The 57,671-nt window shown below is 42.8% G+C and carries 43 protein-coding genes (1 of these 43 running past the window's edge); 12 read left to right on the plus strand and 31 right to left on the minus strand.

Annotated elements, in window-relative coordinates:
- The 30 genes from JWR61_RS14130 to JWR61_RS14275 all read right to left on the minus strand — a co-directional run.
- On the minus strand, nt 1-846 hold an 846-nt coding region (locus JWR61_RS14130), incomplete at its 3' end, for a P1 family peptidase (RefSeq protein ID WP_301928413.1).
- Between the two features lie 388 nt (nt 847-1,234).
- Nucleotides 1,235-2,506 carry an amidohydrolase family protein gene (locus JWR61_RS14135; protein ID WP_301928414.1) on the minus strand — a complete coding sequence of 424 codons (1,272 nt, stop codon included), beginning with the start codon at nt 2,504-2,506 and terminating at the stop codon, nt 1,235-1,237.
- Between the two features lie 2 nt (nt 2,507-2,508).
- Nucleotides 2,509-3,792 (minus strand): M20 family metallo-hydrolase, encoded by a 1,284-nt coding sequence (locus JWR61_RS14140; RefSeq protein WP_301928415.1) that lies wholly within the window; start codon nt 3,790-3,792, stop codon nt 2,509-2,511.
- An 18-nt stretch (nt 3,793-3,810) separates the two neighbouring features.
- Nucleotides 3,811-4,455 (minus strand): DUF2306 domain-containing protein, encoded by a 645-nt coding sequence (locus JWR61_RS14145; protein WP_301928416.1) that lies wholly within the window; start codon nt 4,453-4,455, stop codon nt 3,811-3,813.
- A 58-nt stretch (nt 4,456-4,513) separates the two neighbouring features.
- The gene (locus tag JWR61_RS14150) at nt 4,514-5,182 is read right to left on the minus strand and encodes a hypothetical protein (protein WP_301928417.1); all 669 of its coding nucleotides are present in this window, start codon (nt 5,180-5,182) and stop codon (nt 4,514-4,516) included.
- An 11-nt stretch (nt 5,183-5,193) separates the two neighbouring features.
- Complete coding sequence (locus JWR61_RS14155) at nt 5,194-6,390, minus strand: DUF1624 domain-containing protein (RefSeq protein WP_301928418.1); 1,197 nt, start codon at nt 6,388-6,390, stop codon at nt 5,194-5,196.
- Between the two features lie 32 nt (nt 6,391-6,422).
- Nucleotides 6,423-7,745 carry an amidohydrolase gene (locus tag JWR61_RS14160; RefSeq protein WP_301928419.1) on the minus strand — a complete coding sequence of 441 codons (1,323 nt, stop codon included), beginning with the start codon at nt 7,743-7,745 and terminating at the stop codon, nt 6,423-6,425.
- 196 nt (nt 7,746-7,941) lie between these two features.
- Nucleotides 7,942-9,135, minus strand: coding sequence for a DUF1624 domain-containing protein (locus JWR61_RS14165; protein ID WP_301928420.1), 1,194 nt, complete (start codon nt 9,133-9,135; stop codon nt 7,942-7,944).
- Nucleotides 9,136-9,172: 37 nt separating this feature from the next.
- On the minus strand, nt 9,173-10,372 hold the full coding sequence (locus JWR61_RS14170; protein WP_301928421.1) for a DUF1624 domain-containing protein: 1,200 nt from the start codon (nt 10,370-10,372) through the stop codon (nt 9,173-9,175).
- A gap of 184 nt (nt 10,373-10,556) precedes the next feature.
- Nucleotides 10,557-12,656 (minus strand): prolyl oligopeptidase family serine peptidase, encoded by a 2,100-nt coding sequence (locus tag JWR61_RS14175; protein ID WP_301928422.1) that lies wholly within the window; start codon nt 12,654-12,656, stop codon nt 10,557-10,559.
- A 125-nt stretch (nt 12,657-12,781) separates the two neighbouring features.
- Nucleotides 12,782-13,222 carry an IS200/IS605 family transposase gene (gene tnpA / locus JWR61_RS14180; protein WP_301928423.1) on the minus strand — a complete coding sequence of 147 codons (441 nt, stop codon included), beginning with the start codon at nt 13,220-13,222 and terminating at the stop codon, nt 12,782-12,784.
- 81 nt (nt 13,223-13,303) lie between these two features.
- Entirely contained in the window at nt 13,304-14,227 is a 924-nt protein-coding gene (locus JWR61_RS14185) for a hypothetical protein (RefSeq protein WP_301928424.1), read from the minus strand.
- Between the two features lie 94 nt (nt 14,228-14,321).
- On the minus strand, nt 14,322-14,822 hold the full coding sequence (locus JWR61_RS14190; RefSeq protein WP_301928425.1) for a lipocalin-like domain-containing protein: 501 nt from the start codon (nt 14,820-14,822) through the stop codon (nt 14,322-14,324).
- A 54-nt stretch (nt 14,823-14,876) separates the two neighbouring features.
- Nucleotides 14,877-16,322, minus strand: a complete 1,446-nt coding sequence (locus JWR61_RS14195; protein ID WP_301928426.1) for an amidohydrolase family protein — start codon at nt 16,320-16,322, stop codon at nt 14,877-14,879.
- A gap of 311 nt (nt 16,323-16,633) precedes the next feature.
- Nucleotides 16,634-17,077 carry a nuclear transport factor 2 family protein gene (locus JWR61_RS14200; protein ID WP_301928427.1) on the minus strand — a complete coding sequence of 148 codons (444 nt, stop codon included), beginning with the start codon at nt 17,075-17,077 and terminating at the stop codon, nt 16,634-16,636.
- A gap of 20 nt (nt 17,078-17,097) precedes the next feature.
- Entirely contained in the window at nt 17,098-17,592 is a 495-nt protein-coding gene (locus JWR61_RS14205) for a nuclear transport factor 2 family protein (RefSeq protein WP_301928428.1), read from the minus strand.
- A 55-nt stretch (nt 17,593-17,647) separates the two neighbouring features.
- A complete protein-coding gene (locus JWR61_RS14210; RefSeq protein WP_301928429.1) occupies nt 17,648-18,832 on the minus strand; it encodes a DUF1624 domain-containing protein in 1,185 nt (394 codons plus the stop codon).
- 39 nt (nt 18,833-18,871) lie between these two features.
- The gene (locus JWR61_RS14215; RefSeq protein ID WP_301928430.1) at nt 18,872-19,759 is read right to left on the minus strand and encodes a hypothetical protein; all 888 of its coding nucleotides are present in this window, start codon (nt 19,757-19,759) and stop codon (nt 18,872-18,874) included.
- 416 nt (nt 19,760-20,175) lie between these two features.
- Entirely contained in the window at nt 20,176-21,687 is a 1,512-nt protein-coding gene (locus JWR61_RS14220) for a M20/M25/M40 family metallo-hydrolase (protein WP_301928431.1), read from the minus strand.
- 105 nt (nt 21,688-21,792) lie between these two features.
- Nucleotides 21,793-22,323: a lipocalin-like domain-containing protein gene (locus JWR61_RS14225; protein ID WP_301928432.1), complete on the minus strand. Its 531-nt coding sequence runs from the start codon at nt 22,321-22,323 to the stop codon at nt 21,793-21,795.
- Between the two features lie 101 nt (nt 22,324-22,424).
- The gene (locus JWR61_RS14230; RefSeq protein WP_301928433.1) at nt 22,425-23,285 is read right to left on the minus strand and encodes an SDR family oxidoreductase; all 861 of its coding nucleotides are present in this window, start codon (nt 23,283-23,285) and stop codon (nt 22,425-22,427) included.
- A 60-nt stretch (nt 23,286-23,345) separates the two neighbouring features.
- The gene (locus tag JWR61_RS14235) at nt 23,346-24,374 is read right to left on the minus strand and encodes a proline iminopeptidase-family hydrolase (RefSeq protein ID WP_301928434.1); all 1,029 of its coding nucleotides are present in this window, start codon (nt 24,372-24,374) and stop codon (nt 23,346-23,348) included.
- A 163-nt stretch (nt 24,375-24,537) separates the two neighbouring features.
- A complete protein-coding gene (locus JWR61_RS14240) occupies nt 24,538-25,434 on the minus strand; it encodes a hypothetical protein (RefSeq protein WP_301928435.1) in 897 nt (298 codons plus the stop codon).
- A gap of 81 nt (nt 25,435-25,515) precedes the next feature.
- Nucleotides 25,516-26,250 carry a hypothetical protein gene (locus tag JWR61_RS14245; protein WP_301928436.1) on the minus strand — a complete coding sequence of 245 codons (735 nt, stop codon included), beginning with the start codon at nt 26,248-26,250 and terminating at the stop codon, nt 25,516-25,518.
- Nucleotides 26,251-26,290: 40 nt separating this feature from the next.
- Nucleotides 26,291-26,935 (minus strand): DUF2306 domain-containing protein, encoded by a 645-nt coding sequence (locus JWR61_RS14250; protein ID WP_301928437.1) that lies wholly within the window; start codon nt 26,933-26,935, stop codon nt 26,291-26,293.
- A 469-nt stretch (nt 26,936-27,404) separates the two neighbouring features.
- Complete coding sequence (locus JWR61_RS14255; protein WP_301928438.1) at nt 27,405-27,917, minus strand: RidA family protein; 513 nt, start codon at nt 27,915-27,917, stop codon at nt 27,405-27,407.
- Nucleotides 27,918-28,530: 613 nt separating this feature from the next.
- Nucleotides 28,531-28,851: a sensor histidine kinase gene (locus JWR61_RS14260; protein ID WP_301928439.1), complete on the minus strand. Its 321-nt coding sequence runs from the start codon at nt 28,849-28,851 to the stop codon at nt 28,531-28,533.
- A 297-nt stretch (nt 28,852-29,148) separates the two neighbouring features.
- Nucleotides 29,149-29,895 carry a response regulator gene (locus JWR61_RS14265; RefSeq protein ID WP_301928440.1) on the minus strand — a complete coding sequence of 249 codons (747 nt, stop codon included), beginning with the start codon at nt 29,893-29,895 and terminating at the stop codon, nt 29,149-29,151.
- Nucleotides 29,879-31,885, minus strand: a complete 2,007-nt coding sequence (locus JWR61_RS14270) for a histidine kinase dimerization/phosphoacceptor domain -containing protein (RefSeq protein WP_301928441.1) — start codon at nt 31,883-31,885, stop codon at nt 29,879-29,881. The genes JWR61_RS14265 and JWR61_RS14270 overlap by 17 nt, the downstream gene beginning before the upstream one ends.
- Before the next feature lie 170 nt (nt 31,886-32,055).
- Nucleotides 32,056-33,231: a dipeptidase gene (locus tag JWR61_RS14275; protein ID WP_301928442.1), complete on the minus strand. Its 1,176-nt coding sequence runs from the start codon at nt 33,229-33,231 to the stop codon at nt 32,056-32,058.
- Nucleotides 33,232-33,560: 329 nt separating this feature from the next.
- On the opposite strand from JWR61_RS14275, the gene JWR61_RS14280 reads away from it, so the two are divergent.
- From JWR61_RS14280 to JWR61_RS14325, 10 genes are all read left to right on the plus strand, one after another.
- A complete protein-coding gene (locus JWR61_RS14280; protein WP_301928443.1) occupies nt 33,561-35,687 on the plus strand; it encodes a PAS domain S-box protein in 2,127 nt (708 codons plus the stop codon).
- A gap of 365 nt (nt 35,688-36,052) precedes the next feature.
- Nucleotides 36,053-37,699, plus strand: coding sequence for an NAD(P)-binding protein (locus JWR61_RS14285; protein ID WP_301928444.1), 1,647 nt, complete (start codon nt 36,053-36,055; stop codon nt 37,697-37,699).
- Nucleotides 37,689-41,261 (plus strand): pyruvate:ferredoxin (flavodoxin) oxidoreductase, encoded by a 3,573-nt coding sequence (gene nifJ / locus JWR61_RS14290; protein WP_301928445.1) that lies wholly within the window; start codon nt 37,689-37,691, stop codon nt 41,259-41,261. The genes JWR61_RS14285 and nifJ overlap by 11 nt, the downstream gene beginning before the upstream one ends.
- A gap of 158 nt (nt 41,262-41,419) precedes the next feature.
- A complete protein-coding gene (locus JWR61_RS14295) occupies nt 41,420-42,415 on the plus strand; it encodes a dihydroorotate dehydrogenase-like protein (protein WP_301928446.1) in 996 nt (331 codons plus the stop codon).
- Nucleotides 42,416-42,790: 375 nt separating this feature from the next.
- Entirely contained in the window at nt 42,791-45,547 is a 2,757-nt protein-coding gene (gene ppdK / locus JWR61_RS14300) for a pyruvate, phosphate dikinase (protein ID WP_301928447.1), read from the plus strand.
- A gap of 233 nt (nt 45,548-45,780) precedes the next feature.
- Nucleotides 45,781-47,154 (plus strand): ATP-binding protein, encoded by a 1,374-nt coding sequence (locus JWR61_RS14305; RefSeq protein ID WP_301928448.1) that lies wholly within the window; start codon nt 45,781-45,783, stop codon nt 47,152-47,154.
- 343 nt (nt 47,155-47,497) lie between these two features.
- Nucleotides 47,498-48,892 (plus strand): ATP-binding protein, encoded by a 1,395-nt coding sequence (locus JWR61_RS14310; protein ID WP_301928449.1) that lies wholly within the window; start codon nt 47,498-47,500, stop codon nt 48,890-48,892.
- Between the two features lie 310 nt (nt 48,893-49,202).
- Nucleotides 49,203-50,648, plus strand: coding sequence for a T9SS type A sorting domain-containing protein (locus tag JWR61_RS14315; RefSeq protein WP_301928450.1), 1,446 nt, complete (start codon nt 49,203-49,205; stop codon nt 50,646-50,648).
- A gap of 253 nt (nt 50,649-50,901) precedes the next feature.
- On the plus strand, nt 50,902-51,390 hold the full coding sequence (locus tag JWR61_RS14320) for a hypothetical protein (RefSeq protein WP_301928451.1): 489 nt from the start codon (nt 50,902-50,904) through the stop codon (nt 51,388-51,390).
- Between the two features lie 45 nt (nt 51,391-51,435).
- Entirely contained in the window at nt 51,436-52,026 is a 591-nt protein-coding gene (locus JWR61_RS14325; protein ID WP_301928452.1) for a hypothetical protein, read from the plus strand.
- Nucleotides 52,027-52,580: 554 nt separating this feature from the next.
- On the opposite strand, the gene JWR61_RS14330 is transcribed toward JWR61_RS14325, so the two are convergent.
- Nucleotides 52,581-55,970: a DEAD/DEAH box helicase gene (locus tag JWR61_RS14330; protein WP_301928453.1), complete on the minus strand. Its 3,390-nt coding sequence runs from the start codon at nt 55,968-55,970 to the stop codon at nt 52,581-52,583.
- 361 nt (nt 55,971-56,331) lie between these two features.
- Here JWR61_RS14330 and JWR61_RS14335 point away from each other — a divergent pair, with 361 nt between their 5' ends.
- Together JWR61_RS14335 and JWR61_RS14340 are read left to right on the plus strand one after the other, a co-directional pair.
- Complete coding sequence (locus tag JWR61_RS14335; protein ID WP_301928454.1) at nt 56,332-56,697, plus strand: TIR domain-containing protein; 366 nt, start codon at nt 56,332-56,334, stop codon at nt 56,695-56,697.
- 10 nt (nt 56,698-56,707) lie between these two features.
- Nucleotides 56,708-57,671: the 5' portion of a caspase family protein gene (locus JWR61_RS14340; protein ID WP_301928455.1), read on the plus strand. Its footprint extends 11 nt past the window's final position; only the first 964 of its 975 coding nucleotides appear in the window; it begins with the start codon at nt 56,708-56,710; its stop codon lies off the right edge, out of view.

Here is a 57,671-nt window from a genome sequence, read left to right on the forward strand (position 1 = left end):
TAACTGGTGTGGTAATAAAGGTGCATCAGTAGCAACCACCACTATGATGGAGCCATCACCTTCTTTCCTGTAATGCTGGGGCGGCAACTTCAATTCGTTGTTCAGCGTATCCATCAGCTCTTTTCCCACCGGCACTCCTGCAATGGTCAATGATTTTTTTCTGCCGAAATTGGATTGCACCAATACACCCACCGTATAGCTGGAGTCTTTAATTTTCACTAGTCTTGACGCAGTACCAGTGCCACCTTTAAATCCGAGGCACATCATGCCGGTACCACCACCTACATTCCCTTCTTTGAGAAAACCTGATTTCGCACTGTCCAACGCTTCCCATGCATTGCTTTCTTTTACATGAAAGCCATAAATATCATTCAGAAAGCCATCATAGGTTTCGGCCACCACGGGGTAGGTGTACCAGAAATCTTCTTTATACCAGTGTTTGTTTACAAACCATTTTAAAACCGCATCTCTTACAACACCCACGCTGTTGGTATTGGTGATCATCACCGGCGTTTCTAAAAAGCCTGACTCGGTAACCCAGGTAGTGCCGGTCATTTCCCCATTGCCATTGAGTGTATACCAGTTAGCATACACGGGGTTATTGTTCTTGCCCCTTGGCAGGATGGCCGTAACGCCGGTCCGTACAGGGCCTTTGCCCAATACATTTTTTCCGTTGCCGGAGATGACGGTGCTGTAACCTACTTCAACACCTTTCACATCTGTGATGGCATTGTATTTTCCGGTCACGCCATCAAAGGGAATGCCGATATCTCTTGCTCTTGGTTTTTGCGCATGAGTGCTGACTTGCAGCAAACACAATAGCACCATGGTTATAATATTTTTCATTGTTGTTTATTTAAAAATTCAGTATAATTAATTTAAGTCGCAAAGTCTCTTATGTTTACGTAAGGGTCTATTTTCTTTTTTGTCTTGATACAAAAAAGAAACAAAAAAAATCAAGGCTTCAGAAAAAAAGCTAAAAATTTGAACGATTGCCTAAAATGAAATTAACTCAAACATCAGTATATATCCTGGCTTTTGTGCGACTTACGGGCTAATAGAAAAGCCAGGCATTGGTAACATCAATTTCATTTATTTCATTTCTGTTATTTTTTATTTGTTTCAATGAACCTCCTTTGTCAGTTTCTTAACGGCAACCATTCAAATTTTCTTAACGCTTTTTTTCTGAGGCCGTCAAGGATCATGCGTTTAATATTTATTATCCAATAAAATTTTACTTTTCATTCTTCACCACCTTGCCACCGATCATTACAAATTTTACCCTTTGCAATTCGGTAATGTCTTTTAGTGGATCGCCTTTTACAGCGATGATGTCTGCCAGTTTGCCGACTTCAACCGATCCTATTTCCCTTTCTTTTTTAAGAATTTCTGCATTGGTTTTGGTGGCACAAAGGATTGCCTGCATGGGCGTCATGCCGAGTTGTACATATTCCCCAAACTCCCGGGCAGAGTAGGTAGCAGGCCAGCCAACATAATCGGTACCCAACCCAAACTTCACCCCTTTTTTAATGGCCAGCCGCATGTTAGTGTACATGCCTTCTTTTGTTTTTTTACCTAGTTCCACAGCTTTTTCCAGCGCCTTGCTGTCAGCCAGTTTTTCCTGGAAGTACAACCCGACTGTAAAAGTGGGGATGAGATAAGTACCGTGTTGAATCATCAGGCCCATGGCTTCTTCATCAATGAAAGAACCATGCTCTATGCTTCTTACACCTGCTTTTACCGCCATCTTGATGCCTTCTGTAGCATGGGCGTGCGCCATCACGGGAACGTCCCGCCTTGCCGCTTCTTCTACCGCCGCCTTTAATTCTTCCGGGCTGAAATGTACATTTTTTGGATTGTCGCCCACCGTCATAAACGCACCGGTCACCAGTAATTTTATCCAGTCGCTGCCGTATTTAATTTCATTGCGTACCGCTTTTCTAACCTCTTCGGGTCCATCCACAATCAACCCGTCGGCGGTTATTTTTTGTTCAGGAGAAATAAAATTGATATCGCCACCGCCGCCCGTAACAGAGAGATAATGTGCTGCGCCAAATATATGCGGACCGGTAAACAACCCTTTGTTGATGGCATTGCGCACTTCCATATTGGCGTAGCCTACGTCCGCATCACCCGCCACACGCAAGGTCGTCCAGCCAGCCGAAAGCAGGTCCTGCACATTCTTTAAGCCAAGCAGGGCTTTGGCTGCGGAAGAATTGCGCATGTGCTGTACCTGGTAATCATCTTCCGTGTTATTGGGATGTACATGCAAATCAATGAGGCCGGGTAGCAAAGTATAGTCTCCGAGATTTATGACCGTTGCATCTTTTGGAATATTTTCTTTGCTGGTGATGGCGATGATTTTATTGCTTTCAATAACGATCACCGGGTTGCTGATTACTTTGCCAGTGCCATCTATTAATGTTTTGGCAAGCAACGCCGTTTTTTGTGCCATCACGGAGCAGTACAATAAAACAAGCAGGCCTGAAGTAATAAATTGTTTCATGTCTATTCTTTATCCAGTTTCAAAATGGTTTGCAATAATACGTTGGCGCCATTTGCAATATCGGTCGTTTTGGAGAATTCTTTAGGCGAATGGCTGATACCACCAACGCTCGGGATAAAGATCATACCTACTGGTACGACCAAAGCAATCTCCTGCGAATCATGCCCCGCGCCGCTTTGCATCAGTTTGGTAGTGAAGCCGAGTGCTTTTGCAGATGCGGTGATTTGAGCCTGAATATTTTTATCGGTTAAGGCGGGTTTAGATTCATTGGCCTGGTGCTGAAACGCAATGGTGGTGCCGGACGCAGCGGCAATGGCTGCTGCCCGTTTTTCAATATCATGAAACAACATCCATATTTTATCGTAAGAAAGATCTCTTATTTCCAGGCCCATAGTTGCTTTGCCGGGGATGACATTGTATGCACCCGGCATGGCTGCGATCTTACCAATGGTGCCGACCTGTCTGCCTTTATAACTGTTGATTACTTCATTTACCGCTACGATTAATTTGGCGGAAGCTAGCAGTGCATCATGCCGCATATCCATTGGCGTTGTACCGGCATGGTTCGCAAAGCCGGTGACCGTTACCTCCCAGTGGATGATACCAACAATGCCTTCCACTACACCGATCTGCAATTGTTCTTTATCTAAAATGCCCCCCTGTTCAATGTGCAGTTCTAAAAACGCTTTGATGTCTCCTTTTTTTAATGAGGATGATTGAATGCTATCAGGATTGCCGCCGATGGCTTTTATGCCGGCAGCCATTGTGAGTCCGCTCTGGCTTTTTTGCTTTAATCCTTCAGCAGTCACATGTCCTGCCATGGCCATGCTGCCAATGGTGCCGCCTTCTTCATTGGAAAAGATGATGAGCTCCAGCGGATGATCGGTTACCATATTATTTTCATTGAGTACTTCCATCATTTCCAGTGCTCCGATAGAACCAACACAACCATCATAATTGCCGCCATCCGGCACCATATCAATGTGCGATCCGAAAGCGATGGGTTGCAGCGCTGCATTTTTCCCTTTTCTTTTGCCAATGATATTGCCGGCGTAATCGATATTTACTTCAAGACCCGCCGCTTTCATCAGGTTGATAAACCATGCCCTGCCTTCCTGGTCACCTTTTGTATAGGCTACCCTGTAACCTTTGCCGGTGCTGTCTCTGCCAAATTTGGATAAGTCCGCAAGGCGGCTTTCGATGCGTTGTTCGTTTACTGTAAGTTTTGATTGACAAAATGCAGTGAATGAAAATGAAAACGCCAATGCAGTTAGTAAATATTTCATTTAGATAATTTTGGTTTTTTATTTTGAGTGTGTTTTCCTGCTGGTAAATAATTCTTTACTAAAGACCAGCATATCCGGAGCAACCAATGCAAACACCAGCAAAAACCATAAGAAATGGCCGAAGTCGTTTATGTCGGGATGTTTCATAAAGAGCTGTAAAGGATTGTAAATTCTTGATAACACAAAAACCAGGGTTACACCATAGCTGCGTGCCGCCCACATTTTATGAATGGTTATTTGTCGTTTGGAAGCCGCCAGCCACGCCATTGCTGCCGTGATTGCCCAGACCGTGGCCTGTGTAATATTTTCAAACGCAAATGTGCCGCTGGCACCAGGGATGGGATGATAAATATTCAACAGTATGGCAAATGGCATGGCCGATAAAATAGCGATGATATAAATCTTGCCTAATTTTTTATGCAGTGCCAGGTTGGTCCTGCGGAGTGTGGTGGAGAATTGGAACGGGCCAGTCACCAATGCAATCATCCCTGATATGCCATGCGGAACCAAAATCCATGACATGGATTTGTACCGGGCCAGCTCTGCAGCACCGGCACTCCATAAGTACAAAACTTCCTGTACCACGAGCACATACAGTGATAATATTGCAAGAATTGAAAACAGGAAGACCCTGGGTTTATTAAGTGTAGTTAATTGTAGCATGGTTAGTGTTGTATTGAGTGATTCATAATTGATTGATAAGGTATGTACTAAAAAATGGCTATTTGATTTCGAATAACACCATGTCAACATTACTTTTTTCTGTTGCTGAAAAATAGAAACCAGTTCCGGGTGCTATGTACACATATTTTCCTGCGACTACTTTCTTTGTTTGCTTCTTAGCGTTGTCGTGCAACTCAATGCCGATACCTGTCACCAGTTCGGCAATCATTGGCCCACGGTTGTGAATGATCTGGTTTTTGAAATCAGCCCCTGTCAGGCGGTAGGCGGTTGCCTTTTCATTGTCAAATTCCAGCGGAAAGGGTAAGCGTTTTTTATTGGATGCTGCTGTATTGTATGAAGATAACAACTCAATATCATTCACGTGAAATACTATGCTATCGCTATTACAAACCCTGTGTATGAGTGTATCGGGAGTGAAAGACCGGTACCAGGTGGTACCCGCTTTAGATCGTTCGGCGGTGCTCCACGCCGAGTCTATTATTTGCGAACCTGTGATGGTATTACTCAATATTACAAAGAGCGATGGCGTGGCGTGGATATGAAAGAGGGTAGTATCTCCGGGTGGTAACCAAACATTCAGCAGGCGGATATATTTATTCTGAAAAACGGGATGGTGTCTTGGCTCTTCTCTTACCGGTACCTGCGCTGTTACCGGAAGGGAATAAAAAATCATCCATAACAAAATTGCGGTTGGTCTGTTTTTCATTTTTCTTTTTTTTACAAATAACTCAGCCACCATTTTTCTTTGTGATTGCTTTTATATCGGTCATACCATTTGCATAACGGATACAATAGCACTATTACCAGTATCCAAACCATATAAGTTCCTGCCAGTGAAAAGCCGTAGCCTGTCAGCCAGGGACTGTCTTTTGCACTTTGCATCGTAGTAAAAATCATCTGCGTCCATGGCCTGCCACTTGCAACGACTGCAACAATGGCCAACAGGTGAATGAGAAAAAGGTGGAGGATGTAAAAGAACAATGGTACCCGTCCATACACGATGATGATTTGCCCGAAACGACTCAGCGGTTTTTCCAGCAACACCAACGCAATCAATGCAGGCCCTAAAGTCATCAATGTGTACAGCAGTGATGGCGGGTATTTGGTAACATTTAAAAAAGAACAAATGGTCATGATGAAGGAGGCCTGTACTTTCCAGGGTTGCATATCTCCATATACGTTGATGCCTCTTAACAATACAAAAATTAAAATGGCTGTACTACCAATGACCAACAAATATTTTTTCCTGACGGCTGCATCCATCTCTTTTTTATACAATGCACCAAAGCAATAACCCAGCATCATGGTGCTCAACCACGGAAGCAGCGAATAGCCGGTGGTAACAAAGTGCCCGCCAAAACTGAATCGTTTGCGTTCATGCAGTTCAGCCAATAGAAAATCGGAAAAGCCATTGCCGGTCACATGCATGTTGTCAAATAAATTATGCGAGAATAATATCACCAATCCTGCGGCTAAAATGATTTTCGGTGGCAGATAAATAAGACCACTCATGCATACCATGGAAAGACCGAGTATCCAGATCACCTGCAAACGGAAAGTAGTATAGTGTGGATTGAAATTCCATGCAAAGCTGATCACTGTTACTTCCAGCAGCATCAGCCACAGGCCACGCTTTAGCAAAAATGCGGAGAGTTCCTTTTTTGTTTTTCTTTCACCCACCAGGAAAGCTGAAGTGCCCGCAAGAAACACAAATACCGGCGCACAGAAATGCGTGATCCATCTTGTAAAAAATACGGGTGCATTGGTTTGTGCAAGGTCTGTCGGATCGTACACAAAATTAGCTGCATGAAAATAATCCCGCACATGGTCCAGTGCCATGATGACGATCACGATGCCTCTTAAAAGGTCAATCGATTCAATTCTTTTTTTATTGCTGGTGAAGGGTTGTTGCATCAAAGCTTCTTTAAATAATATTTTTATGATGATTATTTTTTGAATAATTCAAGCAAGGCTGTAGTGCCGATCACAGCACCCAGCGGAATGGCTGCAAGGTCAACCTGGTAGTTGCCGTTGTGGTTATAAAAAGGCGCACTCTTTCCTTCACTCACTGCCTTTGTATACAGGTCGGGCTGTGCAGTGCCTACCCATATATAATCGCACAGGGTTTTATTATTGCCCAATACGAGATGGTTAAAATCTTCAGAACCCATGATAGGAGGCGTGTTGGTAATGATTTTTTCAGGCGCCAGCAGGGGCGTAAGTGCTTTGTTTACTTTGGCAGACAATGCCGGATCATTCACCTGCGGATATACACTGCCCTTCATTAAAATAGCAGGATAGTTTTCTTTGGCTACCCCATTGGCAACAGCAATGCCTTCGTTGATTCTTTTAATGCCATCCAGTAAATCAGTTCTTATTCTTTCGTTAAACCAGCGCAGGTTTAGTTTCACCACTGCAGATGCAGGGATCACATTGTTATCGCCACCAGAATGAATAGCGCCAACGGTCAGCACCGCCACATCCTGCGCTGCAATGCTTCGGCTGATAATGGTTTGATATTGCATCACCGCATTGCAGGCCATTACCACCGGGTCTTTGGTAAGCTCCGGAGTAGAGCCATGCCCGCCAATGCCATAAAAAGTTACATCCAACTGGTCGCTGCCAGCGGCCCTTTCACCGGCACCGTTTTTAATGCTGCCTGTTGCGATAGGAGTTGTATGCAGGCCAAATAAATAATCGGGAACCGGTACACCTTTGTCATACATTTTATCATTGACCATTGCCTTGGCGCCAGTCAATGGTTCTTCTGCAGGTTGCGCCAGCATCACCAGTGTGCCTTTCCATTCACTTTTTATGGTCATCATAATTTTGGCAACTTCCAGCAACCAGGTTACATGGGCGTCATGGCCGCAGGCATGCATAACGGGCACTTCTGTGCCATCCTCCTTCTTCATGGTTTTGGTACTGGAATAGGGCAGGCCTGTAATTTCTTTTACTGAATTACAATCCATATCGGCACGGTACATCACCACCGGGCCAGCGCCATTTTTTAAGATACCCACCACACCTGTTTTGCCAATTCCTGTCATCACTTCATAGCCCAACGTTCTCAGTTCTTTTTCGATGATGGCAGAAGTGCGGACTTCCATAAAACCGAGCTCGGGGTTCTGGTGCAGGTCTTTAAATATTTCCACCAGCCGGCCCGAATCGGCATAGGCCATCTGCTTCACCTGTTTGCTGATTTGTGCACGAAGCACTCCGGTGCTAAAGATCAGGATGGCGAAAAATGTAACGGCGTTTTTATTCACTTGATTGTTTTAAATGATTGAATGTGTTGCGTAAAAATCTGATGGCAAGCCCTATTTGAAATACTCCCAAACCCCGACGGCGGCTTTAAGCCCCGTCGGCGGTTTAATAGAACGTTATTAAAATCGACGGCTCGTTCTCCCAACCGCCGTCAGTCCCGATAGCTATCGGGATTAACCGCTCACGGGGTTGAGTGCGCTATAAATAACTTAACCACCATTTTTCTTTATGCGATTGTTTATAACGATCGTATCGTTTGCAAAGCGGGAACAACGCCACCACCACAAAGGCCCAGACAAGATACACTACGATCAGCGGAAAGCCATATCCCTTCAGGTCTGTATTGAACCAGATGGGTTGCCGCAGCATCCAGTTTTGCCAGGCCACACTGGTAAATAATCCCGATGCAATCATCGCCAGTAAATGAATCAGGTAGATGTGTATGAGGTAAAAAAACATCGGCACCCGGCCGTATATAGAAATGGTGTTTACTACTGCCCCTTGTAATTTTTCCATCCATGCCAGCAATATCAGTGCGCTACCCAGGGTGATTAAAATATACAGGAGCGATGGCGGGTATTTATTGACATTGATAAAAGACAAAAAGGTAAAGAGTGGATTTTTCTGCGTACTCCATGGAACCGGATCACCATACAAGTTGCTGTAGCGGAGTATAACAAAAAGCAGAATAGATAAGCCTCCGGTAATTAGTAATTGCTTTCTTCTTTTGGTGGCGTCGTAGCCGCTGGCATACCATACGCCAAGGCAATACCCCAATGGCATAACCCCAATCCAGGGTACCAGCGGGTAGCCTACCAAAAAAGCTTCTTTATTCCAGTAAAAAAAGTTTTGTTCGTGCAATAGGGCCCAGCCAAATGCAGGCAATGTGTTTCCGGTGATATGTGTTTTGTCAAGCAAATTATGACCTGCTACAATGAGGACACAAATTGGCAAAATAATTTTTACCGGCAGGTGAATCAATGCCGCCAGTACAATCATGCTGACGCCGAGTGCCCATATGGTTACAAACAAAAAATTGGGAAAAAAGATATTAAAGTTCCATCCGAAATTAACGATGATCATTTCAAGAAAGATCAGCCATAGTCCACGTTTTACAAGGAAAACAGACAATTCCTTTTTAGATTTTTTCTGACCAATCAAATAAGCCGATGTGCCGGCGAGCAGCATAAATATGGGTGCACAGAAATGCGTAATCCAGCGGGTAAAAAATATAGCGGCGCTTGTTTTGGAAAGGTCCAGCGGGTTGTATAAAAATGAACTTGCATGAAAGTAATCCCTTACATGGTCAATCGCCATAATGATCATGATTAAGCCTCGCAACAGATCAATTGAATTGATTCGTTTTTGATTAATAGACAAAGATGCTTGCATTGGTATTGTTGGTTGATTGAATAAAAATTTGTTACTTCTATAAATAACTCAGCCACCATTTTTCTTTGTGACTGGTTTTATAGCGGTCATATTTTTTACATAGGGGATACATTACGGCGACGATCGTCAGCCATATCAGGTACACTACCGGCAAACTAAATCCTTCACCGGGAACAATAAAAAGTAAGGGTACCTGCTGCGCTGCTTTCGCGACGTCCTGTATATTGTGCCCCCTTGCAAAAAATACGATCATTGCCAGTACGTGCGCCAAAAAGAAATGAACTACATAATAGAAAAAAGGAACCCTGCCGTAGATCCTCACCACATTGGTAAAGCGGTTCTGTATATCTTCCAGGTAAGCCAGTACAATCAGCGCGGGGCCAATAGTGACGCACATGAATAATAAAGAGGGCGGGTACTTTTGAAGATTGATGAAAGAAAGAAAAGTATCCAGCCAGGTGTTTTGCTTACTCCACGGAAACGGATTACCATAAACGTTGACAAATCTCACTAAAACAAAAAATAAAATAGTCGATACACCTATTCTTAAAAGTATATTTTTACGTTCGTTCGGGCTGTATTTGGAAGAGAAGAAAGTACCGGTGCAATAGCCCAATATCATTAACCCCGTCCAGGGTAAAAATGGATATAACACCAACAGTATATGCCCCGGAGCAAATGGTAATACGCCGCCCGCCCTGTGCAATACGCTGTATAAAAAGCCGGGTTTAAAACCGGGGGCGGCTTCGGGTATATCCAGCAGGTTGTGCCCCAGCACAATTACCAACCCTATTGTCAATATCACAGGGAATGGCAGGAAGATCAATAACCCTAGTATCACCATGCTGATACCAATTGCCCAGATTACTTCCAGGAAAATAATATTGTACAATGGGTTTAATGTGAAAATAAAAGACAGGATAATCGCTTCCGCAATAATGAGCCAAAGCCCTCTCTTGATTAAGAAGGAACTCAATTCTTTTTTGCTTTTTTTAAAGGACTGCAAGTAGCAGGAAAGGCCGGATAGAAATACAAATGTGGGCGCACAAAAATGAGTGATCCACCTGGTAAAAAATAAAACAGGAGATGCTGATGGTACGGCTAAAGGATCACCCGTATTGGCCGCAACATGAAAAAAATCCCTTGTATGATCCAGCGCCATGATGACCATTACAATGCCGCGAAGCACATCAATGGAGTCAATTCTTTTCTGCGATGCAGCAAGTGGCTGTTGCATATTAGTTGGTTTTGGTATTGATTTTTAATCCGTTTTTAAGTTACTTATTTTATTTAGCAATTTGAAAACGGGTGCTTTATTTTTTATAAATCAATTGTTTTGTTATCCGATATTTTTCTTTCTATAAATACCGGGTATTTTTTTATAATACGGTAAGACAGTTGACTGAGGTGTCTGTTATTTGTTATTTAAATTTTCTTACAAAAAACTCAGCGACGGCCCCGTACACCGTAACCGCATTTTCCCATTTCATCCAGTGATGCGTATCATCTGCAATCATGATGGTTTCGTAGGGCACATGCTGCTTTTCCAACCGGTTGATTATATCAACACTTTCATTAAATTGTACGTTGCGGTCATCATCGGCATGTATAATTAATACAGGCGATTTCCAGGTTTTCATGTAAGGAATCGGGGAGGAGAGCCATGCTGTTTTGAGGGCTTTATCAAGGTCGGGCGCTTTCTCATATTTCTCATTATAAGCCGTAAGTAAACCAGAGCGGGATGCCCAGTCATGCACGCCATGAATATCTACGCCGGCTGCGAAAAGTTTAGAATCCTTGGCCAGCGCCATAGCTGTCAGATAGCCACCATAAGAACCGCCATAAATGCCGATTTTTTTGCTGTCAACAAAGGTTTGCTTTTGCAGCCATTCGCCCGCAGCTTTAATATCAAGATACTCTGATGCGCCCGCTTCGCCTGCATTTTTTGCCTGGTGAAATTCATATCCATACCCGATGCCGAGGCGGTAATTTACCGACAAGACCACAAAACCCAGGCTGGCCAGGTATTGGTTGCTTGCGTAGGCATTGCTGTAATAATCGGAGTAGTGCCAGCCCAATAACATTTGTCTTGGCGGGCCGCCATGCACATACACAATGGCCGGCTTTTTACTGATGCCGCCTGCAGGCAAAAATAAATCCACATGCACCATAACTCCATCAGCAGATTTAAAAATGACCTGTGTGGGTGTAATCAATTTTTCCTTGGGAAAATTGGCGGGTATCAATTCTTCACCCAATAATTGAACAGCATTGTCGCTCTTGCTTAATTGCATCACAGCAGGTAACGGTGGCCGCTGTGCTGTTGCGCAGATAAAGGCCAGCGTATTGTTATCATTGATTAATAACGGTGTCCATTCGTTGCCACTGCCATTTGTCAGTACCTGCATATCTGCTTTGTCAACACTTACTTTTGCAGCATGTCTTCTTTCAATATCCATTTGGTTGTTACCGGTATTGGCACTAAACGTAAGGTATTTTTTATCTGCGCTAAGCGTGATATGTTCACACATAAAATTCCCTGACGTCAATAACGTTTCCTTACCACCATCCGCTGCAATAGAGTAGAGGTGCGGCCATCCATCCTGGTATGATAAAAATACTATCCTGTTATTGGCAGCCCAGTGCAGATTGTAACCGCCTTCTGTTGTAGGTACAGAGCCCCGCAATGTTGCGGGAGCTTTCCATAACAGGGTTGCTTTGGCACTTGCAATATCCGCCGTGTAAATACTCCAGGGAATATGCTTTTTCACCAACAGAGAATCGGGTGCACCGCCTGCTCCAGGCCTTCTGATAAACACAATACTTTTATTGTCGGGTGACCAATGAGGTGTTTCATCAAAACTAAAAGAAGGCGCTATCCATTTGATGGGCGTTGCAGCATTGGTATAAATGCCAATGATGGAATGATCGTTACGATAGGCAACAAATAGCAGCTCACTATCGACTGCACTGTATTCCAGCGACCCAACGGTGCCCCTTGTTGTAAATAAATTCCTGCCAGCAGTACTGCCGTCAATCGGTACTGCCCATACCTGGCCACCTTTTGTGAAAGCTACTGTTTTGCTATCGGGTGAAATGATTGGCGCATCACCTTCGGATAAATATTTAGTCTCTCCGCCATCAAATGGAACGCTTGCTACCTGCACATGAAACAGCGATGTTTCAAATGAAGGGTTCAAAGGCAGGCCATGATCCCAGTTGGCACCATGATCGCCACCACGAACAAACACAATCCATTTGCCATCTGGTGAAACAGACAAGCTGGTAATTTCCTGCCCATCATCTTTTGAAAAGCTGGTCAGTTTCCTTGGTTTGAATGCGGGGCCTTCTGCCACATATACATTCCGCTTTCCCTGCTCATCCAACGCCCAGGCTAATTTTGATCCACTCGCAGCAGCGTGCAATTCTGTTGGGAAATTGTAGGCTTTAAAAGCTGCAAAGGGGTTGTTCTGGGCAAGTAGTTGCATGGGTAATAATAACAGGAGGGAAATTTTTTTCATGTATGGTGTTGGGTTTTTTTATTTAAATGCAGACTGGAGCCTGTGAATTGCCTCCATGAATTGCCTCCAGCTTCAGCTGGAGGACAGTTAAGTTAATGTTGTTGGCTTTAGCCAAAATACAATTCTTATTCATCTTTAAATTTTTGAAATCCATATCTTAAAATGAACTCATCATACTCTTGCTGAAATGTTTTTTTCTTATGATGTTCTTCCTGATTTTTTATATAATTTCTCACTGTGTTCAGGGCTGATTCAGAAACTGAAACTGCAAAATATTCATCCTGCCATTCTAATTTTTCTTTAATAAAATTTTGTTTGTTAAACCAAAATGCGGCTTCTCCTTTTATCAGCTGCATTATTTTGCTGATAGTCTGTTCGGTACCCAAAGAAACCAGGCAGTGGCAATGATCAATGTGCCCATTTACAAAATCAATAAAAATACCCTTGGTTTTTCCATTGTCCCTGATGTGTTGCCACACTGCTTCTCTTGTTGTTTTGTTTTCTAAATAAGGCGCCCTGTCTTTTGTACTCCATACAAAGTGGACATACACGCTTACAAACGGCATGTTACTTAATTTTAATTGTTCATTTTTTGGCTAAAGCCAATTTGATTTTATTTTGATCCACAGGCTGAAGCCTGTGGCAATTCACTCATTTTCCAGCGAATAATTTTCTCTTAACACCTGCAGGATGCTATGATTGGTTACAATATAATTATTTAATTGAAGGCTGCGGGTTGAAACAAGCATTTGTTTATAAAACAATACCAGGTTAGCTGCTTCGGCCCTGTCGAGAGAAGGGATATTTAAAATGTTTCTTTTGATGTCCCGGTTATTCTGGCGATAGTGATTGATGACATCCAATACATTGGCAGCGGTATCTGCTTTACGCAATTCGTCTAACCAGCTCCAGTCATAATACTTCAGCATAAAAGGTTTAATGGGACTGGCGAAATACTGGTACTCTTGGTCATTGCGTTGCCGCATATTGTTTATGTTGACACTGATATCGCCTAATAATTTTTGCAAAGCAATACTCTTGAAATAGCGCAGCGAGCCTGAATTCTTTAGCTGGTTCAGAATGCCATCCTTTGGTTCGAATGTATAGGTATTGATCAGGTAAAGACTGGTGGTATAGGCGGGATAAAAAGCTTTAGGAAGATCGGTTAGCGAACTATCCCTAAAATAGTTGCTCAGGTAATCCATGTCCTTTTCTTTATCGAGCCGGTTGCTTAATTTATTTGCAGCCACGGTGGAATCATCTGATAGTTCAGTGTACAGGGCATTGGCGTATTCTTTTTCCCGCTGGTGTTCTATTACATGTTCCAGTTGGTACTCTGCCAGAAAGCCGCAGAACACGGCCAAAAATAACATGAGGAATTCCCATGTATACGTTTTCCAGTTTTTCTTACCTTGGGCGGCATGCGTGTGGTGGTGTACTTCCATTTCTTGTTTTGTTTCAGTATTTTTTATTTCAAGTATTTCTGTTTCTTCTACCGGCAATATTTTATCCTGCCCGATTGCGGGCACCTGTTCCTGATTTTGTTCATCAATTTGTTTTTCTTCACTCATTGTTGCTGCATTTCAATTTGGTTATAATTAGTAAAAGCCAGCTGCCATTTGCTTTGAATATTTTGTCAGATGTGTTATTCATCTGCTATCGTTTTTATTCTTCCCTTATCAACACTCTTTTACCAATTTTAAATTCAGGGTCGCCAATCAGCAATGTATCTTCCTTAAGAATAAAATGACGGGGTTGGTCCGTGCCAATGTAACTCAGTACGGAGCCGCCTTCTACATGATGCGTAACAACCGAATTTTTAGTATCTATAGTGTAAGTGCCAAAATAGCCACAGGCATTATCCAGCAGAACACCTAAGGAAAATTGTTTGATGTATTCTGAATCAGCGCTGACAATGATTGGTTTCTCTGCCGAGATATTCAGGTTCACGATACCACTTTTTGTATAGGTAAAATATCCTTTCGGATGCTCACCATATGGATGAGTAGCTTTGCCTGTAGCGGTATCAAAATCTGTGTACTCAATTAGCCGCCAGGTACCCGCTAAGTTGCTACTACTTGCTATTTGCTTTTCTGCCGGTGCATGAGTGCATGAAATTGCAAGCGACATAATTATGAGCAGCATAATAATTGGTTCTTTTTTCACATTATTTAGTTAAGCAGATGATAATGATAACAAATATTGAGGTCTGGAAAAATTTTAATTAAATCCAACCTTGCCTTTTACCGAGTCAAACAATTTCTTTGAATTATAACCAACACCATTTTTAAATACATACAGCAGCTTGCGGATATCGCTGATATTCTTTGACGGGTCGCCGTCAATCACTAACAGGTCAGCCGATTTCCCAACCTCTATCGTGCCGATTGATTTATCAAAGCCTAATGCAACGGAGCCATTTTGCGTTGCAATTTTAATCCCCTGCAAAGGAGTAAAGCCATCTGCTTCCACCAGTAGTTCTATTGCCCGCCAGTTGCCATAGCCAGCCAACGTTCCGCCTGCCCCCGTGGGATCTGTGCCAACGGTCAGTAAGCCCCCCATTTCGTAAAACATCTTTTCCATCTTAGCTGCATTTGCAAAAGCTTTATTCCAATCAAGATGGCTTGCTGTAGATTTAACCGTTACAAATCTTTGTAAATAATAATCTCTAGTGTCGGGAGACATAGCATTTAATGCCTCCTGGTCAGGCCGTGGTTGAGTGGTAGTATATCCTTCAAATACTGCCAGTGAGGATGTGATGCCCACTTTTTTATCAATTACATATTGAATGAATTGTTGTACGCTATCGCTGCTGATATTCAGGTTACCCAATGATTTAATGGCCACACCGGCGGCGGGGTGTTCATCTTCTTTTTTGCCTGGCACAAAATCAGTGCTGGCAATAAATCCGTGTTCTAAATTATCCATGCCTAATAAAGCTGCTTCACGATACGTAACGATATCGAGATGACCCGTAATTTTCAACTTTCTTTTATGCGCTGCATCAATGGCTGCTTTTAAAATTGGCTTGTCCACGCCCATGTATGCTTTAAAAGAAGTAAAACCCTGGTCGGCCCAATAGTTTACAAATGCTGCTGCTTCTTCCGGTGTTTTATTTTCTTTCATTTGCGGAAAATTGGATGATTTCCCCTGGATATAAGGTGCTGTCAGTTCCATTGACGGGCCCGGTAACAAACCCAGGTCGATGTCTTTTTTTATGCGCAGATCAGAATAAGGTTCAATGCTGCCGCAGGTTCTGATGGTGGTAGCGCCTGCTGCCAGGTACAATCGGGGAAAGGTGAAAGGCAATTGTTTTAAGTGGAGATAGCGGGTGCCGATGTCGTGTGCTGATATATACATGTGCTCATGCAGCATGACCAACCCGGGCATCAATGCTTTGCCATTTAAGTCGATGAGCTTTGCGCCCTTTGGCAGTTGCAGTGTTGCATCCTCACCAATCCATTTAATTTTACCATTGCTGATAATAACGGATTGATGCGGTTTTGCATCATTGCCTTTGCCATCAATCAGCAACGCATTTTTAAACACGGTAACAGAGTCATTGTATTCGATGTATTTTTTTGTTTCATCGCTGAATGTTGTTTGCGGGTAGACAAGCGTGGTAAAAAGACCTACAAGGATTGCGACGAGTATTATTTTTCTCATGATTATGGTATTTGTGTTTGTTTGGCTATAGCCAATTTAGTATTGTTTTTTATCCACAGGCTGAAGCCTGTGGCAATTCAATGCTGAAGGCTGTGGCAATTCAATGCTGAAGGCTGTGGCAATTTAATGTGCGATGCCTGTGGTAATTCAACAGGTTAATTCGATTATTTTTTGTCCTTTAATTACTCTTGTCTTTTTTATCCCTTGCTTTTTGAATTGCCTATTAAGTTGCCTCCATGAATTGCCTCCTTGAATTGCCTCCAGCTTCAGCCGGAGGATAATTTATATAATTGGCTTTAGCCAAAATCTGTTTAGCTTCTTTTAATTAGTGTTGAATGCAGCACTTTAATCTTCCACTTGTTTTGCTTCTTTATTGCAATCACTGTTTCCATCCATTTTACCGAAGCCTGTTTGCCATCTTTTGTAATTTCAGAACTAAGATGGTAAGTTGTCCATGCTACATCTTTGTTAATAGTTGTATTGATAAATTCGAAAGTATTAATGCGCTTAAAATCGGTTGCTGTATTTAATGTAATTGCCCTGTTGATAAGCGTATCCAGGTTCCAGGCCATTCCATATTCATACAGGCTTATATCATCAGCACAATATTGTTTTAAGCTGACAGCGTCCCGGTTGGATAATGCGTCAAATAATTTGGTCACTGTTTGTTGTACGGCCCGCTGGCTTGCCGTTGATTGTGCCTGAAGCAGGGCTGTAAACAAAATCGCAAGTACAAATAGCTGTATTTTTTTCATTGGTAAATCTGTATAACTTTTTAATTCACTTCTTCAGAATGTTTATCAGCCATTATTTTTGAATAGTGACAACGAACCGGTTTCCATTGATTGCCAGTTTTCTTAAAAATCCAGGTTTCCCGGTACCGTTCTTCCACTGTTTTATTATTGGGTAAAGAAAAGATCACTTCATTCAAAACCCCTACTACTGCCATATCGGGAGAGCCGGTAAATTCCACCTCCGATAACTTTCTTGTTCTTGGCCACCAGTTTTTGGTTTCTTTTATTATGGCAATCATTTCTTCCCGGTTAGTGGTTGCGCCATTGTGGTGAATGATTTTCATTGAAGGATCCAACAGCTCATTCAGCTTTTGCAAGTCCCGGTCATCAAAGGATTTAAAGAAGTCTTTTACCATCGTTACCACAACTACCGAATCTGAATTTTTATCGTGGTCAATGTTCTTTACCGTCTGGCTGGTTGCAGCATTTGTAGATCCAATCACTATTACCAGTAATAAGTATACATATTTTTTCATCTTGTTAGTTTAGTAAGTAAATGCTCATGGCGCTAATGTCTTTTTGTAATTTTTCTTACAAATAACTCAACCACCATTTTTCTTTATGCGCTTGTTTATACAACATATATTTTTTGCAAAATGGATACAGCAGTAAAACAACACTGATCCAAACAAGATAGACTACCAAAAGCGGGTATCCATAGGTTAAGAGTCGTTGGCTCTGAAATGCTTTAGCTGTTAAAATCATGTCCTGCCAATGACCGCCTGTAATCACAAGACCTATTAGGGCAAAAACATGAATCACCAACATGTGCATAAAGTAATAGAACAACGGTACGCTTCCAAATACCAAAAAGAAATCAGTGACCTTGTTTTTGGTGTTTTCAAAAGCATATAAAATCAACAGGGCAGGTCCAATCGTAAGGCAGAGAAATAATAACGAAGGCGGATATTTTGTTACCTTAAAAAATGAGAGTATTGTTTTGGTACCGGTATCCTGCACTGACCATGGCACTAAATCACCATACACATTCAAACCCCGTAAAACCAAAAATAAAATAAGCGACCCAAGGCCCAGTCCCAGTAACCATTTTTTGCGGAGTGTTGCATCAAAATCCTTCTGATAAAATGTTCCAAATAAGTATCCCAGTGCCATCAGGCCAATCCAGGGGATGAGTGGATAGTGCAGAAAGATGATATGGCCTGAACCTGATACCAGCACATTCTCATGGTGCAAAACGTCCCAAACGATTGACTGGAAACTGTGTCCCTGCACCACAATGCCATCCAGGGCATTGTGCCCTGCAACCAGCAGCATTCCAACTACTAAAATTATTTTCCGCGGAAGGAAGATCAGGATGGATAGACATATCATGCTGCATCCGATGGCCCATATAACCTGGAAAATATGTAAGCTGTAGGTGACATCAAAAGTCCAGATAAAATTGTTGACCACTGTTTCAAGAAAAATAAGCCAGATGCCCCTGGTAAAAAGAAATTTGAACAGCTGTGTTGTTGATTTATTGCTTCCATAAAGAAACGCAGATGTACCAGACAGGAACACAAAAACAGGCGCACAAAAATTGGTAATAAAACGGGTAAAGAAAAGGATAGGGGTGGTAGTTTTTAAATCTGTCGGGTCACCAAAAATAGAGCCATAGTGAAAATAATCTCTTACATGGTCCAGTGCCATAATAACCATTACTACCCCTCTTAAAATATCAATAGATTCTATTCTTGCTTTTGCAATTGCTTTCATAGTCTTACTGGCTGCTGCTAAGTGTTTTGAAATATTTTATTAATTGTATTTTAAAACTTTTGTGCCATACACAGTCTTATCGATTGTTCTCTGTATAGCTACTTTTACAGTGCCGTCTTTTTGCAATTCAAAAGTTGCTTTAGGATAACCGATTCCCGCTTCAAAGGTGTTATTGCCAATGTATTTCAAAGCAGCCCTTAGTTGCCCGTTACTTTTCATAAAAAGCAAGTCATCATTTTTAAGGAATTCTACTGTATTATTATCTCCCATATCAAAGAGGCCGGTAACCTGTTCGTACACTTTTTTATCCAACGGAATTTCTTTACGCATGGTAACATTAAAGACAACTTCACTTTGGCCCGCTTTGTTGGTAGCAATATCCAGTATCCTGTTTACTGCCTGCGGGGCCGACGCCCATTTATCGGTTTCAACATATTTGCCTCCTTTGAAATAGATTTGAGTGATAAGGTCTTGCTGACCGGGCACTGAAACCCGCATGTGAATGTGCGCAGGTCGCCAGGATGATTCATCTTTAGGATCGGCTTTATAGGGCACGGGCAAAATCGTTGTAAATGCGTATTTGCCATCTGTAGTTGTTTTTTGTCCGCCACGGTAATGGTATGCTTCAGAAGTATTGTCATATACTTCGTTTTCATCGCAATGCCAGATTTCAACCAATGCATTGCTGACCGGCGTTTTACCATCTTCTTTAAAAATGCTTCCCTTTAAAACAACAGGTGTTCCTTTTGAACCCGGCAGGACAAGGTTGGTCTTTAATGGAGCGCCTGGTCTGTAAAACGGACCAAGAATATCAGTAGTTGTTGGCGTGTCGCCTTCATAACTTTTTCCATTCCAGAACAGGCTGCCAAATGCGCTAATGCTTAGCACGGTAATGGATGAATGCTTAATAAATGTTCTGCGTTGCATGGTGGTTGGTTTTGGTTGGTTGTTGAATGTGTTATCGCTATTTTATTCGCCAGGTGTTGTATCAATGTCGTTTACTTAAACATGGCTTTATTTAATTCATTTGTCAATTAAAGCACCATCTAAAATTTGTTGCATCTTTTTAGCTTGTTGATTTCGCCTCCTCAGCCGGCGGGCTGCGTAACTGGAATGCTGCTGCTTTTGCTTCTTTCAAAAAAATATGCTGCGCATTTTTTTGAATCCCGGCAAGCCGGGACCGAACCAAAAGAGGCAGCTTATCCAGTTACTGTTTTAAATTCGAAACAGGGCTCGTAAACTTCATGTCTTTCTGCAAAGTATAGTAACAATGTAAATTTTAAATCGCCTAAGTAAACGACATTGGAATGTTGTGTGCCTATTGTCTGCTTGTGGCCGATTTTTTATTTTTTTAACTTACTTTCTTCGTCAGCAAGATGTTGTAAATAATTGCAGTAAATCAATTGACCTCTGCGCATACTGGATACCCTGAAAAACTCATTGGCTGCGTGCCATTTTTCATCGCTTAATTCAAAGCCCAACGGGTAGGCATTCAGCCCTAAAATTTCCTTGATAGATAACAGCGATCCAACACTGCCCCCGGTAGCTAGTTGAAAAGGTTGTTTGCCATAAATTGTTGATAACACATCGGAAATATATCTGTACTCTTTTGTATCCGCAGGCAATTGCATCGGGCTTGCATAGCCTTTGCCCAATTTGTACGTAATAGTAGCGCCGGGCGGACAATTTTTGTTGATGTGCTTTACAATCAAATCAATAATTTCCTTTCCGTTTTGATTGCTTACCAGGCGGCAGGTTATTCTTGCCATGGCGTTGCCGGGGATAATATTGGAGTGGCCTTCTGCTGCAGTATAGCCGCCCTGCATACCCACAATTTCCAGCGTGGGACGAAACCAGATTCTTTCCAACGGCGAAAAGTTCGTATCGCCTGCTTCGGCTGTAGTGCCTAAGATTTTCATATCTGTTGCCGGGTCGTAAGGTATTTTTTTGATCATCTCTTTTTGCTGTGGAGAAACAGGTACAACCTTATCATAAAATCCTTCCACAGCCACATTACCCTTGTGGTCATAAAAAGAACTGATGATTTGCGACAGGATCAAAACTGCATTGGGTGTCTTACCACCAAACTCACCAGAGTGCGCATCGGTGTTGGCTGTTTTTATGCTGAATTCCATTTGTGATGCGCCGCGTAAACTAACCGTCATCGCGGGCGTATTTTCATCATATTGACCATCGTCCGCATTCAATGCAAAATCAGCTTTTAACAGGTCTTTATTTTTTATCAGAAAATCTTTGAAATAGGGGCTGCCCACTTCTTCATTTCCTTCAAACATGAATTTTACATTCACCGGTAATTTTCCGTTGTTGCTTAACATAGCTTCCATCGCCCAGATGGTTGTCATCACGCCACTTTTATCATCACTGGCACCGCGGCCAAATATTTTTCCATCTTTAATTACCGGGGCAAAAGGAGGGTTGTCCCATTCCGACTCCTTCACAGGTTGCACATCGTAATGAGCATAAATCAACACAGTTGGTTTACCGGGGACTTTATCCCAGCTGCCATATACTACCGGGTTTCCATCGGTGGGTATCAGTTGTGTGGTCGGTATACCAATGGCCTTTAATTTATTTTGTATCCATGCTGCTGCTTTTTCTACATCAGGCTTATGGGATGGGATAGATGATATACTTGGAATGGATACCAGCTCAACAAACTCTTTCAGGTGTGCATCCATGTTGTCATCAATGTATTTTTCATACAGAGGCATTGCTGACTTGACAGATTGTTTTTTTTCTTTTTTGGTCGTTTTATTTTGTGCCATCAATTGTAAGCTCACGCATGAACTTACAACCGTTATAAAAAGCAGCCTTGCAAATGTTGATTTGGTCATATTGTTTTTTGCTTTGTAAAAAGAGAAGCAGTGTTTATAACGGCCGGCTTGCCCCGGTCAGGGTGTATTTTTTTACTATTTGATTGTAGTAATTGATGTTGCATTTTATTTTTGCCGTATCCAAATTAGCCTGCGGTTTGCTGTTAACAGTTTTAAAGTGATGGTATCACCATTAAAATAAAATTTCCGTTTAACCACGGTGCCCCAAACTGCAGGAATGGTGCTTGTTATGCGGCGGTGTGTAACAATATTGGCGGTGTCATCAACCGTATAGTTTCCAACATAAACATAATTAGAGGCAAATTCTGAAACGGCAGCTTTCAATTCAGGTAAAGACATTGAACCTATTTTCTGGTTCACCATTTTTTCATTGATGGCCTGTTCATCGTCAAGCCAGTTGAAATTGTTGTATCCTTTGGGCGTTATCTGCACGGCCATGTGTCCCAGGCCATCATAAATAATATAACTTTCACCGCCGTTATACCTTCCTGATTCTTTCCAAATACCTGCTGAATCCTGGCTTTCAATTTTATACAACTTATACATTCCCGCGAGCATTTTGCCGGCATCTTTTGTCGCCGGCTGCGGGCATACTGTTAAGTAAATGGCCGTAAATAATAAGAGATATAGTTTCATGCAGTTGCTGTTTTTTAAATTTATCCTTCTCACGCTTAGTAAGCTTTTTGTCCGGGTTGAGAATAACTCAAACAATTTAAAATGTCAATTCTTTTCCTGGATTACTCCGGCCTTGCATTTAAACCAAAAGTACTTTGTACGGCATTATAATACTCTTCATCCGTGGCTGCATTCCAATTTACATATTGTTCATCTGTCATTGAAGCCCGCCATTGCAAAAAAGGTATTGCATCCGGCCCAACCGGGTGGCGCAATTGCCAGCTGTTGCTTTCAGCAATTTCCAATATCTTTTCTGCAACCATAGATGGTTGTGTAGGTGTTTTAAGTGAAGCTGCAAACAAGCCGGCAAAACGTTTCGATTGCGGATATATTGAAGCTTCGTTTATACTAATGTCATTAGCCATTTGTGTATTGATAATGCCCGGTTCTACAATGGCTACCCGTATATTATGTGGTTTTACTTCCTGTGCCAGTGATTCACTAACAGCCTCCAGCGCAAATTTACTGGCAGAATAAGGGCCTAAGGGTGTGTTTGCAATTTTACCCGCAATGCTCGTTACATTAATGATACAGCCATTCCTGTTTTTACGCATCAATGGTAATAAAGCCTTTGTGCATCTGAGCACCCCAAAGTAATTTGTTTCCATCACATCTTTAAAATCGGCCATTGTCAATTCTTCAATAGAACCATGTCGCTCAATACCTGCATTGTTTACCAGTACATCAATTGATCCATTCTCACTAAGTATGCCGTCTATACATTGTTTAACTGATTCATCAGAATTCACGTCCATCGCAGCAATGGTTATTGGTAAGGCCTCGTCTTTAATTTGTTGCTCAAAAGCATTCGCACTTTGCGGACTGCGCATGGTGGCAAAAACCTTATACCCGGCCCGCGCAAAGGCAAGTGCTGTTTCGAGGCCAATGCCTTTACTGGTGCCTGTAATAATTACTGATCTCATTTTTTTAAGTTTAGTAGTGTTTATCTTGATCGTACATTTTCGAAAAACAGACCTGGTTCGTTATTTTTTATCTGCAACAAATTGGTTACTCTCTACCTCTTTTAAAAATTTAATCAGGGTGTTAAAATAATTTTGCTGATCATCATACATACTCATATGGCTTCCGTTGGGGCATAAATAGGTGTGGCTGTTCGGAATCAGTTGTCCTTCTTTTTTCATATCAGCCGGATTCATCTCATCATACATTCCGCCAATTACCAACGTTGGAACTTTTATATCAGCTAAGCGATCCCACATTTCCCAGTCTTTAAAATTTCCTGTTACATGAAATTCATCCACCCCCTGCATTTGAATGTAGATGGATTGGTTTGCTTTTTTAAATGCCCTCATCAATGGCTCCGGCCAACTCTCCAGTGGAAGCCTGCAAATGGTTTGCGTATATAATTTACTCATCAGTAAATTTTGGTATTCAGGTGACTGGTAAGCCTTTAATTTATCTAGCGAATCATAGGTGGCTATGTCAGCCCTGGTTAAATATTTCTTTTTTAATTCTTCTGCGTAGGGAAGGTAACTTTTAATACCAGCCGTCATGTTTGATAACACGGCGGCTTTTACGTGCTGCTGGTATTTGTGTACATATTCCATGGCCAGCATGCTGCCCCAGGAATGGCCCAGTAAATAAAAAGTATCAAGCCCGAGACCTTTCCGCACCTGCTCCACTTCTTCTACGTAGCGGGCAATGGTCCAGAGCGACGTATCGGTTGGTGCATCTGAATTGCCACAACCCAGTTGATCGTAATAATAAATCTCCATGCCTTCTTTGGGCAGGAAATCTTCGAAGCATTCAAAATAATCATGGCTAAAGCCAGGGCCGCCGTGCAGCAGCAATACTTTTATTTTTCCGTCACCAACTTTCTTTGTCCATACATTGTATTTGCCATCTACCTGTATCATTTTAGCACCGCCGGTTTTAACAATGTAGGCGCCATTCTTCGTTACTGTATCTACGGTAGTATTTATATTTTTTGGAGATTGCGTGCATGCGCAAACTGCACATACAATGATTACGGAGAGCGTTATTTTTTTCATCTTATTGTGCGTTTACCTGGTCCGGCATTTAGCGGGCCTTTCGTTTTTTAGTGTTATTCAAGTTAATTGAATTCGCTCAATGTTGGCGTCGAAGGTTTGGGTATTTACGGGTAAACAGGAAAATATCCTTTAATAATTTTTAGTAAGTGCGAAAGCAATCAAGCTATTTTTCTTTCAAATAAGTGTCAGTATGTTTTACCAGGTCATCATCAACATAGTTTTCAGTAAGCTTTACTGCACCTGATTCCATGAGTTCAAAATGAAGTTTCCAGTACATGCCCGTAGGATTGTCTGCTTCTTCAAATGTGTTGTTGCCGGTATATTCAAACTTGTTGCCGAACGCTTCATTTTTCATCCACAATACATTGTCTTTGCTGAAAAGCTCAACTGGTTTGTTTTTGTTGGAAATATCAGTATACACGCCGGTTAATTTTTCTACCGATGCAGCTTCCAGATGCAACACCTCCGCCATACTTACATTGTACACTACTTTTTTTGTGCCGTTGTTTAATTTCTGCACATTTAAAATCCGGGCTGTTGCTTTCGGCGAAGAAGCGTACCGGTCTTTTTTGATGTGCGTATCACCCGTAAAATAAAGTTGCGTTACCAATGGCTGGTATCCTTCCGCGGTTATCATTAAGTGAAAATGTGCCGGGCGTACATGGCCGCCACCAGCATCGTAGGCCACCGGCAAGATGGTATTAAAAGAGTAATTGCCATTGTCATCAGACCAGGTGGTACCACGGTACTTAAATTCAGCTGAACTATTATCATAAACACCTTTGGCATCGCAATGCCACAATTCAATTTTTGCTTTTTGATAAGGTGTTTTACAATCCTTATGCCTGATAATGCCACTTAGCTCAATCGGATTGCCAGGTTCATCTTTTAATGCCAGGTTATTTTTAACAGGGCTGCCGGGCCGGTAGAAAGGCCCGAGTATATCGGTGGTAGTTTCGCAGTCGCCAATATAATTGCTACCGTCAAATTGTATAAACCCGTAAGCGCTTAATGCCACTGCACCAAGTGCTGAATTTTTAATAAAGGTTCTCCGTTGCATGATGGTCTGTTTAGTGATGATGAAATGTTTACACCGGTTATAAATACACCACCCGTTTGCGGGTGGTGTAAGTCCTCATAACTATTCTGCCTGGTTATAAAATTCAATTTTTGGTGCACCCACCACTCCAGCATTTGTCATTAATTTTTTAAGTTCTGGTGAACTGATTCTCGCTTTTGCTTTTGCCATGTCTTTAATATCAAATATTATTTGCACTCTATTGGAATCATCAATGGCGCGGGACAGTACGACATCAACCAATCCGTTAGCCGATCTTGTTGCAGGACCTTCGGCATCATACACTTTTACCCAGGCGGCATAGTCTTTTACTTTATGGGTGATTGTTACCCATTGTTTTTGTTTTGAATCAGGATTAAAGCGGCTTACATGATAATACCCAATTTCCGGCTTTGACACCACGCCGTTTTTATCCATCACATCTTTCAGTCTCGGGTCTGCAGCAAATGCTTTTGCTTTTTGTACATCAGAAACCAATAGTGTAACAGATACATCATTGGGTTTATCCAGGCTCCTGGCCAATACTATAGAACTTAAGCCGCTTGCAGCACGGGCTGAAGAGTCCAGGTCAAATGCCTTTTTCCAGCTGGCGTAGTCTTTTACAGCATGGTTTATTTCCATCATATCAAAAGGTGCAGCAAGTTTGGGGGCTTCGGGCGTGGCAGCTATTGTTACTACCGAAGTGTCAGGCGTTTTTGCAGCTTCTTCTTTTTTTTCAGGACTGTTGTTGCATGAAAAAAGTGTAACAACGATTGAAGCCATTAATAACGGCCTTGCATTTTTTTGAATAAAGTTCATGTTGGTGGTTTTTAAAAATGAGTGTATTATGTTAGTGGGTTTAATAAGCATTATTGTATTTCCAGCTAAGTACTATTTCGGTAATCAGCAATGGAACTGTCCAGCAAAGCCAGATGATTGCCGGGCCTCTTTCTGTAAATTTTTCCATCAGTTGGATGGCGAGGGAAGAGTCGTTCAGCCACCGGAATGTTACAAAAGCGAAAGTGACCACATAGCTCCTGATCATCCATTCCCTGTGCTGCATGATGCGCCCCCGCATGACGGAAATATAGGCCATCGCCGCAGTAGTGATCCACGCAAATGCCAGCGCCTGTAAACCCAGCGCCCAGGAGAAATTCACTTTGATAGCACTCGTCCAGGCCAGGTAAGTGGAACAAACAGTGCCGATTAAAATAGACAACAGGTAGGTGCGGCCCAGCCACCGGTGGGTGTTAATGTATTTATTTCTAAAGCTTTTCCAAAACTGGAAAGGCCCGATTACCAGCGCCAGTAATCCTCCTGAAATGTGCCCGATGAGTGGCCATTTATAATTCCAGTACCTGCCAAAAGTGGCTTGCTGAAAACCAAAATACGGTAACGCATGTTGTATCACAAATTTGCCGGCAAATGCAATCAGCAACAACGAAACAACCAGTTGCCAGTTTACTTTGGGCTGCTGTATGGGGATCAGTTTAGATTGTGCCATGGTATAATTTTTTTTTGATTGTTGGCCTGTTCTTTTGATTGTGCTATGGTCGCTGTCACTTGTCTTATGCATTCCGCCAATTACTGCCGGACTGCCTCACATGCGGTAGTACAGTGCATTATAAATCCACTGGCATAGACAGTATTACGGGATCCAACACGGTGTGCAACTCTTTTACTGCATGATTTTTTGGATCATTGATGACGGCGCCCAGCAGCGCAACATCCGTTGTTTCTATCACCAGTACCACGGAATTCGGATCATTGGTATCCTGGAATGTTTAAAAGCTTGTCACTGCAGGAGCAAACAGGTTTACCCTGTCCTGGTGGTCTTTAAGCCATGCATGAATGTCTCTTACTTATGTCTGGCTACAATCGGCATGTTGATTATATTTTAATTGTGATGATACTTTTTATTGCTCTGAAAGTTTTTTAGTTAACCTTTTTATTTAGCTGTTATTTCCGGGTGTCTATTTTACTTTATGCGCTTCCATATCTATCTCAATCAATTGTCCTACCAATGCCAGTCCTTTTACTTCCAGCCAGGTACCGGTAGGAAATTGCTTTTTATAAACCGAATTGCGAAAACCAGCAACTTTGATAAACTCCGCCATATTGGTTGTGTAAATGTTTTCTGCAACCACATCATCAATAGTATAGCCATAATGCTGCAGAATTTTTTCCAGGTCGCTGTAACAATTTTTCATCTGCAGCTCCATATTTCCCTGCCCGATAATGGTCCCGGAATCGGTCATGCTGACTGCGCCTGAAATTTTAAGATCGTCGCCAATTTTAACCGCATGTGTGTAACCATATGCGTTCTCGAGTTTTGGCCGCAGGTTAAAATAGTCGGGCGCTTCGCTGGTGGCTTCTTTTGCTGCAGGTTCAGTTGCTTCTTGTTGTTGGGGTGGAACATGGTTACACCGAATAAATAATAGCGGACAGGTGAAGAGGATGCAGGCGGATAAAAAATACTTTGTCATTGGTTTACGTGTATTGAAATAATAAATGATGTTGCTTTATCTAATAAGTATGGATGGTGTCCTTTTTTGGATCAATTCCTTTTACAGCAGGGGTCGTTGGATTTGCGTATTTTTCAGGGGTGGTGTTGTTAAAAAGAGGGATACCGCATTAATTGAAATCATGTGCGGCAACAAAAAAATTTAAAAAGGGAGGAATGATTTTATTCATCCCTCCCTATGCATTGATTAGATTCCCGCCTTATCAATACTATCTTTCAGCAATCCGGGTCGTTAAAAAAGGATCCATTTGAAACAGCTGTCCTACTGATACGCCGGTATTGCCATTTTTATTACCTGTTTATTTCACGATGGCTTTTTCAATTTAAAGTGAACCAGCCATTGTGTAAATATTTCTTGCGTAAACCTAACGATTGCATAGGAGATTTTACAGCAGTTAAGGACGAAAGGGGGGCAAAACTGTCCGGAGAAGGCCTCTTGTTTACCGGGCGATGGAGTACAATTATCCTGAAGCGGTCTGGATGATATTTTACTACCGTAGACAGTCGTTGATAGAAAGATTACCATGTAAGGAAAACTGCAGGGTAGTTACTTTTTTAGCAGTGATATAATAAGATCAGGCTGCCTTCACCGGTTTAAATTCAAAATAAATATGGGTGCCGTTTTTTATTTCTTCCCGCATGGAGCCGCTGAGCTGCTGTGTTAGGAGGGACACCAGTTGACCGTCAAAACCAGTGCCATGTGTAACGTCGGATTTACCGACGCCATCATCCGACACTTCGAGCTGCAATACGCCGTCAGCGTGCTTTTGAAGTATGATCCTTACGTTGCCCTGGCGGCCATGCGGAAAAGCGTATTTAAGTGTGTTGGTTAAGAGTTCGTTTACAATGAGACCTAATGGCACAGCCGTATCAATATCTACATCCAGCTCGTTCATGGCGTACTCAATGGTTACCCTTTTGTCTGCACCAAAAGAATCCAGTATACTTTCACGAAATTGATAAAATAGTCTTTCATTTCAATAGCGCCCAGGTTAGTGCCCTAGTATAATTTCTGGTGCACAATGCCGATAGAATGCACGCGGCTTTGGCCGGCCAGCATGGCTTCTTTGGTGTTGGGATCATCTATTTGGATGTTTCCGGGAACCTGTTCTTGTATCGGCCGAAACTTTTTACAGGAAGATGGTTACATCGAAAAAAACATTACAACCTTTTGGCAAAAGCAGATGAAAGTATTACAACGTCTGCATCCGGTGCATCAGTTGTTCCCGCATACCCGTACCCAACGGCACCGCTTTATTTCCAATCATCACATGGCTTTCCGCTACCTCGTCTACATGCGTAATGTTGATGAGGTAGGAGCGGTGTATGCGCATGAACAGCTGCATGCTCATTTTCTCTTCTATTGTTTTAAGTGTTGTTGACAAGAGGTATTCGCGGCTGCTTGTAAAAATGCGGCTGTAATTGCGGTCGGCTTCCATATATAAAATTTCTGCCAGCATAATCTTGATCATCTTTTCCTTATGCCGGATAAAAATACGGTCACTTAAGATAAATGATTGTTCTTCTTCCTGTTTATTTTCTATCGGAATTCCGGCAGTATTTTCGGCCATCCGGCTGATGGTGAGTTCTATCGCCCGCTGCAGATCCAGTTGCTTGAAAGGCTTTGCAATAAAAGCATATGGCTTGGTTGATTTGGCCCGGTTAAAAGTAGCTTCATCCGAATTGGCGGTTAAGTAAATGATAGGGATAGCGCCTTGTTGTTGCAGCGCTATCGCTGTTTCAATACCGTCCAGTTTCCCTTTCAGATTAATATCCAGCAGGATGATATCGGGTTTATTTTCTTTGGCGTGCAGGATGGCTTCTTCTCCACGCGGCAGTATACCAGTAACCTCGTAACCGAGGCTGGTTAGCTGCATGGAAATTTTTGCACCGATGATCATCTCATCTTCTACAACCAGTATTTTAACGAGTGTGCCCATTGTGTGGTTTGGTGTATTTAAAATGTATGGTAATCAGGGTGCCGTGGTTAATACAGGTAGTCAGTTTGCCATTCAGTTGCTGCACGAGTAAATTTACCAACTCTGTTCCAAAGCCGGTGCCTTTAGCAATAGTATTTTCAGGCCTGCCAATACCATTATCGCCCAGGCAAAAAATGTATTCATCCGGCACTTCCGTTTTCTTCAGATCAATGGTTATTTCTCCCGGTTGATTTGCCGCAAAACCATATTTCAATGAGTTGGTGAGCAATTCATTTGCAATGAGTCCGATTGGTACCGCCGTATCAACATCCAGGTCCATTGGATGCATATTGCAGGTGATGCGGATACGATCTGCCGCGTTGTAAGCATCAAGGATGCTTTCACCCAGGTTGTGAAAATAGTCCTTCATCTCAATCCCGGCAAGGTTACCTTTTTGATACAGTTTTTGATGAATGATGCCCATCGAAAGTACACGGTTCTGGCTGGCCTGCATTACCGCCTGTGCCGAAGGATGATCTGTTTGTGCCGCCTGCAAAGCCAATAATCCGGATACGATTTCCAGGTTATTTTTTACCCGGTGATGAATTTCTTTCAACAGCAATTCATTTTCAGCATTGCGTTTATCCAGCTGGTTGTTTTTTTGTTCCAGGTTTTCATTGAGCACTTCCAGTTGTGCATTTACCTTTTGTTTGTTTTGATAAGTGCGGTAAAGGCCCGCCAAAATAAGTACCAGCAACCCTGCTGCGCTCAGCGTTAACCACTGCAACCGTTTTTGCTGGGTTATAGACTGCTGCTGGGTTTTGATGGTAGTTTCTTTTTGCGCAACTTCAAATTCAGTTTGTAACCGGGCTACCCGCTGGTCAGCTTCGGCAGTAAATACGCTGTCTTTTAATATATCATATTGCTGAAAGGCGGTATACGCATTTTTATAGTCGCCTGTTGTGGCGTACGCATCACCCAGTTCTTTGTAGGCACGACTTAAAAAGAATTTATCGCCGAAGTTGTTACCTGCCACCTGTAAACAAATTTTTAAACTTGTAATGGCTGTATCAGGCTGATGGGTGAGATTCTGTAAATGCGCCAGGCAAAGCCACGACCGCATCAGCATAAAATTATTGTCAAGCAGGGTTGAATACCGGATGGCCTGCCTTGCATTAAAGGTTGCTTTTGCATAGTCGGAGGTAAGGGTATACAATTGGTTGAGGGCAATATAAATATCGGCCAGGTTATTGTAAAACTGGTACCGTTCGCTTTGTGCCAAAGCCAGTTTAAAATATTGTAGGGCATCCGGATAGTCTTTTACGGAGAGGTAATTGTTTCCCAGTACGTACAAGGTAAAACTATAGTCCATGTCTTCGATGCCGCGCTGTTTAAAAAGTGCCACAGAATGAAGCCCATATTCAATCCCTTTATCAAACTTGGATTGTTTCCAGAACAAATTACTCAGATCGCTGTAAGCCATTGCCTGCGCCTTCATGTCATGCAACGTATCGCCTGTGTGCAGTGCTTCCAGGGCATAATCTGCCGCTTTGCTGAGCTGCCCTTTTCTTTCCATAACATACCCCAGTTGCGTATACAGTTGTGGTAAATCTTTTTTTGTAACGATGGGTATTGCTGAAGTCAGTACTGCAAATGCAGAATCCAGTTTTTCCTGCCGTAGTAAGACGGCACCCAGCGTTACCAGTAAACGCCCTTCCCATATTTTATTATGAAGGCCTTTTGCAAATGCAAGTGTCTTATAGGTAAGTGAACAAGCTTTGTCAAGATTTCGCGTGTGCCAGTAATAGGCCAGGTCATTACCAACGGCCAGTTGCAGGGTATCAGGTAAGTTTTGTGTAGTAGCTTTTTCCAGTTCCGTTAAATAGGAAGAGTCAAACGCATCTGTTGCCACAAAAACGGGTCGATACGGCGGAACTCTTGAAAGGTCAACCAACTGGGCAGCGCTGGCAAACGACAGTAAAAGCATTGTGCAGGTAAAAAATATTTTCATTTTATATCCAGGTAATAACACCTCGCCCGTTTTTTTTAAGCACTGATCCCGCTTCTGACAGTATGTATCAGTTTAATTAACTTAGTAGTCAGGGTGGTTGTTAAAATTATCGAATGGGTAATGGAATATAAAAAGAGGCTTTTGCGTTTGGGTTGCTATGCCTGCTTAAATTATTTAACGGCATTTGCTTTAAATACACGGATAAAATTCCCGCCTAAAATTTTGCGGATGTCTTTATCACTGTAACCTCTTTCCACCAGCGCTTTGGTTACCAGCGGGTAATCTTCCACACCGTTCAGCTCCAGTGGTGGCGCTTCAATACCGTCAAAGTCGCTGCCCAGGCCTACATGGTCAACACCTATCAGCTTTACAATATAATCCAGGTGATCTATCAGCACGGACAGGTGCGGACGGAAATTTTTGACTTCATCTTTGTAAATTTCGCCCACCATAATAGCAGCATAATCGGGTTGTACTTTTAAGGCTATTAAAGAATCAACGGCTGACTTATGTTGCGCAACAAAAGCCATGGCCTTTGCTTCATACGTACTGTCAATAAAGCCGGCATAAAAATTAAGGTGAATAACGCCGCCATTTTTTCCAATGGCTTTTATCTGTTCATCCTTTAAATTTCTGCGGTGTTTGCATAAATTCCAAACACTGCTATGTGATGCTATAATGGGTTTGGTTGTAGTATTGATCACATCCCAGAATGTTTGTTCTCCGTTATGACTAATGTCTACCATCATGCCCAGGTCATTCATTCTCTTGACGATTTGTTTCCCGAAATCCGTCAGTCCTTTGTGTTTCAGTGAATCACCTTTTAAGGTTTCGTCTGCGGCTGATGTAGCCCAGTCGGTAGAATTATTCCAGGTCAATGTCATGTACCTTACACCCCTGTTAAAAAGCGTATCCAGTTTATTCAAATCATTCTCTATCATGTGGCCGCCTTCCACACCCAGCATGGCCGCCAGCTTTTTTGCCTTGATGGCCTGCTGCAATTGCGCCGGCGTTTTAACCAGCATCATTTTACCCGGGTTGCGGTTACACCAGGCATACACCGAATCGATTTCCCGGTTGGCAAATGCATAGGGATGTTCCTGCTCAGGCCCGCAAAAAATAGAGAATACCTGTACATCAATGCCACCTTCTTTCATCCGGTTTAAATCAGAATGTGTTTTGCCTTTCAGGTCGGTATCAAACTGCACCTTTTTTTCAATGGTGGCACTGGGGATGTCATTGTGCGTATCAATCAATATGGCATCATAGTGCAGCTTCTTGTACGACTGCGATTTTGTAGTTAAAAAACAAAGGGTGGTTAATAACAGAAAGAAAAGATTTTTCATAATAAAATTTGTTTTGGTCATCGGACAACAATTGTGTTTGTACAACTTATTGTTTATTTCTTTTGGCTTCTAATGGAAGATAAATAAGCGCATGCCTTAAATGAGTAACAATACACGGAAGATAAATAACTATTATCAATTTAAATCCGGCGTTTTTGATAAATAAAATTTATACGGCATTTAGAAGAATAGCTCAGCAGTAACAATATGAAATTTATCCATTAAAAAAATAAAACAATTATGCATGGTGTTTAATTAAATAAAAACAATATAAATTAATATGCTAACTTAACATCACTAACTCCACCTTTTCAATAAATGTATTTACCATGCAAAATACACCTCTGTCAACAATCGACACCCTCCAGAAAAGTTTTAAGCCCATCGAAGAAAGTGAGACCACAAGACTGATATATGAATTAGAGGTGCACCAGATTGAACTGGAAATGCAGAACGAAGAACTGTTGCAAACACAAAACCAGGTTAAAAAGGAAGCGGAAAAATTAGCTGCCTACGCACGCAAATATGCAACGCTGTATGATTTTGCACCATCGGGATATTGCACCCTTTCCCGGGCAGGGGATATAATTGAATTGAATTTAAGTGCGGCAAAAATGCTGGGAAAAGATCGCGGCAGGCTGATCAATAACCGGCTTGCATTGTATGTGTCGCCTGAAACACAGCCCCGGTATCATCTTTTTTTGGAGAGTATTTTTACTGATAAAGCCAAACACACCTGCGAAATTATTTTATCTGTAAATGAACGGTCACCCATGCATGTTTTGCTTGCGGGCACAGTAGATGAAACAGAAGAAAGATGTTTTATAAATGTCATTGATATTACTGAAAGGAAACAGGCAAAGGAAACGCTGTTATTGCAAAATAAAATAAGCGAACAACATACCGCAGAATTGATACTTGCCAACAGGGAACTGACGCTCAAGAGTAAGGAAAACGAAAAATTGGCAGCTGCTTTAAATGCAAGCAATAAAAAATTAATTACGGCAATGCAGCTTTCAGACCAAGCTGTCCAAAAATATTTTACATTATACAACATAGCACCCTGCGCCTATTTTACCTTATCAAGGCACAGTAAAATTATAGAGCTTAACCTTCGCGGGGCACAGCTGCTCGGGCGGCAAAAACTCACACTAAAGGGTAAGCTTTTCTCAGCATTTATTACTGTTGAATCCAGGTCTGTATTTGACCATTTTGTAGAACAAATTTTTAAAACAAACCTCAATCAAACCTGCGAGCTGTCGCTGACAATGGAAGGCAGGCCCCTGATGTTTGTTCACCTGGAAGGCAGCCTGACCGACAACGGAGAGCACTGTTTTCTAACGATGCTGGATATTTCTGCCCGTAAAGAAAAAGAAAGCAAAATCCGGCAGCTGTCGCAGGCCATCGAACAAAGCCCGGTAAGCATCATTATTACCGACACCAATGGAAGCATTGAATATGTGAATTCAAAATTTGGAGAAGACACCGGGTATAGCTTTGACGAAGTAAAGGGCAAAAATATTACTGTACTGAATTCCGGACATACAACTGGTGAGGAATACGAAGCATTGTGGCAGGCGCTGAAGGATGGCAGCGAATGGCATGGCGAGTTTCACAACAGGAAAAAAAACGGCCAGTTTTACTGGGAGTCGGCTGCATTTTCATGCATCCAGAATTCTGCCGGGGAAACAACGCACTACCTGGCAATTACCGAAGACATTACCTACCGGAAGCATACAGAAGCGAGGCTGGTAAAATACGCAAAGGAACTAAAGAATGTAAACTCAGATCTTGAAAATTTTGCTTTTATCGCCAGCCACGATTTGCAGGAACCGTTGCGTATGGTAAACAGTTTTTTAAACCTGCTTGAGAAAAGACTCGATAATCAACTGGATGAGACTACCCGGCAATACATTCATTTTGCACTTGATGGAGCGGCACGTATGAAAATATTGATACGTGACCTTCTGCAATATTCGAGGGTGGGAACGAATAAGGAAGAATTTTCCGCCGTGGATTTGAATGCCATATTGAATCACCTGCAGGACGTGCTCAGGCAAACGATTGAGTCAAACGCCGCTGTAATAAAGGTGCAGGCAATGCCGGTAATTATCGCAAATAATACCCTGGTGCGTGAATTGATGCTTAACCTTTTAACCAATGCGCTGAAATACCGGGGAGAGGAGCCACCTGAAATTGAAGTTGGATGCAGGGAAGAAGAAAACCGGTTTGTATTGTTTGTAAAAGACAACGGTATCGGCATCAGCGCCGAATATTTTGATAAAATATTTATCATATTTCAACGCCTGCACGCCAGGAGCAGGTATCCGGGAACTGGCATCGGTCTTGCCATTTGCAGAAGAATCGCAGAACTGCATAAAGGTAAAATTTGGGTAAAATCTGAAGAAGGGAAAGGAAGCACTTTCTTTGTCTCTTTTCCTAAATCTGCTGAATAATAAAAAATTCCCTTCTTCCCTTTTCTTCATTTGTTTTGTTGCAGGCCAAAGTACTGCCCGCTGGTTTTAACCAGCCTGCCGGAATTATCGACTGTACGCCTGTTTTTATTTTTTTCAATTTTATTTAAATCTTGCCTGCTAGCCAGCACCCGCTTCCGCGTAATATTTGCCTGCAAATAAAAATTTGGGCACAGCGCCCGGAATAGTAGCATCACTTCAATTCAGACTGTACTATCCATCCACTTCACATGATATGAATCATTTTCAGTACTGAAGTAAGTCACCTGTCACTGCTGCACGCCTTATTACCTTTCCTTGATTTTTTGAAAGTATCATTCTATTTTTTACAGACGAAATAATTATCTATGTACAATACAGATAGCACAAAGCCGGTAGATCTGCTGCAACATGCAGAAGGTACCGGGCCCCTCCGTTCCATGCGGCCGGTGTATGTTGATTTTATGCCGCCCTGCAACAGCGCCTGCCCTGCGGGTGAAAATATCCAGGGCTGGTTGTCCCACGCCCAGGCCGGCAACTATTTTGAAGCGTTTCAAACCCTTGCGGAAGACAATCCGTTTCCCGGCCTGATGGGCCGCGTTTGTGTAAAGCCTTGTGAAACCGGCTGTAACAGAAACCACATTGATACCACCATTAATATACACGCAGTAGAAAGATTTATCGGCGACGAAGCCATCCGGCAGCAATGGCCCATCCGTTGTACAGTCATCCCAACTGGTAAAAGAGTGCTGGTTGTGGGCGCAGGCCCCGCTGGCTTATCTGCAGCTTATCATCTTACACGGCTGGGACATACGGTAGAAGTTTTTGATGCCGGTGATCATCCCGGTGGTTTATTATGGACCGGCATCCCGGACTACCGCCTGCCGGACGATATATTAAAAGCAGAAATTGACCGCATTGTAAAAATGGGCGTCACCATCCGCTCCAATTACAGGGTAACAGATATTGCAACAGAAAAAGCCGTTGGTAAATTTGATGCCGTTTTTCTTGGCATCGGTTCCCAGTTAATAAAAAAAGAAAATTTTGAACAGGATGACTCTATACTAATTACCGATGCATTCGATTTCTTTAATCAGTTTAAAATAAACGCTGCTCCCTACACCCAACAAAAAGTGGTAGTGTATGGCGGTGGCAAACTGGCCTTGTACCTTGCCCGCATCATTAAACGGCTGCACTCTGAAGTGGCCGTTTATTTTTTTGGCGACAAAAAATTGATGCCGGCTTATGATTACGAAACTGAAGATGCACTGGCGGAAGGCGTGGATGTGCAGTTGCTGAAAAGCATCCGCAGCATAAAAAATAAAACGATCACGCTGGAGAAAATGAAAGTGGAAAAGGGCAAAGCCATCGGCACCGGTGAGTTTGAAACCGTAACAGCAGATGTGCTGATCAATGCAAATAAACAGGAAGCCGGTTCGGATTTTTTAAGGACGTTGGAAGGCATCAGCATCAACTTGGATGGTACGGTTAATATTAATGCGGAACGCATGACAGGGCAGGAGGGTGTGTTTGCCGGAGGTGATATGTTGCCTGGCGAAAACAGGAGTTCTACCATCGCCATTGGTCACGGAAAAAAAGCGGCCAAATACATCAATGCATATTTGCTACAACAAGCCTTTGAAAAAGGAGAGAAACATCCTACGGCCGGTTACCGCAAGTTACACATGTGGTACCAAACCGATGCACCGCAAAAAGAACAGGATAAACTGGCGCCTGCAGAAGCCATCAAAACCTTCGAAGAAATTATCGGCGGTTTAAATGAAGCCGAGGCCCGGTTTGAAGCACAACGCTGCCTCAGCTGCGGCAACTGCTTTGAGTGTGACGGCTGTTTTGGCGCCTGCCCCGAAGATGCCATCATCAAGCTAGGCAAGGGTAACCGTTATAAATTTAATTACGATGCCTGCACAGGCTGCGCTGTTTGTTTTGAACAATGTCCATGCCACGCAATAGAAATGATTTCAGAACCCGTTAATGTTACTACCGATGTCAAATAAAAATACAATCGCAACAATAGATGGAAATGAAGCCGCCGCTTATGTGGCCTATCGTGTAAATGAAGTCTGCGCCATCTATCCCATCACGCCTTCTTCTACCATGGCCGAACTGGCCGATGAATGGGCTGCCAAAGGAATTAAAAATATCTGGGGTTCTGTACCCGATATTATGGAAATGCAAAGCGAAGCAGGTGCCGCCGGTACTGTGCATGGCGCTTTGCAAACCGGTTCGCTTACCACCACATTTACGGCATCGCAGGGCTTAATGCTGATGCTGCCGAATATGTATAAAATTGCGGGCGAATTAACTGCCTGCGTAATTCATGTAGCCGCCCGTTCGCTGGCTGCACAGGGCCTGTCCATCTTTGGTGATCACCAGGATGTGATGGCCGCAAGAACAACCGGCTTTGCCATGCTGAGTTCTGTCAGTGTACAGGAAGCGCATGACTTTGCATTGATTTCACAGGTTGCAACACTCAAAGCAAGAATTCCGGTAATGCACTTTTTTGATGGTTTCAGAACTTCTCATGAAGTAAATAAACTGGAGCTGTTGACAGATGAACAGATCAGATCGATGATACCGGATGCGCTGGTGATTGCCCACCGTAACCGCGGTTTAAATCCGGAAAATCCTTTTATCAGGGGAACAGCTCAAAACCCGGATATCTATTTCCAGGGAAGGGAAACCGTGAATGACTTTTACAATAAAATGCCTGCCATTGTTGAAGAAGTAATGAACGACTTCGAAAAAATGACCGGCAGAAGATATGAACTTTTCCAATACTCTGGTGCGCCGGATGCAGAAAGAGTCATTATCATTATGGGCTCCGGTGGCGAAACAGTAGATGAAACGGTACAGGCATTGAATAAAGCCGGCGAAAAAACCGGTGTCATCCAGGTTCGCCTATACCGGCCATTCTCACTGGAGCATTTTATAAAAGCAATTCCTGCTTCTGTAAAATCAATCGCCATTTTAGATCGTACCAAAGAATCAGGTGCTTCCGGTGAACCCATGTACCAGGACGTGCTGGCAACTTTGGTAGAAGCATTGCAACAAGGTAAAATAGACAAATTACCAAGACTGGTTGGTGGCCGTTACGGTTTATCATCCAAAGAGTTTACACCAGCCATGGTGAAAGCGGTGTTTGATGAATTGAAAAAAGACAAACCAAAAAATGGTTTCACGGTAGGTATCAATGATGATGTAACCTTTACCAGCCTTACTTATGACCCATCCTATACATTGGATGAATCAGAATGGAGACAGGGTTTATTCTTCGGATTGGGTGCAGACGGAACCGTAGGTGCTAATAAGAATACCATCAAAATTATTGGTGAAAATACCGACCTGTTTGCGCAGGGATACTTTGTATACGATTCAAAAAAATCAGGTGCAAGGACAGTATCGCATTTACGTTTCGGACCAAAACCAATCCGTGCACCCTACCTAATCAGCAAAGCAGACTTCATTGCCTGTCACCAGTTCAATTTTATTGAAAAAGTAGAGATGCTGGAGTTTGCCAAACAGAATGCTACATTTTTAATCAACAGTCCTTATGACAAAGATGAAGTGTGGAGTAAGCTGACCGGGCAGGTACAAAAAATGATCATCGACAAAAACATAAAGGTGTACATCATTGATGCCACCAACGTAGCCAGGGAAACCGGCATGGCGGGGCGCATCAATACCATCATGCAGACCTGTTATTTTGCCTTGAGCGGTGTGCTGCCAAGAGAAGATGCCATTAAACAAATTAAAAAAGCCATTGAAAAATCATACGCTAAAAAAGGCCAGAAAGTAATTGATCTGAACTTTAAAGCGGTGGATGCAACGCTGGCTAATTTATATGAAGTTGAGTATCCTAAAACTGTTTCAGCAGCAATGCATGAATTGCTGATTGTGCCTAAAAAAGCACCGCAGTTTGTACAGGAAGTAACGGCTGTAATGATGGCCGGACATGGAGATGAATTGTCTGTAAGCCAGATGCCGGTTGATGGTACTTATCCAAGTGGGACAACCCAATGGGAAAAAAGAAATGTGTCTGACCTCGTTCCTATTTGGGATGCTGAAACCTGTATCCAGTGCGGTAACTGTGCGTATGTTTGTCCGCACGGAGTAATCCGGGCCAAGTTCTTTCACGAAAATTATTTGGGAAAAGCACCCGAAGGATTTCAGTCTGCGCCTATCAATTCAAGAGGTTTTCCTGAAACTAAATATGCTTTACAGGTTTACCTGGAAGACTGTACCGGTTGTAACTTATGCGTAGAAGTTTGCCCTGCGGTAAACATTACCGACCGTACAAAAAAAGCCATCAACATGGCAGAAAAGGAACCCATCCTGGAACAGGGCAAAAAGAACATTGAGTACTTTGAAAACATTCCATGGAATGATCGTTCCAAGATTGATTTCTCCACAGTACATGGTGCACAATTTTTGGAACCATTGTTTGAGTTCTCAGGTGCCTGTGCGGGTTGTGGTGAAACACCTTATCTGAAATTATTATCACAGTTATTTGGTGAACGTTTACTCGTTGCAAATGCAACAGGTTGTTCCTCTATTTACGGCGGTAATTTACCAACCACACCATGGACGGTAAACAAAGACGGCCGTGGACCAGCCTGGTCAAACTCACTGTTTGAAGACAATGCAGAATTTGGTTTGGGAATGCGCATTACGGCAGATAAACAACTGGGTGTTGCCAAACAATATTTGCTGGAACTGAAAGATCAACTGGGCGCAACGGTGGTGGATGAAATTCTGAACGCCAAACAGGTATTGGAATCAGAACTGGCTGTACAGCATTTAAGGGTACAGTTATTAAAAGAACAGTTGAAAAAAATGACTTCTTCACCAGCACTTCATTTGTTATCTGTAGTTGACCAATTGGTTCGCCGCAGTGTATGGTTAGTCGGTGGTGACGGATGGGCGTATGATATCGGTTACGGAGGTTTGGATCATGCATTATCAAGCGGAAGAAACATCAATATTTTGGTGCTGGATACAGAAGTGTATTCAAACACTGGCGGTCAGTCTTCTAAATCTACCCCAACAGCAGCCACCGCAAAATTTGCAGCAGGCGGTAAATCGGGTGGTAAAAAAGATCTGGCGATGCAAGCCATTTCTTATGGCAATGTGTATGTAGCAAGGGTAGCATTTGGTGCCAATCCGCAACAGACACTGCTGGCGATGAGAGAAGCAGAAGCCTACGACGGACCATCCCTGATACTGGCCTACAGCCACTGCATTGCACATGGCTATGATTTAAAAGATGGATTAACCCAACAGAATAAAGCTGTTGAAAGTGGCCACTGGCCTTTAATGCGCTACAATCCAACCTTGCGGATAAAAAATAAAAATCCGTTTATACTGGATTCAACCAGGCCAAAAATTTCGTTGAAAGATTACGCCTACAATGAACTGAGATACAAAGTGCTTACCATGACCAATCCAACTGTGGCAGAAGACCTGATGAAACATGCACAGGATTTGGTAAACCTGAAATGGAAAAATTATGAAGAGCTGGCTACCAAAAGAGCAAGTGATTTTGTTCCTATAGCCTGACAACAGCAACTTACTGCGGGAACGATTGATGAAGCAATGAAACGCTGTGGAATGAATGTGTGGACTATGACGACTGACTAAAATTTAAAAAGTTGTATTGAAGTGACAAAGAAATGGTTCACTAAAAATACAGTTAATACAATTTAATACTTAGCAAAATGAATACACAAACAACCTACATGGGGCTCAAACTAAATTCCCCGATCGTGGTATCAGCCTGTACCTTATCTGAACAAACAGATAATATTGTGATGATGGAAGATAACGGCGCCGGCGCTGTGGTACTGCATTCGCTGTTTGAAGAACAGATACACAAAGAAGAGAAAAGGTTAAACTCTGTGATCTCCAAAACCTCCAACGCATTTGCTGAAGCGCTGGATTTTTTTCCCGACCTGGAAGATGTAAGCTCCGGCACGGATGATTATCTTAACCAGATACGCAAGGCAAAAGAAAGGGTGAAAATACCCATTATAGCCAGTTTAAATGGCATCACCAACCAGGGGTGGGTCGACTACTCTAAACAGATGGAATGGGCCGGTGCCGATGGCATTGAAGTAAATATTTTTTTTATTCCGGGAGATATAACCATGTCTTCTGCAGAAGTAGAACACCGCTACCTCAACATCATTGATGCCATCCGGCAATCAGTCAATATTCCCGTCGCCGTAAAATTAAATCCCTATTTCAGTGCCATGGGCAATATGAGTATTCGTATGCAGCATGCCGGTGCCGATGCGCTGGTACTGTTCAATCGTTTTTACCAGCCGGATTTTAATATCGATGAATTGTCGGTCACAACCGATTTAAAGTTCAGCGAATCAAGCGAAATCAGGTTGCCCTTGTTGTGGATTAGTTTGTTATACGGCAAAGTATATTGTTCGCTCGCCGCAACAACCGGCGTTCAAACGGGTGTGGAAGTAATTAAATATTTGCTGGCCGGTGCGGATGTGGCGATGACGGCTTCGTCTTTATATAAAAATGGTATTCCTTACCTGCGTACTATGAACAAACAATTGCAGCAATGGATGGAAAGAATGGGCTTTGATGATGTGGCTGCATTCAAAGGCAGCATGAGCCAGAAACATATGCCGGATCCAACGGCTTATGAAAGGATTAACTATATTAAGATACTTGACAGTGTGAAGCAATCATAAATTGTTAGCGACGCAACAAGTTATGCAGCAAAAAAACAAAAAGTACATTACTTAAATTTTAATTGCAGCCCGGTTGTATTATATAGCGGCCGGACAAATTTATTTAATGTTAGCATAGGTGCAGCCGTTGGTAAATACTTTGTAAACAATAAAGGCGTTGCACTAATGGTTATATAAAAATAGCAAGCAATATCTCTTCTCCCGGCCAAACCAAAGCTGCGCTGTTGCATTTAAACGTGACTTCGTGTTGAATGAAAACATTGGAAACGATGGTATAAAAAAGTGATCACTATCACCTGCCGTTATGATAAATGTAATGCAAAAAAAACCTGCTTCGCTGTAATATGCATCGTTATAAAATCTAAAAATTTACATATGGCACAAGTTAAAAAAGCTATCAAATATGTGTATTATTTTGGTGGCGGAAAAGCAGATGGAAATGAATCCATGAAAAACTTACTAGGCGGCAAGGGGGCTAATCTTGCAGAAATGGCGGGGCATCCCAATCTTCGTTTACCTGTTCCCCCGGGCTTTACTATTACCACGGAAGTGTGTACGGCTTACTACAAAAACAAAAAGAAATATCCAGCTGAATTACAGGGCCAGGTGCAAAGCGCATTGGCTGCCGTAGAAAAAGAAATGGGCAAAAAATTCGGCGATGCCAGCAATCCGTTGCTGGTATCTGTACGCTCCGGTGCAAGGCGGTCTATGCCGGGCATGATGGAAACAGTACTGGATATCGGGCTGAATGAAAAGACAATCCTGGGCGTTATACAACAATCCGGCGACGAACGTTTTGCCTATGATGCCTACCGCCGTTTAATTATGATGTATGCGGATGTGGTGATGGAAAAAGCCGGTGGCATTGAGCCAAAAAATGGCAAAGGCATCCGCAAGGTGCTGGATGAAAAACTGGAAAAAGTAAAATCAAAACAGGGATATCAATTTGATACAGATATTAAAGTACCCGAACTAAAAGCACTGGTAAAAGATTTTAAAGCCACTGTATTAAAAGTACTCGGCAAACCTTTCCCTGATGATCCGTACGAACAGCTTTGGGGCAGTGTGGGCGCTGTATTCGGCAGCTGGAGCGGCAAACGGGCCATTGAATACCGCCGCATAGAAAAGATACCGGATGAATGGGGAACCGCTGTGACCGTGCAAGCCATGGTGTTTGGAAATATGGGTGATACCAGTGCCACCGGTGTTGCGTTTACAAGAAACCCGGGTACCGGAGAAAATAAATTTTATGGGGAGTATTTACTGAACGCACAGGGCGAAGACGTAGTAGCAGGTATCAGAACTCCGGCACCTGTAAATGATTATTCCAAAAACGACCAGAGTAAACACCTGCCATCGCTGGAAGAGACCATGCCTGAAATTTACAAACAGTTATTCGAAATACAGAACAGGCTGGAAAGGCATTATAAAGACATGCAGGATATTGAGTTTACCATTGAAAAAGGCAAACTGTTTATGCTGCAATGCCGCGTTGGTAAACGCAACGGTATTGCGGCCGTAAAAGTAGCCAGCGATATGTACAACGAAAAACTGATTGATGCTAAAACAGCCATCATGCGGGTTGCGCCCAACCAGCTCGTGGAATTGTTATTGCCTATGCTTGATCCCGAAGTGCAGAAGGTTACCAAACCGGTAGCCAAGGGTTTACCTGCAGGACCAGGCGGTGCAAAAGGTCGTGTTGTTTTCTCATCTGCTGATGCCGTTGAATGGGCAGGCAGAGGCGAGAAAGTGATCCTCGTAAGAGAAGAGACTTCTCCCGAAGATGTAGACGGTATGCATAAGGCGCAAGCGATACTTACCACTAAAGGTGGTATGACATCTCACGCTGCGCTGGTAGCAAGAGGCTGGGGTAAATGCTGTATCGTTGGTTGTGCGGATATTGAAATACACAGCGAAACAAAATCTTTTAAAGCCAATGATGGCACTTACATTAAAGAAGGCGACTGGTTAAGTCTGGACGGCACCAGGGGCCTTGTTTACACCGGAAGTATGGCGCTGGTAGATATTGACCTGGACGACAATGCAGCTTATAGAAACCTGATGAAACTGGTGAATAAGGAGCGTACAATGAAAGTAAGAACCAATGCAGAAACTCCTGAAGATGCTAAACAGGCATTAAAGTTTGGTGCAGAAGGGATTGGCCTTTTCCGCACCGAACACATGTTTTATGGCGAAGGCAGCGAGCAGCCATTGAGCCTGCTGCGTAAAATGATTTTAAGTAAAACAGAAGGAGAGCGCCGCCAGGCCCTGAAAGAATTGTATGTGTTTGTAAAGAAGGATATCAAGGCTACCATGGAAGTGATGAATGGCTACCCCGTTACCATTCGTTTACTGGATCCGCCGCTGCATGAATTTGTTCCCCATGATGTGGCTAAACTGCATGAGTTAAGTAAAGAGCTGCACATCAGTATGAACATGTTGCGCAGGAGGGTATTGGCATTGCATGAAAACAATCCTATGCTGGGTCACCGTGGTGTAAGGCTGGGCGTAAGTTATCCTGAAATTACAGAGATGCAGGTAAGGGCAATACTGGAGGCAGCGGCTGAATTAACAAAGGCAGGTAAAAAAGTGCTGCCCGAAATTATGGTGCCCGTAACCTGTACGGTAAATGAATTAAGTCACCAGAAAGTAATTGTTGACAGGGTGTACAAGGAAGTTTGTGAAAAAATGAAAGTTAAAAAAATCCCTTATCTCTATGGCACTATGATAGAAATTCCAAGAGCCGCATTAAGGGCCGATCATATGGCGGAAGTAGCAGACTTCTTTAGTTTTGGTACCAACGATTTAACCCAGATGAGTTTTGGTTTTAGCCGGGATGATATCGGCGGATTTTTACCGCAGTACATGGACTTAAAAGTACTGAATGATGATCCGTTTCAAACGATTGACCAGGCTGGAGTAGGGGAATTAGTGCGCATTGGTGTTGACCGTGGTCGTTCCACCAAACCAAATTTAAAAGTAGGTATCTGTGGCGAACATGGTGGTGATCCGGAAAGCGTAAAATTCTTCCACCGTACTGGTATGAACTATGTTAGCTGTTCACCCTTCCGCGTGCCGATTGCACTGCTCGCTGCAGCCCAGGCTGCCATTGAGTTTGGTAAAGGAAAATAAAATTTAAATTCTTTTAAACATAGCGCCGTTTCAATTTATGTAACGGCGTTTTGTATTTAAATGAACGTATCTTTAATGAATAGTTGAAATGATTTGTCCAATATAACCTAACCCACGAAAACCCAATTGCTTAATTTAATCCGTGTCTGTTATACAGAATCGCAGGTATTGCAAACAGTTATAAGCTACACCAACACTCAACCGACGACTTGGACCGGAACAAAAAAACATTGTTGTTCATTATATCAGTGGCTTCTGCGCTGCTGATAGTAAAAGATTTTTACTCCATAAAAATCCAGTCTTCTGTGCGTTCTTACATTAATGGCCAGGCAGAATATTCCAAGGGACGAAATGATGCTGCTGTTAACCTCATCAACTATTTACAAACAGAGAATTTGGTTTACATAGCTGAATTTAAAAAGGCAATCGCTATCCCCCTGGGTGATAATATTGCCGGGAACAATTTGCTTGTAAATGGGGATGATTCAAAAACAAAGGCGGGTTTTTTAGCGGGAAACAATCATCCCGCAGATGTCAGTGATATGATATGGTTTTATAAAACTTTTTCATCTTTTGCGTTTGCACAAAAAGCCATCAAATTGTGGGGCGCAGCGGCACCCCACGTCAACCGGCTGAGTACGATAGGCGAAATGGTTCAGCAACTGCAGCAGCAGGGAAAACTTACCCCCATTGCCAAAGAGCAGCTGATTGAGGAAATAGATGGTATATCAGTGCTTTCATCTGAGTGGGAAAGCGCTTTTTCCCGGGTGCTGGATGATACAGCCAGCGATATCAAAATCGTGCTGCAAACTGTAAATATCTTCCTGATCCTGTTAATTATGTCCATCAGCTTCCTGTTTGTAATGAAAATCATTAACAGTTTAAATAAGTCTGAAAGTGAATTGAAGGCGACGGTCATAATGCTGAATGATACCAACAGGGAGTTGGAAAATTTCAGTTACGTAGCCTCGCACGATTTAAAGGAGCCGCTCAGGATGGTAACCAATTTTTTAGGCCTGATAGAAAAAAAGTACAACAACCAGCTGGATGAAACGGGGAAGACTTACATCCATTTTGCAGTAGATGGCGCCAGCCGCATGAAAAAACTGATTGATGATCTGCTGGAATACAGCAGAACCAGCATCAATAAAATTACTTATGAAACGGTTGACTTAAACGAAGTTATCGACAGACTGCGAACAGATTTCCAGGATGTACTGGCTGAACCCGGGGCCGGATTGTTTGCGGAAGCCATGCCACAAATAGTTGCAAACAAATTACAGATGCAACAATTATTGCAAAACCTGGTTGCCAATGCCATCAAATATCGCAGTGAAGCAGCACCACAGATATACATCACTGCAAGTGCTACTGCAGACCATTGGGTTTTCGCGGTCAGGGACAATGGGTTGGGAATTGAGGCGGAATATTTTAAAACCATCTTTGTTATTTTTCAGCGTCTGAAAACTAATAAAATACAGGCTGGTACAGGCATTGGCCTGGCCCTCTGCAAGAAAATAGCCGAACGCCACGGCGGCGAAATCTGGGTGGAATCTGAGCCCGGTAAAGGCAGTACTTTCTTTTTTACTGTGTCAAAGCAGCTGTAAGCCCTCTTCCTGTACTGCTACAAATGGCTGCAACTTAATTGGTGCGATGTCGGCTGCAAATCCTCATAGCAGCACCGCTTTTACTACTCATTCTGTAGCAGGAATGGAACGCAGCTGCTCTCTGAATCAATTTTTACTGGTCCATCTGCATCAGGCCCAGCAACAAAAATGCTGTTGTAGTTATTTAATTATCCGCCTGTAATAATATGGCTAAAAAAAGCTATAAGATGGTTAACGTGCGCAGGTATAGCATCCTTTAATTATACTTTTGACGTAGCTGGTAAAATTGGAATACTGCATCGCAGTTTATACCACCGGATAACTAAGAAGTTATATCAATCCCATGAAACAAAAGAAACTGCTGTTATTGGTAGTATTAATAGCATCCATCATACTAATCCTCACAAACTTTTATACCATAAAAGTATTGTCTGCTGTAAGGGCTTATATCAATGGGGAGTCAGAATTTTCAAAAGGACAAAAAGATGCCTCTATATTTTTGGTTACCTACCTGCAGACAGGCAACAAAGAATACATGTATGGGTTTAGCAAAGCGATCAGTATTCCCATCGGCGACAACATTGCCAGAACAAGTTTAACCAATAACGATAAAGATGCCTTAACCACGCAAGGTTTTTTGATGGGTAGAAATCACACCGATGATATCCCCGATATGATCTGGTTGTTTAAGACGTTCCATAACATTTCCTTTATGCAGCAGGCCATAGAAATTTGGGCGGCCACTGAACCGCTAATTAACCGGCTTGATTCTTTTGGTCACAGCATTTATTCGCTGAAAGAAGCAGAAAGATTAAGTGATGCTGCCAGGCTGCAATCGATAAGAGAGATCAGTGATATCTCTACGCGGCTTTCAGAAAAAGAGAGTGCTTTTTCGCAGATACTTGATAAAGTAGCAAGAGATATTAAAACGTTTTTACAGTGGTTAAATATTTTTCTCATACTGGTTATATTGGGGGTTACAAGCCTTTTCGGAATGCGCATGCTGAACAGTTTAAGTGCATCCGAAAGAGCCCTGAAAGCAACCATCATTGAATTAAATGATACCAACAGGGAACTGGAGCATTTTACGCACATTGCTTCCCACGATTTAAAGGAACCGCTCCGCATGGTGACTGGTTTTTTAACACAGCTGCAGGCGAAATACAAAGATCAGCTGGATGATAAGGCACATACTTACATTCATTACGCTGTTGACGGTGCCACACGCATGAAGCGGCTGATTGATGAGTTGCTGGAATACAGTAAAACAAGCATCAGTCAGGTGGTGTACAAAAAAGTAGATTTAAATGAATTAATGGACGAGGTGAAAGCAAATTTTCAGGGTGTGTTGAATGAAACCGGGGCGGGCATTGTGGTGGGCGCACTGCCGCAAATAAAAGTAAACAGAACGCAGATGCTGCAACTGTTTCAAAACCTGCTGGGCAACGCCATTAAATACAGGAGTGAAGCTGCGCCTGAAATTTATGTAAACGCCACATCTAACAATACCCACTGGGTGTTTTCGGTGCAGGATAATGGTCGGGGAATAGAGCCGGAGTATTTCAAAAAAATATTTATTATTTTTCAGCGCCTTGAAACAGATAAAAAACTGGACGGAACCGGTATTGGTTTGGCCATTTGTAAAAAAATAGCAGAGAACCATGGCGGCGAAATTTGGGTAACATCAAAACCGGGTAAAGGAAGTACGTTCTTTTTTACCATCTCAAAGCAATTATAAAACGCCCGTGGTTGTTGCGTTTAAAGCCCGTTCAAATCATCCTTTAACCGCATACAGCGACTCTGATCATTTAAGAAATCACACTATTTTTTTTATTGACAGATATCATCCTGTACAGTATCTGTCGTCATCATTATTGTCTGTTGCAGGTGGTAAACTTGCAGTAGCAATTTAATATTTCCTTCTGCTGCAAATAATTAAAAGCAGCATATCCTTCCTCCTTGTAAAGACCAATACAAACTCCGGTACTCTCACGATTTAGTCCCTTCTCCACAAGAGATAAAAAAAATTGCTCACCTAAATTTTTTTTATGAAAAAGTTATACTACCTCTTAACATTAAGCGTCCTGCTTATTAGTTTTCAGCAAGCCGTTGCCCAGTGTGTCGTTTCCGATTTAAAAATACGGCTCAATGGCATTAATCCCGCTACATGCGAAGCAAGTTTTGATTTATCCTGGACACAGGATATCAACAGCGGCAATAAATTTGCCTATGTGCATATCTGGTCCCAGCCTGCCTATCACACACCAGCCGCCAATTGGGTTGGCATGTACAGCACCCCCCAGCGTTACCCCGTAGCGGCCGACCTGGTAAATGTTTTGTCTACCTTTGTTATTGATGACAACCAGGCTGACTATCCTTTACCGGGAACAGTGTATCATCCTGATCCGTCGTATACATTGCCACCCCAACCGGGTTTGTACATTGTGAAAGTGCACCTCAACAATACGTTGATCGAAAGAATGTCGGTTGAAAATATCAAGGTAATATTACCTTCCTGCACAACTGTTCAAACTTTATATTTTGATGTATGGACAAGCGAGGCAGCCAATGGCCGCAGTGTCAGCTGTTCGCTTACAGGCCAGTCTGTTGCTGTCAATCAGTTGCGGGTACTGGGCCTTGTCAATTGCACCAATCCGCCCGGCTTTAAACTCATCCTGCAAAACAACGGACCTGCACTTGACAATGTTTCGTATAAAGTGTATGTAGATTATGCGCCTTACCATGTGCTGAACACCTCCGACACGATGGTTTTTGCAAGTACGCCAGTTAACCTGGCAGCCAATGCTACTGCTTCTTTTCCGGCAACAGGTTTTCAGCCTTACCAGGATGCTTTTTATTCTTCCACGCAGCCTTTGCTTGCGGAAGTAGCGGTCGCACAATGGCCAATCAGCATCGTATCAGCAATAGAAAGCGGTTGCGGTGCACTTCCGGTGAGACTGACGACCTTCACCGCAAAACGGGCAAGTGAAGGTGTAGTGCTTAACTGGCAAACAGCCTCAGAACAAAGCAACAAGGGGTTTGAAATTCAGCGCCAGCTGAGTGGCGGCGACTTTACGCCGGTTGGGTTTGTTGCAACCAAAGCCTACAACGGCAACAGCGATGTTACCTTAAGTTATGATTATACGGACGCTGATAACACGGCCGGTTCAGCGCCTGTTTTTTACCGCCTGAAACAGGTTGATATCAATGGTAAAATTGGTTTCAGTGAAATCAGGGTTGTACGAAACAATGCCAGTAAGGAATGGATCATATATCCAAACCCTGCGCAGGCCAATGTGAATGTTTTAATACCTGCCGGTACTGGTGCAGTTGACATGGTGCTGAATGATATGGCAGGCAGGGTAGTGAAAAAATGGGATGGCCTCGTTACCGAATACCTGCAAATAAATAACGTTCGGCCCGGCGTGTATGTACTTAACGCTTTTGTAAAGGCAACCGGCGAAAGGGTGGTACGAAAGATTGTTATTCAGTAAGTGAACAATACAATTATTGAGCGTATAAAAGCCGTTCTGTTTGTTGCAGAACGGCTTTTTAGTAAACTTATTTTTTACCTATTCAGTAACGCTGTAACCGATTGTGGGCGGATATTGTATTGAAAAGTGTGCTCCATAACATTCTGCAAACGGCAATCAGTACTTGGATTGACAATTGTCATCAGAGAAAAAAATACCTGTTTGTAATTTTAATTATTCAACGGCGATCACTTACACTTTAATGATTGAAGCAATGAAAAAGTTCCTTTCCATTTTGGTTTTACTACTGGTCAGTACAGGCGTATTTAGTCAGCAAAATCAGACCATCAATACATCAGCAAGCACCATGCCCGGTGTAGCCCAAAGCCAGCAGGACAAACCCATCAAAATAACAACGGTTAATGATTACCTGCGCAAAAGCAGAATACAAAAAACCTTCGCCTGGATACTGGCCGGCATTGGCGCTGCATTTATAATAGCTCCATTAGCCGATACCAAATCAACCGAAACCAACAACACCGGCTGGTTTAATTTTAGCGGTCTCGAAAAGAGTTTAGACGCGGCTTCATACACCCTGGGAGCTGTGTTTATCGGGGCCAGTGTACCGTTATTTATAGCCGGGCACCGAAACAAGCTGAAAGCAGAAGGGGAGGTGGGGCTGATGCGGCTAAACGCACCGCAATGGAGCAGCAATGTATCTCCTGCATTTCCTTCAGCCGGTATTAAAATTTATTTCAGGTAACCATTGCCCGCGGTGTACGCAGCGGGCATACAACTAATATTGTTTATGAAACATGCAGCAACTTCAACAATAAATAAAATAACTGCAAAAGCGATTCATTCTTTTGTACAACATCTGCCGGCAGGAAAAAGTGTATTGTTATTGTTACTAGCCAGTGCATTGCTTTCGGGATGTTTTTTGCACTATTACAAAACCAATACAACGGAACAGGTCAGTACGACTGTGATGGAAAAACTGGTCAACACCGATAAATATTTTATTGTTCATTTTCCCGATAAAATAATGGGATTGCAAAATGTTAAACTGGCAAACGATCGCCTGCAGGCAGAGCTGGTGGCATTGCCCAAAGAACATAGTTATTATACAGCTCCCGTGGTAAACGAAGCCAATAAAATGAAGGCGAAGTACCAGCAGCAAACCCTGGTGGAAGTGCACCTGTACCTGTCTGCCCCGGCGGATGCGTCTCATACCTTTGTGACCCTGCCTTTAAGTAATATTAAAAGACTGGACGTTTACGAACTGGATGCAAAAGCAACAAAAAGCAACCGCATACTGAGTATTGCCGGCGTTACTATAGGTGCATGGGTTGTATTTACAGTGATTTTATTAATCGTGAATCCACCTGTATTTTTTTAATTTTTCGCTGTCTTAAAAATGCTTCGTACTGGTGCTTGCCTTTAGCGATTTTCTGCAGCGTTTGTTGTTAAAAGCACAAGGTTACCCAACCTTTTTATAGAGTGAAACATCTTGTTTATAAGTGGGTAGTACGACCCATTTTACAGTAAGATAAAAGCACCATATCCGGGAGGAAAAATATTTTGATGGTAGATTGATTGATGGTTTCGTTGAGGGCCTTGCTGTTGCAGGGCCCTTTGCGATGTTGGATTATCCTTCCATCGGAAGGGAAGGAGCGGTGCCTCCAACCTTTTTCAGGCATCCCGTCTGCGAGGACATTATTTCCTTCTTTATTCAGAGAGTTCAGTAAAGGAGCTTCTTATATAATTGCAATAGTTCTCATTTGCCTCATCCTCCAACTCCTTCTCCTTAAGTGAGAAGGAGGGGCACATCAAACCAGCATTGGGCATTAATTCTACCACATCATCAGTTGTTCTTTATTCAACCAGCGTTCACTAATTTCCAGATAAGAAATTCTTTCAGCAAACATTACAAGAAAAAGTAAACGCTCCAAATTACCCCCCTTTAGGGAATAGGGGATGCGCCGTTAATTCCAGCAAATCCTGCTTCCCCAACTGCTTCAAAATCCCCACATCCGTGCGTATCAAATCATTCACCAATGCCTTTTTTCCCGCCTGCATTTTCATGATCTTTTCTTCAATCGTATCCGGGCAAATCAGGCGTACGGCTACCACATGCTTTTCCTGCCCGATGCGGTAGCAGCGGTCGATGGCCTGGTTTTCTACCGCCGGGTTCCACCAGGGATCTACTAAATACACATAATCCGCTTCCGTTAAATTGAGGCCCGTGCCACCCGCTTTCAGGCTGATGAGGAAGACACGGATATCGTCATTGTTTTGAAACGCATTCACTGCCGCAGCTCTATCTTTTGTTTGCCCCGTAAGGTATTCAAACGGAATGTATTTGGCGGCGAGCTCTTTTTTGATCAGGTTCAGCATGCCCACAAACTGCGAGAACACGAGTATCTTATGGTGCTTGTGTTTGCTTTCAATCTGTTCCACCAGCACTTCAATTTTCGCTGCCGTATCACCGTAAAAAGCATCGTCTTTCAGCAGGGCGGGGGAGTTGCAGATCTGTCTTAATTTGGTAAGGCCCTGCAGCACATGCATGCTGTCTCTTGGTAAATCTTCTTCCGGCTGGTGCAGTAAATAATTGCGGAATTCCTTTTCATAGGCGTCATATACTTTGCGTTGTTCAATGCCCATTTCGCAATAAATCACCATCTCTGTTTTATCCGGTAACTCCGTTGCCACCTGTTGTTTGGTGCGGCGCAAAATAAACGGGTTTACTTTCTGCTGCAGTTCCGCCGCCCGTTTGCTGTCGCCAAACTTATCAATGGGTTGGGAGTAGATGTCTTTAAAATATTGCTGGTTGCCCAGCAAACCCGGACAGGCAAAACTCAGCTGACCATACAAATCAAATGTATTGTTTTCAATCGGCGTACCCGTTAACACCATCTTGTTGCCGGATTGCAATAAACGGCAAGCCTTGTACCGTTGCGAATCCGGGTTTTTAATCGCCTGCGATTCATCTAAAAAGATATAACCAAAGCGAAAGCCTTTCATAAAATGAATGTTCGATACCAGCATGCCATAACTCGTCAGCACCACATCATAGTCTTTAAACGTATGGTTATTTTTTACGCGGTTATTGCCATGTATGGTGAGCACCGAAAGCGATGGCGCAAACTTTTCCAGCTCTTCCTGCCAGTTAAATATGATGGAGGTGGGTACTACTACCAGGTTGGTTTGTGCACCACGTTTTTGGCGCAGCAACAACATAAATGCAATCACCTGTATTGTTTTACCCAGGCCCATATCATCCGCCAGGCAACCGCCAAAATGCAGCTCGTCTAAAAAGTTCAGCCAGTTCAAGCCCTGTTGCTGGTAATGGCGAAGGGTTGCCTGTAAACCTTGCGGGGCGGGCACTTCGGCAATGCGTTCAAAGTGGTGCAACTTGTCGCTATAGCTGGCCAATTGTTCCTGCACTTCTTCACTCAATAATTGTTTATCGTACAAAGCCTCCACCGTTGCGAAGTTGATAAACGGTGTGCGGATCTGTTCGCCTTCCACTTCGCCTGCTTCAAAATAGGCGGCCATTTTACTCACCCATTCAGCAGGCAGCATGCCCAGTGTACCATCATCCAGCGTAATATATTTGCTTCCGTTCTTCAACGATTTATGCAACTGCCGCAGGCTTGCTTTCTGGCCGCCATAGCGCACTTCCAGGTCGGTATTAAACCAATCTAAGCCGCTGGTAACTTTAATGTGTACACTGGGCTTATTCGCATTCAGGCGGTTGTTTTTAATTTCATTAAAGCCCAGTATTTTTATATGGTGCGCCTGCCATTGTTCAAAGGCATCTAAAAACCAGGCGTCTTCTAAAAATTGTTTTTTGGTAAGGTAAAAAGCCTGCTGGTGCAGTTGCTCAGCAAAGTCGGGATGTTGTAACAGCAGCAGTGCCGTAAAATTATTTTCCAGCACTTCATCCCGTTCCACAATAAAGGCATTGTTTTTTTGATCCCTTGCATACAGCTGCCTTTTGCTCAGCACACTCACTTCCACTTCGCCATAGCGCACCACCGGGCTTATCATTACATGCACGTCCGCATCACTTAAATAAATCAGTTGCTGCGGCGGTTCATCAAAACCATTTTCTTCCAGCTGTTCTTTGGTGGCCGCCACCAGCCAGGCGTAGTGGATGCGGATGGTATCTTCCAGCGGCGCCAGTATGGTCTTCCTGAATTCATCCATCTTTTGCCGGTGCACCACTACAATGTTATTGTGCTTTTTAAAGTACGTCATCACCCGCAACAGGTCAAGATTGGCCACCAGGTGCAGCACGTTATCAGCATGGATAAACCAGCCATATTTTAAGGGCAGATTATTGAGCGCATAGCTTTTATCACCAATGGCCAGTTGCCCGCTGATCTCGTAGTAATCGCCTTTTAAATACACCGATAACTGCAGGCCTGTTTGCAGCAAGGCCAGTTGTACGGGCACCAAACTATTGGCGCCAATATTTTCCGACAGGGCAGGGTTGTGCCAGTACATAGGCAAGGCCAGCGGGTTCTGTACAATGCTCCGCAAAGCCTGCAGGTGTGCGGCTTCCGGCGTTTTTTGATGGTTGTTGGTAAAGGCCACCACACCCGTATAAAATTTTATCACGGCCGCTTCAGCGCTTGTCCATACCATGGCTTCGGCGTTGAGTAGTTGCAGCGGATTTTTTATTTTACCACTTGTGGTGGTCGGCGCTTCGTACAGGCCCACCTGCAGGTGCTGGTAGTATTTATGCGCACTCAGCACCAGTATCGTGGTGAGGGTTTCCGCTTGTTTCGCAGCCCGTTTTTCCCGTGGAGGCAGCAGCTCTTCTGCCAGTTGTTTCAGTGCCGCTTCGTTTACCGGTTGCAGCGCTTTCATTCGTGGCTCTATGCGAACGGTTTTGTTTTGCCATACCAGTTCAAAATGTTCGTCGGGGTTGGGCGATTGCTCCAGCCCGTAGTTTTTCGCCACCGCATGTATCTTATCGTGGCGAAAGGCCGCATCAAAAAACAGCCGCAGGTCGGGCCGCTCCATGATGTTGTACAGCACCTGCGCCTGGTGACTGCATAGTTTGTGGTTACCATAGTTACAGCTGCAACCCAGCGCCAGCGAGCCTTTGTTGTACTGCACCCATACCGGTGGAAAAACCAGCCCACCTCCCGGGTTGCTGAAAGTACCCGTATTGATGTCAATCATATCCGGCTGCACCGCAAAAAAACGGTCGGCACCCGTATCCGGCATAGCGGCGCTGTTGGCCAGTATAAAGGCCGGCGTGAGGTTTGAAAATTGAAAGTTTTCAAAAATAATTTCCGTTGCGTTGTATGTTAAAATGGGTGAAGCCATGCGGGGTGTAAAAATAAGGCAGGCGCATTTAGCAACCGTTATGGATTGCTTAATTTTTGCACCAGCATTTTTGCTTTGGGCGGCATCGTTGTGTCACTCACTTGTACGGCATACCGTTGAGGGGCTTTATGGAAGCGGTTGTGCGTTTACCAAAATAAAAGGTACGTTCACGTAAAGTTTTATTTTGGTATTTGTTTTTATTGTACATTGTCAGCCACTTACTTCTTTTGTCCCAGCAATCAATTTTTAACCCTAAACAACTTGCCCATGATAGTGTATCCCTCTGTCCGTTTGATTTCTTGTATTCATTTACTTGTTATGTGCCAAACAAAGCGAAATTCTAAAATTTAAATAAACAGCTATGAGCAAAGTACTATTTATTGCGTTCGCAATTGAAGACGAGCGGCAAAGAGATTTCTTAAAAGGACAATCCCTGCATCCAAGAGCACCGTTTGAATTTATTGATATGTCTGTAAAAGAGCCTTATAGCTCAGAGTGGAAAGAGCGAGTACGGACTAGAATTAGACGTTCTGACGGTGTTGTAGTTTTAGTTAGCAAAAATTCACTTTCATCCAGTGGACAGAAATGGGAAATTGAATGTGCTAAAGAAGAGAAAAAAAGAATATTGGGAATTTGGGTTTACTCTGACGACCGAACTAACATTGTTGGAGTAAGCACAGTAGTTTGGTCAGACATTAATATTTCAACTTTTATTGATAGCCTTTAAAAAAAATCTTATGAAAATTGCTCTAATAATTGGGATAAATCACTATCCTAACGGCGGCGACCTTTATGGTTGTGTAAACGATGCATATTCAGTAAAGGCAATTTTAGAAAGAAATTTTGACGGTTCGGTAAATTTCGACTGTAAATTATTGACCGCATCAAATGCAAAAGAATCACTTGACAGAGGAGAAATTAAAGATGCCATATCACAATTGTTTTTAACAAAAGCCGAAGTTGCCCTGTTGTATTTTGCCGGTCATGGACATATTGAAATTACAGGCGGCTATTTGCTGGGTAGCGATGCAAAAAGAGGCGATGAGGGAGTTTCTCTAAACGACATATTAATTTTGGCAAATGAATCAAAAGCTACGAACAAAGTGATTATTTTAGATAGTTGTCATTCAGGTATTGCTGGAAATGCTCCCAATATAAAAGACAGCGCATTAATTTCAGAAGGCATAACAATTTTGACAGCTTCTACATCTGACCAATATGCATCTGAAAAAAATGGTAGCGGCGTTTTTACGACGCTATTAGTTGATGCTCTGAGCGGCAGTGCTTCAAATATTTTGGGCGACGTTACTCCTGGTAGTGTGTATGCTCACATAGACCAATCACTTGGTGCTTGGGAACAACGACCTATCTTCAAGACGAACGTTAGAAACTTTATTTCTTTACGGAAAGCAGCTCCATCAATTGAACTAGATGATTTAAGAATGATTAAAGACTTGTTTCCAACGGCAGGTTATGAGTTTAAACTTGACCCTACATATGAACCTGAAATGAAAGGGCGTGATGCAGGAATGCCAGACCCGATTTACGACAATACAAAAATATTTTCAGCTCTTCAAAAATACAACAGACTTAATTTACTTAAACCAGTGGACGCTCAGCATATGTGGAATGCAGCAATGGAAAGTAAATCATGCAAGTTGACAGCTTTAGGAGAACATTATAGAAAACTTGCTGCAAACA

It is taken from the genome of Ferruginibacter sp. (assembly GCF_028288465.1).
GTDB lineage: Bacteria > Bacteroidota > Bacteroidia > Chitinophagales > Chitinophagaceae > Ferruginibacter.

What these genes read in the sequence shown, in the direction of transcription:
- JWR61_RS14200 (WP_301928427.1), bottom strand. Translation starts at nt 17,077, where the DNA reads ATGAAAAAAATACAGCTATTTGTACTTGCGATTTTGTTTACAGCCCTG.
- JWR61_RS14165 (WP_301928420.1), bottom strand. Translation starts at nt 9,135, where the DNA reads ATGCAAGCATCTTTGTCTATTAATCAAAAACGAATCAATTCAATTGAT.
- JWR61_RS14310 (WP_301928449.1), top strand. Translation starts at nt 47,498, where the DNA reads ATGAAACAAAAGAAACTGCTGTTATTGGTAGTATTAATAGCATCCATC.
- JWR61_RS14325 (WP_301928452.1), top strand. Translation starts at nt 51,436, where the DNA reads ATGAAACATGCAGCAACTTCAACAATAAATAAAATAACTGCAAAAGCG.
- JWR61_RS14330 (WP_301928453.1), bottom strand. Translation starts at nt 55,970, where the DNA reads ATGGCTTCACCCATTTTAACATACAACGCAACGGAAATTATTTTTGAA.
- JWR61_RS14185 (WP_301928424.1), bottom strand. Translation starts at nt 14,227, where the DNA reads ATGAGTGAAGAAAAACAAATTGATGAACAAAATCAGGAACAGGTGCCC.
- JWR61_RS14235 (WP_301928434.1), bottom strand. Translation starts at nt 24,374, where the DNA reads ATGAAAAAAATAACGCTCTCCGTAATCATTGTATGTGCAGTTTGCGCA.
- JWR61_RS14250 (WP_301928437.1), bottom strand. Translation starts at nt 26,935, where the DNA reads ATGGCACAATCTAAACTGATCCCCATACAGCAGCCCAAAGTAAACTGG.
- JWR61_RS14255 (WP_301928438.1), bottom strand. Translation starts at nt 27,917, where the DNA reads ATGACAAAGTATTTTTTATCCGCCTGCATCCTCTTCACCTGTCCGCTA.
- JWR61_RS14320 (WP_301928451.1), top strand. Translation starts at nt 50,902, where the DNA reads ATGAAAAAGTTCCTTTCCATTTTGGTTTTACTACTGGTCAGTACAGGC.
- JWR61_RS14230 (WP_301928433.1), bottom strand. Translation starts at nt 23,285, where the DNA reads ATGAGATCAGTAATTATTACAGGCACCAGTAAAGGCATTGGCCTCGAA.
- JWR61_RS14135 (WP_301928414.1), bottom strand. Translation starts at nt 2,506, where the DNA reads ATGAAACAATTTATTACTTCAGGCCTGCTTGTTTTATTGTACTGCTCC.
- JWR61_RS14295 (WP_301928446.1), top strand. Translation starts at nt 41,420, where the DNA reads ATGAATACACAAACAACCTACATGGGGCTCAAACTAAATTCCCCGATC.
- JWR61_RS14150 (WP_301928417.1), bottom strand. Translation starts at nt 5,182, where the DNA reads ATGAAAAACAGACCAACCGCAATTTTGTTATGGATGATTTTTTATTCC.
- JWR61_RS14265 (WP_301928440.1), bottom strand. Translation starts at nt 29,895, where the DNA reads ATGGGCACACTCGTTAAAATACTGGTTGTAGAAGATGAGATGATCATC.
- JWR61_RS14245 (WP_301928436.1), bottom strand. Translation starts at nt 26,250, where the DNA reads ATGAACTTTATTCAAAAAAATGCAAGGCCGTTATTAATGGCTTCAATC.
- JWR61_RS14280 (WP_301928443.1), top strand. Translation starts at nt 33,561, where the DNA reads ATGCAAAATACACCTCTGTCAACAATCGACACCCTCCAGAAAAGTTTT.
- JWR61_RS14315 (WP_301928450.1), top strand. Translation starts at nt 49,203, where the DNA reads ATGAAAAAGTTATACTACCTCTTAACATTAAGCGTCCTGCTTATTAGT.
- JWR61_RS14155 (WP_301928418.1), bottom strand. Translation starts at nt 6,390, where the DNA reads ATGCAACAACCCTTCACCAGCAATAAAAAAAGAATTGAATCGATTGAC.
- ppdK (WP_301928447.1), top strand. Translation starts at nt 42,791, where the DNA reads ATGGCACAAGTTAAAAAAGCTATCAAATATGTGTATTATTTTGGTGGC.
- JWR61_RS14335 (WP_301928454.1), top strand. Translation starts at nt 56,332, where the DNA reads ATGAGCAAAGTACTATTTATTGCGTTCGCAATTGAAGACGAGCGGCAA.
- nifJ (WP_301928445.1), top strand. Translation starts at nt 37,689, where the DNA reads ATGTCAAATAAAAATACAATCGCAACAATAGATGGAAATGAAGCCGCC.
- JWR61_RS14195 (WP_301928426.1), bottom strand. Translation starts at nt 16,322, where the DNA reads ATGAGAAAAATAATACTCGTCGCAATCCTTGTAGGTCTTTTTACCACG.
- JWR61_RS14270 (WP_301928441.1), bottom strand. Translation starts at nt 31,885, where the DNA reads ATGAAAATATTTTTTACCTGCACAATGCTTTTACTGTCGTTTGCCAGC.
- JWR61_RS14205 (WP_301928428.1), bottom strand. Translation starts at nt 17,592, where the DNA reads ATGAAAAAATATGTATACTTATTACTGGTAATAGTGATTGGATCTACA.
- JWR61_RS14145 (WP_301928416.1), bottom strand. Translation starts at nt 4,455, where the DNA reads ATGCTACAATTAACTACACTTAATAAACCCAGGGTCTTCCTGTTTTCA.
- JWR61_RS14275 (WP_301928442.1), bottom strand. Translation starts at nt 33,231, where the DNA reads ATGAAAAATCTTTTCTTTCTGTTATTAACCACCCTTTGTTTTTTAACT.
- JWR61_RS14285 (WP_301928444.1), top strand. Translation starts at nt 36,053, where the DNA reads ATGTACAATACAGATAGCACAAAGCCGGTAGATCTGCTGCAACATGCA.
- JWR61_RS14260 (WP_301928439.1), bottom strand. Translation starts at nt 28,851, where the DNA reads ATGAACGAGCTGGATGTAGATATTGATACGGCTGTGCCATTAGGTCTC.
- JWR61_RS14220 (WP_301928431.1), bottom strand. Translation starts at nt 21,687, where the DNA reads ATGACCAAATCAACATTTGCAAGGCTGCTTTTTATAACGGTTGTAAGT.
- JWR61_RS14170 (WP_301928421.1), bottom strand. Translation starts at nt 10,372, where the DNA reads ATGCAACAGCCACTTGCTGCATCGCAGAAAAGAATTGACTCCATTGAT.
- JWR61_RS14175 (WP_301928422.1), bottom strand. Translation starts at nt 12,656, where the DNA reads ATGAAAAAAATTTCCCTCCTGTTATTATTACCCATGCAACTACTTGCC.
- JWR61_RS14240 (WP_301928435.1), bottom strand. Translation starts at nt 25,434, where the DNA reads ATGCAACGGAGAACCTTTATTAAAAATTCAGCACTTGGTGCAGTGGCA.
- JWR61_RS14215 (WP_301928430.1), bottom strand. Translation starts at nt 19,759, where the DNA reads ATGCAACGCAGAACATTTATTAAGCATTCATCCATTACCGTGCTAAGC.
- tnpA (WP_301928423.1), bottom strand. Translation starts at nt 13,222, where the DNA reads ATGCCGTTTGTAAGCGTGTATGTCCACTTTGTATGGAGTACAAAAGAC.
- JWR61_RS14210 (WP_301928429.1), bottom strand. Translation starts at nt 18,832, where the DNA reads ATGAAAGCAATTGCAAAAGCAAGAATAGAATCTATTGATATTTTAAGA.
- JWR61_RS14140 (WP_301928415.1), bottom strand. Translation starts at nt 3,792, where the DNA reads ATGAAATATTTACTAACTGCATTGGCGTTTTCATTTTCATTCACTGCA.
- JWR61_RS14225 (WP_301928432.1), bottom strand. Translation starts at nt 22,323, where the DNA reads ATGAAACTATATCTCTTATTATTTACGGCCATTTACTTAACAGTATGC.